38 protein-coding genes and 2 tRNA genes (1 of these 40 running past the window's edge) are annotated in these 57671 nt (G+C 43.3%); 28 read left to right on the top strand and 12 right to left on the bottom strand.

The window, feature by feature from the left end; genetic code table 11:
• The 7 genes from ACYVRA_RS01350 to ACYVRA_RS01320 all read left to right on the top strand — a co-directional run.
• Nucleotides 1-1058, top strand: the 3' portion of a protein-coding gene (locus ACYVRA_RS01350) for a response regulator (RefSeq protein ID WP_461250951.1). The gene continues 2830 nt to the left of window position 1, outside the view; the window shows 1058 of its 3888 coding nt (coding positions 2831-3888); its start codon lies beyond the left edge, outside the window; its stop codon occupies nucleotides 1056-1058.
• A gap of 111 nt (nucleotides 1059-1169) precedes the next feature.
• The gene (locus ACYVRA_RS01345) at nucleotides 1170-3413 is read left to right on the top strand and encodes a methyl-accepting chemotaxis protein (protein WP_461250950.1); all 2244 of its coding nucleotides are present in this window, start codon (nucleotides 1170-1172) and stop codon (nucleotides 3411-3413) included.
• Nucleotides 3413-4432: an HD-GYP domain-containing protein gene (locus tag ACYVRA_RS01340; protein ID WP_461250955.1), complete on the top strand. Its 1020-nt coding sequence runs from the start codon at nucleotides 3413-3415 to the stop codon at nucleotides 4430-4432. Before ACYVRA_RS01345 ends, ACYVRA_RS01340 begins: the two co-directional genes overlap by 1 nt.
• Entirely contained in the window at nucleotides 4432-8916 is a 4485-nt protein-coding gene (locus tag ACYVRA_RS01335; protein WP_461250949.1) for an ATP-binding protein, read from the top strand. The genes ACYVRA_RS01340 and ACYVRA_RS01335 overlap by 1 nt, the downstream gene beginning before the upstream one ends.
• Before the next feature lie 4 nt (nucleotides 8917-8920).
• Nucleotides 8921-12658, top strand: a complete 3738-nt coding sequence (locus tag ACYVRA_RS01330; RefSeq protein WP_461250948.1) for a response regulator — start codon at nucleotides 8921-8923, stop codon at nucleotides 12656-12658.
• A 10-nt stretch (nucleotides 12659-12668) separates the two neighbouring features.
• Entirely contained in the window at nucleotides 12669-16013 is a 3345-nt protein-coding gene (locus ACYVRA_RS01325; protein ID WP_461250947.1) for an ATP-binding protein, read from the top strand.
• Nucleotides 16010-19501, top strand: a complete 3492-nt coding sequence (locus ACYVRA_RS01320) for an ATP-binding protein (protein ID WP_461250946.1) — start codon at nucleotides 16010-16012, stop codon at nucleotides 19499-19501. The genes ACYVRA_RS01325 and ACYVRA_RS01320 overlap by 4 nt, the downstream gene beginning before the upstream one ends.
• 186 nt (nucleotides 19502-19687) lie before the next feature.
• Here ACYVRA_RS01320 and ACYVRA_RS01315 read toward each other — a convergent pair whose 3' ends face one another.
• A complete protein-coding gene (locus ACYVRA_RS01315) occupies nucleotides 19688-20884 on the bottom strand; it encodes an NADP-dependent isocitrate dehydrogenase (RefSeq protein WP_461250945.1) in 1197 nt (398 codons plus the stop codon).
• Nucleotides 20885-21152: 268 nt separating this feature from the next.
• Between ACYVRA_RS01315 and ACYVRA_RS01310 the strand changes: the two genes are divergently transcribed.
• Nucleotides 21153-22304, top strand: coding sequence for a hypothetical protein (locus ACYVRA_RS01310; protein ID WP_461250944.1), 1152 nt, complete (start codon nucleotides 21153-21155; stop codon nucleotides 22302-22304).
• A gap of 237 nt (nucleotides 22305-22541) precedes the next feature.
• Here the strand turns inward: ACYVRA_RS01310 and ACYVRA_RS01305 are convergent, their stop codons facing one another.
• Together ACYVRA_RS01305 and ACYVRA_RS01300 are read right to left on the bottom strand one after the other, a co-directional pair.
• A complete protein-coding gene (locus ACYVRA_RS01305) occupies nucleotides 22542-23450 on the bottom strand; it encodes a hypothetical protein (protein WP_461250943.1) in 909 nt (302 codons plus the stop codon).
• Nucleotides 23451-23738: 288 nt separating this feature from the next.
• Nucleotides 23739-24671 (bottom strand): Rpn family recombination-promoting nuclease/putative transposase, encoded by a 933-nt coding sequence (locus ACYVRA_RS01300; RefSeq protein WP_461250942.1) that lies wholly within the window; start codon nucleotides 24669-24671, stop codon nucleotides 23739-23741.
• 178 nt (nucleotides 24672-24849) lie between these two features.
• Here ACYVRA_RS01300 and ACYVRA_RS01295 point away from each other — a divergent pair, with 178 nt between their 5' ends.
• Nucleotides 24850-25722, top strand: a complete 873-nt coding sequence (locus tag ACYVRA_RS01295; RefSeq protein ID WP_461250941.1) for a hypothetical protein — start codon at nucleotides 24850-24852, stop codon at nucleotides 25720-25722.
• A gap of 237 nt (nucleotides 25723-25959) precedes the next feature.
• Here the strand turns inward: ACYVRA_RS01295 and ACYVRA_RS01290 are convergent, their stop codons facing one another.
• Both ACYVRA_RS01290 and ACYVRA_RS01285 read right to left on the bottom strand, forming a co-directional pair.
• Nucleotides 25960-26784 (bottom strand): hypothetical protein, encoded by an 825-nt coding sequence (locus tag ACYVRA_RS01290; protein WP_461250940.1) that lies wholly within the window; start codon nucleotides 26782-26784, stop codon nucleotides 25960-25962.
• A 165-nt stretch (nucleotides 26785-26949) separates the two neighbouring features.
• Entirely contained in the window at nucleotides 26950-27090 is a 141-nt protein-coding gene (locus ACYVRA_RS01285) for a hypothetical protein (RefSeq protein WP_461250939.1), read from the bottom strand.
• 929 nt (nucleotides 27091-28019) lie between these two features.
• Between ACYVRA_RS01285 and ACYVRA_RS01280 the strand changes: the two genes are divergently transcribed.
• Nucleotides 28020-29093 carry a hypothetical protein gene (locus ACYVRA_RS01280; protein ID WP_461250938.1) on the top strand — a complete coding sequence of 358 codons (1074 nt, stop codon included), beginning with the start codon at nucleotides 28020-28022 and terminating at the stop codon, nucleotides 29091-29093.
• A 285-nt stretch (nucleotides 29094-29378) separates the two neighbouring features.
• Here ACYVRA_RS01280 and ACYVRA_RS01275 read toward each other — a convergent pair whose 3' ends face one another.
• Together ACYVRA_RS01275 and hisS are read right to left on the bottom strand one after the other, a co-directional pair.
• On the bottom strand, nucleotides 29379-29780 hold the full coding sequence (locus ACYVRA_RS01275) for a DUF1016 N-terminal domain-containing protein (RefSeq protein WP_461250937.1): 402 nt from the start codon (nucleotides 29778-29780) through the stop codon (nucleotides 29379-29381).
• A 53-nt stretch (nucleotides 29781-29833) separates the two neighbouring features.
• Nucleotides 29834-31144 (bottom strand): histidine--tRNA ligase, encoded by a 1311-nt coding sequence (hisS, locus tag ACYVRA_RS01270; RefSeq protein WP_461250936.1) that lies wholly within the window; start codon nucleotides 31142-31144, stop codon nucleotides 29834-29836.
• 237 nt (nucleotides 31145-31381) lie between these two features.
• Here hisS and ACYVRA_RS01265 point away from each other — a divergent pair, with 237 nt between their 5' ends.
• Complete coding sequence (locus ACYVRA_RS01265) at nucleotides 31382-32737, top strand: MATE family efflux transporter (protein ID WP_461250935.1); 1356 nt, start codon at nucleotides 31382-31384, stop codon at nucleotides 32735-32737.
• 129 nt (nucleotides 32738-32866) lie between these two features.
• On the opposite strand, the gene ACYVRA_RS01260 is transcribed toward ACYVRA_RS01265, so the two are convergent.
• The 3 genes from ACYVRA_RS01260 to ACYVRA_RS01250 form a co-directional block, all read right to left on the bottom strand.
• Entirely contained in the window at nucleotides 32867-33406 is a 540-nt protein-coding gene (locus ACYVRA_RS01260) for an NADH peroxidase (RefSeq protein WP_461250934.1), read from the bottom strand.
• Between the two features lie 64 nt (nucleotides 33407-33470).
• Complete coding sequence (locus ACYVRA_RS01255) at nucleotides 33471-34523, bottom strand: WD40 repeat domain-containing protein (protein ID WP_461250933.1); 1053 nt, start codon at nucleotides 34521-34523, stop codon at nucleotides 33471-33473.
• Between the two features lie 158 nt (nucleotides 34524-34681).
• On the bottom strand, nucleotides 34682-35383 hold the full coding sequence (locus ACYVRA_RS01250) for a hypothetical protein (RefSeq protein ID WP_461250932.1): 702 nt from the start codon (nucleotides 35381-35383) through the stop codon (nucleotides 34682-34684).
• Between the two features lie 208 nt (nucleotides 35384-35591).
• Here ACYVRA_RS01250 and ACYVRA_RS01245 point away from each other — a divergent pair, with 208 nt between their 5' ends.
• Nucleotides 35592-39923, top strand: a complete 4332-nt coding sequence (locus ACYVRA_RS01245) for an acyl-CoA dehydratase activase-related protein (protein WP_461250931.1) — start codon at nucleotides 35592-35594, stop codon at nucleotides 39921-39923.
• Nucleotides 39920-40774 carry a serine O-acetyltransferase EpsC gene (epsC, locus tag ACYVRA_RS01240; RefSeq protein WP_461250930.1) on the top strand — a complete coding sequence of 285 codons (855 nt, stop codon included), beginning with the start codon at nucleotides 39920-39922 and terminating at the stop codon, nucleotides 40772-40774. Before ACYVRA_RS01245 ends, epsC begins: the two co-directional genes overlap by 4 nt.
• Nucleotides 40775-40781: 7 nt before the next feature.
• Here epsC and ACYVRA_RS01235 read toward each other — a convergent pair whose 3' ends face one another.
• Complete coding sequence (locus ACYVRA_RS01235) at nucleotides 40782-41999, bottom strand: tetratricopeptide repeat protein (protein ID WP_461250929.1); 1218 nt, start codon at nucleotides 41997-41999, stop codon at nucleotides 40782-40784.
• 310 nt (nucleotides 42000-42309) lie between these two features.
• Here ACYVRA_RS01235 and secG point away from each other — a divergent pair, with 310 nt between their 5' ends.
• Entirely contained in the window at nucleotides 42310-42687 is a 378-nt protein-coding gene (gene secG, locus ACYVRA_RS01230; protein ID WP_461250928.1) for a preprotein translocase subunit SecG, read from the top strand.
• A gap of 31 nt (nucleotides 42688-42718) precedes the next feature.
• A complete protein-coding gene (locus ACYVRA_RS01225; RefSeq protein ID WP_461250927.1) occupies nucleotides 42719-43189 on the top strand; it encodes a PTS sugar transporter subunit IIA in 471 nt (156 codons plus the stop codon).
• Here the strand turns inward: ACYVRA_RS01225 and ACYVRA_RS01220 are convergent.
• Nucleotides 43123-44031, bottom strand: coding sequence for a pseudouridine synthase (locus ACYVRA_RS01220; protein WP_461250926.1), 909 nt, complete (start codon nucleotides 44029-44031; stop codon nucleotides 43123-43125). The two genes, ACYVRA_RS01225 and ACYVRA_RS01220, sit on opposite strands and share 67 nt — an antisense overlap.
• A 79-nt stretch (nucleotides 44032-44110) precedes the next feature.
• Between ACYVRA_RS01220 and ACYVRA_RS01215 the strand changes: the two genes are divergently transcribed.
• The 13 genes from ACYVRA_RS01215 to ACYVRA_RS01155 all read left to right on the top strand — a co-directional run bounded on the left by ACYVRA_RS01215 (nucleotide 44111) and on the right by ACYVRA_RS01155 (nucleotide 57448).
• Entirely contained in the window at nucleotides 44111-44599 is a 489-nt protein-coding gene (locus tag ACYVRA_RS01215) for a divergent PAP2 family protein (protein ID WP_461250925.1), read from the top strand.
• Nucleotides 44600-44606: 7 nt separating this feature from the next.
• The gene (locus ACYVRA_RS01210) at nucleotides 44607-46130 is read left to right on the top strand and encodes a hypothetical protein (protein WP_461250924.1); all 1524 of its coding nucleotides are present in this window, start codon (nucleotides 44607-44609) and stop codon (nucleotides 46128-46130) included.
• Between the two features lie 3 nt (nucleotides 46131-46133).
• Nucleotides 46134-47432: an SLBB domain-containing protein gene (locus ACYVRA_RS01205; RefSeq protein ID WP_461250923.1), complete on the top strand. Its 1299-nt coding sequence runs from the start codon at nucleotides 46134-46136 to the stop codon at nucleotides 47430-47432.
• The gene (locus ACYVRA_RS01200; protein WP_461250922.1) at nucleotides 47425-48453 is read left to right on the top strand and encodes an RnfABCDGE type electron transport complex subunit D; all 1029 of its coding nucleotides are present in this window, start codon (nucleotides 47425-47427) and stop codon (nucleotides 48451-48453) included. The genes ACYVRA_RS01205 and ACYVRA_RS01200 overlap by 8 nt, the downstream gene beginning before the upstream one ends.
• A complete protein-coding gene (locus ACYVRA_RS01195) occupies nucleotides 48450-48887 on the top strand; it encodes a hypothetical protein (protein ID WP_461250921.1) in 438 nt (145 codons plus the stop codon). Before ACYVRA_RS01200 ends, ACYVRA_RS01195 begins: the two co-directional genes overlap by 4 nt.
• The gene (locus ACYVRA_RS01190) at nucleotides 48884-49537 is read left to right on the top strand and encodes a hypothetical protein (protein ID WP_461250920.1); all 654 of its coding nucleotides are present in this window, start codon (nucleotides 48884-48886) and stop codon (nucleotides 49535-49537) included. Before ACYVRA_RS01195 ends, ACYVRA_RS01190 begins: the two co-directional genes overlap by 4 nt.
• On the top strand, nucleotides 49530-50117 hold the full coding sequence (locus tag ACYVRA_RS01185) for a hypothetical protein (RefSeq protein ID WP_461250919.1): 588 nt from the start codon (nucleotides 49530-49532) through the stop codon (nucleotides 50115-50117). The genes ACYVRA_RS01190 and ACYVRA_RS01185 overlap by 8 nt, the downstream gene beginning before the upstream one ends.
• The gene (locus ACYVRA_RS01180) at nucleotides 50114-51958 is read left to right on the top strand and encodes an alpha-amylase/4-alpha-glucanotransferase domain-containing protein (RefSeq protein WP_461250918.1); all 1845 of its coding nucleotides are present in this window, start codon (nucleotides 50114-50116) and stop codon (nucleotides 51956-51958) included. Before ACYVRA_RS01185 ends, ACYVRA_RS01180 begins: the two co-directional genes overlap by 4 nt.
• Before the next feature lie 336 nt (nucleotides 51959-52294).
• Nucleotides 52295-54532, top strand: coding sequence for a methionine--tRNA ligase (metG, locus tag ACYVRA_RS01175; protein WP_461250917.1), 2238 nt, complete (start codon nucleotides 52295-52297; stop codon nucleotides 54530-54532).
• A gap of 8 nt (nucleotides 54533-54540) precedes the next feature.
• The gene (locus ACYVRA_RS01170; RefSeq protein WP_461250916.1) at nucleotides 54541-55833 is read left to right on the top strand and encodes a lipid II:glycine glycyltransferase FemX; all 1293 of its coding nucleotides are present in this window, start codon (nucleotides 54541-54543) and stop codon (nucleotides 55831-55833) included.
• Between the two features lie 51 nt (nucleotides 55834-55884).
• On the top strand, nucleotides 55885-56970 hold the full coding sequence (ilvE, locus tag ACYVRA_RS01165) for a branched-chain-amino-acid transaminase (protein WP_461250915.1): 1086 nt from the start codon (nucleotides 55885-55887) through the stop codon (nucleotides 56968-56970).
• Nucleotides 56971-57229: 259 nt separating this feature from the next.
• Nucleotides 57230-57302: transfer RNA gene (locus ACYVRA_RS01160), tRNA-Ala, on the top strand.
• A gap of 73 nt (nucleotides 57303-57375) precedes the next feature.
• Nucleotides 57376-57448 (top strand) — tRNA-Phe (locus ACYVRA_RS01155).
• Nucleotides 57449-57671: the final 223 nt, after the last annotated feature.

Below are 57671 nucleotides of genomic sequence, written 5' to 3'. Positions count from 1 at the left end.
TTATTGCCCTGACAGCTAACGCCATTGTCGGAAACGCGGAAATGTTCGCGGAAAACGGTTTTGACGGGTTTATTTCCAAACCGATTGACATACGTCAGCTTAATGAAATATTAAACAAACTGATACGCGACAATTTTCCTACCGAAACAGTTGAAGCCGCCAGGCGTCTAAAAGACAGCCTGATAAAAAAAACAGACGCTGTTAATCTGGATTTAAGCCATATAAAAGCGCTGGTGGTAGACGATTTCCTTCCTAATTTGAATGTGGCGGCCGGAATGTTACGCAAGTATAAAATGCAGGTAGATTGCGTGTTAGACGGGTATGAAGCCATAAAACGGGTAGAAAGAGGGGAACCGGTGTATGACATTATTTTTATGGATCATCAGATGCCGGATATCGACGGTATAGAAACGGCGCTCCAGATACGTTCTCTTGATACTGAGTACGCGAAAAATGTGCCGATTATCGCCTTGACTGCCGATGAGGCCGCTTTAGGCGGAGCCGTGGGCAAAGCCGTAGGCGGAGCCGCGGATAACGCTAAACCCGGACAAATATTTCTTGATAATGGTTTTCAGGATGTTTTATACAAGCCGCTTAGTTTTTCAAAAATAGACGCGTTTATTAAAAATTGGATTCGTGAGAAAATTACTAAAAGTATGGATATTTCTGAAAAGATGGAGAAGAAAATGGATATAGAAATACCGGGAATTGATAAAAATAAAATCATGGAACTGTATGACGGCGACATGGAGATTTTCCTTTCTGTTCTGCGTTCTTATCTTTCTGTCATACCGGCGGCATTGGTTAAAATGCGCTCCGTGTCCGAGCAAACATTGCCAGAGTACATAATAAGCGTACATGGCGTAAAAAGCACCAGCGAAAGCATTGGCGTAGAAACCGCGCGAAAAATGTCCGCGGAACTGGAAGCGTTGGCAAAAGCAGGCGACTTATCGGGAGTTTTAGCAAAGAATCAGGCTTGTATAAATTATATTGAGAAACTCTTGTCTGATATAGAGGCTTGGTTGAATCGTAATAAAAGTTTAAATTTTGATATTTAGCTTGAAAAACGGTAAATTTATACAAATTTCATGCAATTAATGGCTAAATATATTGATAAATACGCTAAATAGCCATTATACTATTAAAAACAATACATTAAGGGGCAGTTTATGAACAACAGTAAAAAATCCGGACGGTTAGGCCTGCAACTAAAATTATCAAGCATATCAATTACATTTATGCTTTTGGCGATTATCATTTTTTCGATCATTAGCATACGCGCGATACAGGAATCAAGCCTTGAAACCGCCGTTATCATGGGGAAAAACAAACTTACAAGCGATATGATTCACTTCGCGTATAGAGTGAATCTTGAATTTGGGCAATTAAGCCTTAAAGACGGCGATCTTACGGGAGAAAACGGCGTTTCTTTAAAGTATAATTATAATTTGATAGACGAATTAAGTACGGACCTTAACATAGCGGCGACTGTTTTTATCCGCGAAGGCGATGATTACCGCAGGATAACCACCAGTATTAAAGACAACGCCGGAAAACGGGCGGTGGATACAATGCTTGGAACAGGCAGCGCCGCGTATCCGTCCATACAATCCGGTAAAATGTATTCAGGGGAAGCGGTTATTCTTGGCAAAAAATATCTTACTGAGTATCAGCCGGTTTTAGCGCAGGGAAGCAAGGATGTTATAGGCATTTTGTTTATCGGCAACGAGATGACGGCTATAAACAAAGTTATCAGTAACAATGTGGTTAGCCAGGTAAAAATAATCGCGCTTATCGCGGTAGCGATTCTATTGGTTTCCGTACTGGTCAACACTATGAGTTACAAGTTTATTTTATTAAAGCCCATTAATACCGCGACCGGCATGCTCATGGAAATAGCCGAAGGCGAAGGGGATCTGACCAAACGGCTAAATGTGAAAAGCAAAGATGAAATCGGCGATATGGCCACGTATTTTAACAAAACATTCGAAAATATCAAGAATCTTATATCCATTATAAAACAAAAGGTAAACGCGCTTACTAATACCGGTTTGGAACTTTCCACAAATATGGAAAAAACAGGAACTGCCGTCTCGCAGATTTCAACGCAGTTTGAAAGCATGAAAGGCCTTGTAGCACAGCAGGAAAATGAAGCGAAAGAAGCGGACAAAGCGGGCGACAATATCAAGATTAATATCGCGAACCTTAACAAGCTTATAGAAGAACAAGCTGAAAGCGTTAATACCTCGTCTTCAGCCATTGAAGAAATGACAGCTAACATTAATTCAGTAACCAAAACATTGGTGGAGAACGGCAAAAATGTCAGCGCTTTGGCGGAAGCGTCCGAAATCGGCAAGACCGGGCTTCAGGCGGTGGCGCAGGAAATACAGGAAATCGCGCAGGAGTCCGAAGGGCTTTTGGAAATTAACGCGTTAATGAACAGCATCGCCGCCCAGACGAACTTGCTTTCCATGAACGCCGCTATTGAGGCGGCCCACGCCGGAGAAGCGGGGAGGGGCTTTGCCGTAGTCGCCGACGAGATCCGTAAACTTGCCGAATCATCAAGCGGGCAGTCGAAAACCACAACCTCTATGCTGAAAAAGATAAAGGCTTCCATAGACAACATTACCAAATCCTCCAACGACGTGCTTGCCCGTTTTGGCGCCATAGACTCAGGCGTAAAAACGGTATCGGAACATGAGCAAAATATCCGTAATTCAATGCAAGAGCAGGAAGAAGGCGGAAAGCAATTGCTGGAATCCGTTGACCGCCTGAAAGACATTACCGTATCGGTTAGAAAAGGCGCGGAAAATATGGCGCAGTCGGGCGGGGACCTTGTAAATAAAACCGATGAATTTATAAAGATAAGCAATCAGGTTGTAGGCGGCATGAACCAAATTGTAAGCGGCGCCATGTCTCAAATAAAGATCGCGGTTGACAATGTAAATGAAATGAACGCGGAAAACAACCGTAACTTTGAAAATCTAAAAACAGAAACTGAAAAGTTTAAGGTTCAAACCGGCAATGAAAAGAAAATAGTTCTGGCGGTGGATGATGAACAGCCTCATCTTGTCGCGGTCAAAGGAATGTTGGAAAAAGACTATGAAGTTATTACCGCCGCTTCGGGTCATGAAGCCTTAAAATTATTCTATCAAGGCCTTGTTCCCCATGTAATTTTGCTGGATTTAATTATGCCGGGTATGGACGGATGGGATATTTATCAAAGGATAAAGCAAATCAGCAACTTGCATTCTGTCCCAATAGCCATTTATTCTTCATCGGATGATCCGTCTGACAAAGCCAAAGCTAAGGAAGTTGGAGCGGTTGATTTTATCAAAAAACCATGCAATAAAGATGAACTTTTGTCCAAGATAAAATTAATTATTGAAAAATACGCTGATTCGGTTAAGTGATGAAAACTATCTTTGCCGTAGACGACAGTGATACTAATTTATCATTAGTAAAAAAAACGCTGGAAAACCATTATCGTATATTTACGATGCCGTCGGCGGTAAAGATGTTCTCGCTTTTAGAAAAAATTACGCCGGATTTGATCCTGCTTGATATAGAAATGCCCGATACGGACGGCTCTGAAGCTTTACAAGTATTAAAGTCCAATCCTTTATACGCGGATATTCCCGTTATATTTCTTACAAGTTATTCAGACGATGAAATTGAAGCCAGCGGCTTTGAATTGGGCGTGGTGGATTTTGTCACAAAACCGTTTTCTTCGCACGTATTGCTGAACCGCATAAAAACGCATTTGGATATTGACGAGCTTATACGCGAGCGCACGGCCCGAATTGAGCGGATGCAAAACGGCATTGTAACCGTTTTAGCGGATGTGGTTGAAGAACGCGACGAAGAGACAGGCGGGCATAATGACAGAACGGCGGCGTATGTTAAAATACTGATAGAAGGGATGCTAAAATACGGCGTGTATGCCGATGAAATGCGCGAATGGAATATGGAAAAAGTAGTTTCAGCCGCCAGATTGCATGATTTGGGAAAGATACATGTAAAAGACGCTATTTTAAATAAGCCCGGCAAATTGACCGTTGAGGAATATGAACAAATAAAACTCCACCCCATGGAAGGAGCGCGGATAATCGACAGAATGATTAGTCAGATTGGCGAAGATGAATATTTGTCTAACGCTAAGTTATTTGCGGAATACCACCATGAACGATGGGACGGCAAAGGTTATCCGCATGGGCTTAAAGAAATGGAGATTCCGTTGCAGGGGCGCATATTGGCGATTGTTGACGTATATGACGCGGTTGTTTCCAAACGGGCGTATAAAGAACCGGCTACTGACGAAGAAGCGGCCAAAATTATCGAGGAGGGATACGGCAAATCTTTTGACCCGAAAATTGTAGAAGTATTTCTTAAGGTAAAAGATCAAATTAAAGCTGTCAGAGGAGCTTTGTAATGGGTTCTTTTTTTAAGAAATTGCGGAAACTGCGTTTTCAAGCGCAGGTAGCGGCAATTTTCTTAGCCTTTGCGCTGATGGTGGTTACGACTTATTTTTTTGTAAGCAGAATTGAAGACGAAAATTTGCGGAAAATGGTAAAAGAATCTATTTCCTATACTGAAGCCAACATTAAAGCCGCCATGCTGGAACCGGAAACGATATTAGCGGGTATAGCTCAGACAATACGCGGCATGATTATGTGGGGAAATGGCGCGGAAGCGATACAGGAATATATACTGTATATCAACAGTTATGTGCAAAGTAATGTAGAAAACCGCCTATCAGGCGTAATTGGTTTTTATGGAATTTTTGACGCTAACGGCAAAAAATTCACCGCCGGAAACGCGGGGTATTTTCAAACTGAAAACGGCGAGTTGGAGAACCGTTTATGGTATAAGGCGGCCGTCGAGGCAAACGGCGAGATAGGAATTACCCAGCCGTATTTTGACGGCGCTTCCCCAAGAGGCCGCATTACATTTTCCCGCCGTATTTTTAACGGAAACGGCGCGGCGTTGGGCATCGTTTGCCTGGAAATGAATTTCGATAAGATTGGAGAACTTGCCGTTAATACGCCTTTTTCCAAAGAAAGCCTTGGATTTATGTTAAGCGAAAACCTGATGATAATAGCCCATCATGAATCTTCAATGCTTGGCAAGGCTTTACATGACGTTAATATCGGTATTGCCTCCTCAATCGTTGAATTGGAACATCAGGGTTTTGTTTCTGAATTTAAAACAACTAATTACAGGGGCGTTAAAAGCGTTCTCTTTATTGAAAAACTTTTTAACGGCTGGTACATCGGAGTTATAACGCCCGAAGACATGTATTACCGCAGCACAAGAAACCTTGCCTTGATTCTTATCACTCTGGGTACGGTACTGTCGGTTTTGCTGTCTATTATATTGCTGCGTATTTCCGCGGAGAGAAACAATGTCGAGGAACGTTTAAGAGTTCTGTTTAACGCCACGCCTTTAAGCGCAAATATTCTAAAAAGTAATTATAAGTTTATTGACTGTAATGAGAGCGCGCTTAATCTGTTTGAATTGTCAAACAAACAGGAATATTTTGAAAAATTTTATCTGCTTTCCCCTGAATATCAGCCGGACGGGAGTCCGTCAGCCAAGAAAATGATAGAGAATATTGAAAGAACGCTTTCTGAAGGTTACTACTGTTTTACGTGGATGCACCAAAAGCTTAATGGGGAGCAGATACCCTGTGATATTACGGGAGTGCGCGTTAATTTTAATAACGAATATGCTTTAGCCTTTTATCTGCGCGACTTGCGCGAATTAAAACAAATGATGGACAAAATTGACAGCCGGGAACATTTATTAAATACGGTAAACGCCGCGGCTAATATCCTTTTGTCCATCAAAGATGAAAAATCTTTTAGCTCATCGCTGATAAAGAGTTTTGAACTTTTAGGATACTGTCTGGACGTGGACCGCGTTCATATTTGGAGTTATGAGCTTATTGACGACGAATGGTGTTTTGCCGTCAAATACGAATGGCTTAGCGATTATGGCAGGGTATGCAAACAAATCCCTGAAGGTTTTCATGTTTCTGAAAAGGAAAAACCGGGATGGAAAAAATTATTTTTACGCGGCGACCATATAAACTCGCCTCTGTCGGCGCTGCCGGAAAGCGAGAGGGACTTCTTTAGTACTTATAGAATACAGGCCATCGTCGCTATCCCGATGTTTATGGAAAATAATTTTTGGGGTTTCTTCAGCATAGACGACTGCCGGCGGGAACGGCTATTTTCAAATGATGAAATACGCATATTAACATCCGTAGCTTTGATGATGAGTAACGCAATTAACCGCAACCTGCAAACCAACAAACTGCGCGAAGCGGATAAACGGATGCACGCCATGTTTGATTCCGCCCCTATTGGAACAAATTTTTGGGACAATAATTGTTATCTTATCGACTGCAACATGGAATTGGTAAAAATGTTTGAACTGACAAGTAAAGATGAATATTGCGAAAGGTTTTATGAGTTTTCTCCTGAATATCAGCCGGATGGCAGCCTGTCAAGAAAGAAGGCGTATGAATATGTAAAAAAAGCTTTTGACGAAGGTTACTGCCGTTTTGAATGGATGCACCAAAAATTAAATGGAGAAATTATACCCTGCGATATTACCCTTGTACGCAATGAGTATGACGATAAATTTATTGTTACGGGATATACATACGATTTACGCGAGTTAAGAAAGATAGTCACGCAAATGAACGCGTCCAAGAAGTCGCTCAACATTATGGAAAATATTTTGAATGGCATTGACGCGGTAGTCTATGTTACCGTTCCCGATACGGGAGAAATTCTTTTTGTAAATGATTACATGAAAAAGGAATTAAATCTGGGATCGGATTGTATTGGGCAAATGTGTTATAAAGTTATTCAGAATACCGATAAAAAATGCGAATTTTGCCCCTGTTACAAACTTGACAAAGAGCCGGAAAGTACAATCGTATGGGAAGCGCACTACACCGGAACAAAACGCATTTACCGCTGTATGGACAGGTACATAGAATGGTATGACGACAGAACCGTCCATATTCAACATGCTATTGATATGACTGAAATGATTGCCGCAAAAGAATCCGCCGAACAGAGCAACCGTTACAAAAGCCAATTTTTATCCCGTATGAGCCACGAAGTACGCACGCCTATGAACGCGATTCTTGGCATTACGGAAATACAAATGCAAAACGGAAAGCTTCACGCCGATACTAAGGAAGCTCTTAGTAAAATCAGCGCTTCAGGTTATTTGCTGCTTGGCATTATCAATGACATATTGGACATGTCTAAAATAGAAGCCGGCAAGTTGGAACTTGCTCATCTTCCCTACGATGTCGCGAGCCTTATCGGCGATTCAATGAATATGAATATTTACAAGTACGATTATAAGCCGATTGAATTTAGCCTTGTTGTGGATGAAAATATTCCCATACAATTGATAGGCGACGAACTAAGAATAAAGCAAATTTTAAATAACCTGCTTTCCAACGCTTATAAATACACTGATAAAGGCAGTATTGCCATGTCGGTCGCCGCCGAATACCCTCAGCAGAAAGGCTCTGACCAAATAACGCTTGTGTTCCGCATAGCTGACACGGGACAGGGCATGACCCGCGAACAGATGGACAAGCTGTTTGACGAATATACCCGCTTTAATATGGAAACTAACCGCGCCGTAGAGGGTACGGGGTTGGGCATGAACATTACAAATAATCTTGTCAAATTGATGAACGGCGCGATTTCCGTAGAAAGCGAAGTTGATAAAGGTTCCGTATTTACCGTGCGCCTGCCTCAGGATATCGCGGACTCAAGCTTGTTAGGCAAAGAAACGGCTGAAAACCTTATGCAGTTTCATCATTTACAAACGCGGCAGTCGAATAAAACGTCGCAATTGGTTCGCGAGTATATGCCCTACGGCAGGGTTCTGATTGTAGACGATATGGAAACAAACCTGTATGTCGCACGCGGGCTTATGGCGCCATACTGCCTGTCGCTTGAAACCGCCACAAGCGGGTTTATAGCGATAGATAAAATAAAAGCAGGCTCTTCTTTTGATATAATATTTATGGACCATTTCATGCCTAAAATGGACGGCATTGAAACAGTAAAAATTATACGTGAATTGGGGTATACTAAACCCATAATCGCTTTAACGGCGAATGCCTTGGCTGGAATGGAGGAGATGTTCAAGGCTAACGGGTTTGACGGCTTTATTTCCAAACCGATAGATATACGCCAGCTGAACTTTTATTTAAATAAATTTATACGCGATAAGTATCCGCCTGAAGTGGTTAAAGCGGCTCAGAAACAGGCGGCTTTTATCAAAACATCCTCAGATACGAAAGAAAAACAGTCGTCCGACGAAGGGTTAAAGACAGTTTTCTTGCGCGACGCTAAGAAAGCGCTTGAAAGATTGACTATGATGCGTGATAACGCGTATCGCAGAGAGGATGATATTAAGCAGTTTATTGTTAATACCCACGCGATGAAAAGCACGCTCGCGAATATTGGCGAAACCGCTCTTTCCGCCGACGCTTTTGAATTGGAAAAGGCGGGAAGAGAGGAAAATATGCCTGTAATATTGGAAAAAACCCCGCTATTTTTGGAGGAATTAAAGAAAGTAATAGAAAAATTAGAGCCAAATGAGAATGATATAGATGAAGAGCGGGAGGATTCAGAATATGACATGGAGTTTTTAGGTGAAAAACTGCTTGTTGTTCAAAAAGCATTCGGGGAGTATGATGAACAAAGCGCCAATATCGCGCTGAAGGAATTGTTACAGAGAAAATGGCCGCGTTCAGTTAATGAATTTCTGACCGCCATTTCTGAGTATTTGCTGCATAGTGATTTTGACGAAGCTGTAAACATTATTGGGAGTTATATAGAAAATAATATCCCACAATCTGTTAAAGGATAAATATATGTCAATATTTAACGAGTTGATTAAAAAAATTAATTCAAAAAAAGAAGCGGCGGGAAAAAAGGGCAAGAGCGTCATAATTGGAAAGAAGGCTTTATCCGACCGCCGCGCCGCAATTGTTGAAGCTTTGACCAAATCAATTGAGATATTTTCAGCCAATCAGGAAAAAACATTTGAAGAAGTAATGACCGTCGGCATACGGCCTTTTGCGGACGCTGTCGGGCTTGATCGCGTAGTCTTTTATATGATGGTTGACGTTGAAGGCGGTAAACGTCTTGGGCAGGTTTACCGCTGGGACAAGTCGAAAGGCGGTTTGATGTCTCTCGCCGATGAACTGCGGATTTTACCCAATATCCCGGTTCTGGAACAATGGATAACGGTCGCGCAGAAAGGCGAACATGTAAGAATGCGGAAAAGAGATTATAACGAAGACCAGGCGGCTTTTTTGGACGTGTATGGCATTAAATCAATACTGATGATGCCCGTTTTTACGCATGGTGATTTATGGGGAATTGTAACCTTTCAGGATCATAACAATGACCGTTATTTTGACGATGGCTGCGTTGATTTATTCCGCGCTGCGGCGCGAATATTCTCCAACGCGGTTATCAGGGCGGATACGGAACACGCCGCCAAAAGAGCCATTGAAACGCTTAAGCGCCGCGAAAAAATGGCTGATACGCTGAACAGAGCGGCGGTAATATTTCTCTCGAACAGTAAAGAAAAATTTGAGGAAACCATGACGGCTGGCGTGAAAGAAATCGCCGACGTGTTTGATTTGGACAGATTTTCAATTTGGCGTAACTTTGTCATGCCTGACAGATTACACGTATCGCAGATATACCGCTGGGACAGGGAATCAGGCGGCACTACAATACCGACTAAAGGGCTAGAGAATGTCACTTATGAGCAGTTAGCTCCGCGTTGGGAGAAACTTTTATCTTCAGGCGAGACGATTAACAGCCCTGTCAGCCTTCTGCCAGAAGCGGATATGTTGCGGTCATTCGGCTCAGTAACCGTGTTTGTAACGCCGTTATTTTTTAATAAATCTTTTTGGGGTTTTGCCCTTCTTGAAGACCGCCACAGTGAGCGCTCTTTTGAAGAAGACAGCGTTGATATGATGCGCTCGGCGGCGTTCCTGTGCGCGAATACCGTCATACGTTCTGAAATGGAGCGCACTATAGTCGATGTAAACGAATTTAACCGCGCAGTGCTTGACGCTTCGCCGCTTGGCTTTACAGTTTTTGACGAGAACGCCCGCGTTATTGACTGCAACGACATTACTTTAAAAGCATTGGGGACGACAAAGGAATACTATCTTGATCACTTTTACGAATTCTCGCCCGAATATCAGGATGATGGTAAGAAATCCACAGATAAGGTGGCGGATGTAATTAGCAGGGCGCTGAACGGTGAAAAGTTGGTTCTGGAATGGATAAATATTACCACAGAGAAAAGGCCTGTTCCTTACGAAGTTACGCTGACGCGCACAAAGTATAACGGAAAGTATGTGGTGATGGGGTATCAATACGATCTGCGTAATTTTAAAAGTTTGGAAAAAAACATACAAGTACAAAGCGAATTGCTTAAAATCAGGCTTGAACAGCAGGAATTGATATCTGAAATATCAAGAGGCTTTATTTCATCCGGCGATTCGGAAAACTATGTAAGGGAAGCCATTTCAAAATTAGGGCGTTACCACAAAGTTTCGCTGGTGTATATTTACGGAATTGATTACAACCGTAAAAACACCTATCTGGCGTATCATTGGGTTGCGGATAACACCCCTCCGCAGCCGGCGCAATTTGATCTGTTGTCCGTAATCAGGTCGTATTTTCCCGAACGGCTGCCCGACTACACTACAACGGCGGTGGTTTTCAGCGATGATATCGCGAACAGTTCAAACGAATCTTTCCGCCCTATGCTGTCTGTTGACGTGCAGGCTTTTATCGCAGCCCCTCTTTACGTCGAAGGCCGTTTGTGGGGGATTTTAAGCGTCGAACAAAAGTCCGTACCGCGCCAGTGGACGAGCGTGGAGAAAAATTTCGTCGGCATGATAGCAAGCACCATCGCGGGCGTAATCATGCGCGACATTTATAACACAAAACTCAGGGACGCGCTTCACAAGGCGACGCAGGCAAGCAAGGCGAAAGGGGAGTTCCTTTCAAACATGAGCCACGAGATGCGTACTCCTATGAACGCTATTATCGGCATGACGACAATCGGAAAAAACGCGAAGGACATAGAACACAAAGATTACGCCTTAGGCAAAATAGAAGACGCGTCAACTCACCTGCTTGGCGTTATTAACGACGTGCTTGACATGTCAAAAATTGAAGCGAACAAGATGGAATTATCTCCCGCTGAGTTTGTTTTTGATAAAATGCTTCAAAAAGTTTCTACTGTAATAAATTTCCGCATGGACGAAAAAAAGCAGAAGTACTACGTGCATGTCGATAAAGACATTCCCAAATCAATGATTGCCGACGACCAGCGGCTGGCGCAAGTCATTACAAACCTTTTGAGTAACGCGGTAAAGTTCACGCCGGAAGAAGGCTCCATCACTCTTGACGCTAAATTTTTAGGTGAAGAGAACGGGCTTTGCACTATTCAAGTCTCCGTAAAAGACTCAGGGATAGGCATAAGCCGCGAACAGCAAAAACGCCTGTTCAGTTCTTTTCAACAGGCGGAAAGCAGCACTACGCGCAAGTTCGGAGGCACCGGGCTGGGTCTTGCCATTTCAAAAAGCATTGTGGAAATGATGGGCGGCAAGATTTGGATTGAATCCGAAGTCGGAAAAGGAGCCGCTTTTATTTTTACCGTTCAAGTTAAGCGCGGCACGACAAATGAAAAGCAAAGTCTTTTGCCCGCTGAAATTAATTGGGACAATATCCGTATCATCGCGGTAGACGACGACCCGGAAATATTATCGTATTTCAAGGAAATAGCGCAGGGTTTCAACATATCGTGTGACACCGCTAAAGATGGCAATGAAGCTCTTTCTTTAATGGAACAGCAAGGCGGTTTTGATATTTATTTTATTGATTGGAAAATGCCAGATATGGACGGCATACAGCTGGCGCGTGAAATAAAGGCGAGAAAGGCGGAAAATTCCGTAATTGTTATAATTTCTTCCGACGATTGGAGTTCCATTGAAGCAGAGGCGAAAAAGGCCGGCGTTGACAAATTCATGTCCAAGCCGTTGTTTGCCTCTACGCTTGCGGAAATTATTAATGAATGTCTTGGCATAGACGAAGATCAGTCTAAGGAAAGACAAATTGATATCAATGGCATTTTTGCCGGACACCGCGTTTTACTTGTTGAAGATATGGAAATTAACCGCGAAGTCGTAATGGCGCTGCTTGAACCGACTCAGTTAGATATAGATTGCGCTGAAAACGGAATGGAAGCGGTGCGGATGTTCAAAGAAAATCCGGACAGATACGCGTTAATTTTCATGGATATACAAATGCCCGAAATGGACGGCTATGAAGCGACAAGGCGCATCAGGGTTATAGAATCAGACCTGGATATTAACGATTCCATCAAAGGGAAACTTGACAACAACGGAAGCGATAATCAAAATTTCCGTAAGCAAATTCCGATTATCGCCATGACAGCTAACGTCTTCCGCGAGGACATTGAAAAATGCCTTGACGCGGGAATGGACGACCATGTTGGCAAACCGATTGATTTTGAAGAAGTCATGGAAAAATTAAGAAAATATTTGCTGGAATAAGGAATACTGGATGCCAACAATTAAAAAAATAAAAAAAAGGAAAAGACAAAACATCCTTCTTCATATGCAAATTTTATTTACAGTCATTGCTTTTTTATTGATTTTTTCCGGATGCGAAAAACCGCCTAAAAAGACTGGCGGTGAAAACTTCGCGTTAGCTACGTACCGTGACATTCCCGGCGTAACAGGCGATGAAATAGCCGCTATAGAGGCATTTAAAGAAAAACATTCTTCTTTTGTTTACGGGATGGGTTATTCCACTGAGACATTCATCTCGGAAAAAGGCGAAATTGACGGATTTACCGCCCTGTTCTGCGAATGGCTTTCGCGTTTTTTTGGAATTCCATTTAAGCCCGCCATTTTTGAATGGGACGATTTGATTAATGGAATCAATAATAAAAAAATTGATTTTACCGGAGATATGACTCCAACTGATGAAAGACGAAAAGTCTATTTTATGACCGACCCTATTGCCGAACGGGCGATAAAAACATTCAGGCTTGCGGACTCTATGCCCATTTTGGAAATAATTAATTCTCGCCCGTTGCGCTGTTGTTTTATGGAAGGCACTACTACAATAAGCGAAGTTACTTCGCGCTTGCATGGCGAGTATGAAATTGTCCTTGTAAAAAATGACAAAATCGCCTACCAGACGCTTAAAAACGGTGAGGCCGACGCTTTTTTTAACGAAGGTCCCGCAGAAACCGCCTTTGATAAGTATGATGACGTAAAAAGCGAAAGTTTTTTCCCGCTAATTTTCAGTTCGGTCTCCTTGACGACCATGAATCCCGAGCTTGCCCCTATTATCTTGATAATTCAAAAAGCGCTGCAAAACGGATGCCGTGAATATTTATCAAGTCTTTATGTAAAGGGGTATAATAATTACCGAAGGCATAAACTGTTTTTACGCCTTACTAATGTAGAAAGAGCGCATATACGAGCGCATCCCTTCGTATCGTTTGCCGCTGAACACGATAATTACCCAACCAGCTTTTATAATTACTATGAAAATGAATGGCAGGGAATTGATTATGACGTATTAAAAGAAGTGGAAATGCTTACAGGCTTAATTTTTAACATTACCAATGATAAAAATACGGAATGGCCGGATTTGCTCAACTCGCTTGAAAATGGAAAAGCGTCCATGATAAGCGAACTGCTGGAGACGGAAGACCGCGTCGGATCTTTCCTGTGGCCGAATACCAAGTTAAAAACCGATAATTTCATGTTAATTTCAAAATCAAACTTCCCTGACATTAATTTTAATGAAATTAAGACTTTCAAGGTAGGTTTAATTAAAGATACCGGATTTGCTTCAGCCTTCAAATCATGGTTTCCAGACCATAAAAAAACTATAGAATACGGAACCGCCGATTTGGCTTTTAAAGCTTTGAAACGCGGGGAAATTGATTTGCTTATGGGTAATTTTAGCCAACTCCTCATGTTTACCAATTTTTATGAACAGACAGGCTACAAGGCAAATTTAATTTTCGATTATACTTCCAAAGCCACATTTGGGTTTAACAAAAACGAAAAGGTCCTCTGTTCAATTGTAGACAAGGCCCTCTATATGATAGATATAAACAAAATTTCCCAGCAGTGGATGCACAAGACCTTTGATTACAGCGCTAAAATAGCGCGCTCTCAGCGTCCGTGGCTGATCAGCGCGGTGGTTTTGTTTTTTTGGGTAATTGTTCTTTTATTTATTTTATTTCAAAAAACGCGCCGTGAAGGAAAACAGCTTGAAGTACTGGTTAGGAAACGGACAAACGAACTTGTGATTCAAAGCGCGACTGTCGCTGCCGCATTTGACGCGACACCCGATCTTTTGTTTTGCAAAGATTTGAATTCGAATTTTATGCGCTGTAATAAATCATTTGAAAAATATTTTAATATCAAAGAAGCTGACATTGTAGGTAAAGGGGACGTTGACGGCCTGGGAATACCGCCCGAAATAGCGGCGCAATACATAGATAAGGATCTCAAGGTTATTAAAGAAGGCAAGATGTTGGTGCTTGAAGAACCAATACCCTCCGCCGACGGAACCGTTCAGTTATTTGAAACGTCCAAAGTTCCGCTGGTGCAAGACGGTCAGACAATCGGAATGCTTGCCGTATCGCATAACATAACGGAGCATAAAGAAATGGAAGAACAGGCGCTCAGCGCAAGCCGCGCCAAATCGACGTTTCTTGCCAATATGAGCCATGAAATACGCACGCCCATGAACGCCATTACAGGGATGATAGCGATAGGAAAATCCGCTTCTGATATTGAACGCAAGGACTACTGTTTTACAAAAATTGAGGCAGCGTCGCGGCACCTTTTGGGAATAATTAACGACGTTCTTGACATGTCCAAAATTGAAGCCAACAAGTTTGAGCTTTCGCCTGTTGAATTTAATTTTGAAAAAATGGCGCGTCAGGTTATAGACGTTATCAATTTTCGCGTGGACGAAAAAAAACAAAAACTTACCGTGCATATTGACAACGCCATTCCCCGAACCGTCATCGCCGACGACCAGCGGCTTGCCCAGGTTCTTACCAACCTTCTTGGAAACGCGGTTAAATTCACGCCGGAAGAAGGCTCTGTCGGCCTAAATGCGAAATTTCTTGGAGAGGAAAACGGACTGTGTACAATAGAGATTAGCGTAAGCGATACCGGTATCGGCATCAGCGCCGAACAGCAGAAAAACCTGTTTAAATCATTTCAACAGGCGGAAGCCGATACGACGCGCCGTTTTGGAGGATCCGGGCTTGGCCTTGTAATTTCACGCAGCATTATCGAAATGATGGGGGGAAAAATTTGGGTTAATTCCGAACAGGGAAAAGGTTCCGTTTTTACATTTACGGTACAAGTGAAGAAAGGCGTTCACGCTAACGATGATCTTCCAAGTGAGAATGTTAAAGATGTTGAGAAGCCGGACATTGCCGGTATTTTTGCCGGACATCGCATATTGATGGCTGAAGACGTTGAGATTAACCGCGAAATTGTAATGACCTTGCTTGAACCGACCCAGTTGGAAATAGACTGCGCTGAAAACGGCGTAGAAGCCGTCCGCAAATTCAGCGAAGATCCCGATAAGTACGATTTAATACTAATGGACGTGCAGATGCCAGAAATGGACGGCTATGAGGCGACTAGGCGCATAAGGGCCGTCGAAGCCATACTGCATACCGCTTCCAAAGAAAAGGGAATTCCGATAATTGCCATGACTGCTAACGTATTTCGTGAAGACGTTGAAAAGTGTCTTGAAGCGGGAATGGATAGCCATTTAGGCAAGCCGCTTGATTTTGATGAAGTTTTAATAAAATTGAAAAATTATTTACCGCCTTCAGGAGGGGATAAAAGCAAATGATGCGGACATCAAATGTAATATATAAAATTTTTACTTTTATTTCTTTATTGTTTTTATTTTCAGCATGCGGAAAAACATTTAAAAACACTGACAGTGAACATTTAGCGTTTGCTTCGTACCTCGACATTCCCGGCGTAACCAATGAAGAAATTACCGCTATTGAGGCGCTAAAGGAGAAAACCCCTTCCTTTGTTTACGGAATGCTTTCAACCACTGAAACTTTTGAAATCGGGAACGGCGAAATCGGGGGATTTACCGCTTTGTTATGCGAATGGCTTTCACGGCTTTTTGGAATTCCGTTTAAGCCCGCTATTTATGAATGGGGCGATTTAATCGCCGGGATAAACTCAAACAAAATTGATTTTACCGGAGAAATGACCGTTACCGATGAACGGAAAAAAACATGGTTAATGACTGACGCTATCGTAGGACGCACCGTAAAAATAATAAGGCTTTCGAGCAGCAAACCCATTTTAGAAATCATCAATTCGCGCCCGTTGCGTTGCTGTTTTTTTGAAGGCACTATCACAATAAGAGACATTACTTCGCGCTTGCAGGGCGAGTATGAAATTATACTGGTGAACGATTATTATTCCGCCTATCAGAAACTTAAAGACCGCGAAGCCGACGCTTTTTTCTTAGAGAGTTCTATGGAAAGCTCCTTTAGCGTTTTTAAAGACATAATATCAGAAGATTTTTTGCCAATAATTTACAGTCCGGTTTCCTTGACGACCGGTAACAATGACCTTTGGCCTATTATCTCAGTCGCGCAAAAAGCGCTGCAAAACGGTTCTTTAAATTATATAAACAGCCTGTATAAAAAAGGAGAAAACGAGTATAAGCGGCATACTCTGTTAACGCGCCTATCCGAAGAGGAAAGGGAGTATATTCAAAAACATCAAGTAGTGTCATTTGCCGCCGAGTATGATAATTACCCGATCAGTTTTTACAATAAACATGAAAAAGAATTTCAAGGGATTGCCTATGACGTGTTAAAAGAAGTGGAAGCGCTTACAGGTTTAACTTTTAAAATTGCAAACGGCAAAAACGCCGAATGGCCTGAATTACTGCATTCGCTTGAAACGGGAAAAGTATCCATGATAAGCGATCTTTTACAGACAAAAGACCGCGCCGAATTATTCATTTGGCCAAAGACCGCGGTTATGACGGATAATTACGCACTCGTATCCAAATCGGATTACCCCAGTATTAGGATAAACGATATAATGAGCGTAAGGGTCGGCTTAATGAAGGACAGCGCCTACGCCTCATTGTTCCGAAGCTGGTTTCCGGATCATAAAAACACGGTTGAGTACGAAAGCTCAAAAGACGCCTTTAACGCTTTAGATCGCGGCAAAGTTGATTTGGTGATGGCGAATTTAATTCAACTTCTTATGCTGACCAATTATTATGAACGTTCAGGCTACAAGGCGAATATCGTGTTTGATTATTCATCTGAATGTACCTTTGGATTTAATAAAAACGAAACTGTTCTTTGCTCTATTGTTGACAATGCGCTGCGCCTTATTGATACAAAGGGAATCTCGGGACAATGGATGCGTAAGACTTTTGATTATAGTATAAAATTGGGGCGTTTGCAGCGCCTGTTGTTAATTACCGTGGCTGTCTTGCTTTTAATTGTGCTGGCGCTTTTAATTTTCTTCTTTAAAAGAAAGCACTTTACGGAAATATGGCTTGAAGACATCGTGTACAAACGCACCACTGAAATTCAAAAACAGCATAAACTTGTAAGTCTGGTAAATAATGCCGCGGTCTTTCTGCTGGAATCGGACGCATGGGAATACAAAGCAACGATAAGCAAGGGCATGGAGATAATCGCCCGGCATGTTAGTGTTGACCGTATTAGCATCTGGCAAAATAGCCGCAAGGAAGATGGAATACTTTACTACAGGCTTGTGTGCAGTTGGGCGAATAAGGGGTTGCCCGATTTGGACTCGAATACCGATTTCGCGTATAAGGACATTATGCCAAACTGGGAAGTTCTCTTTAATAATGGAGGGTATGTAAACGAGATTATTGACAACCTTACCGAACCGGAGAGAACAAATTTGGCTGTTTTTAAAATTCAATCAATCCTTGTGTTTCCGATTTTTTTAAAGGAACAATTCTGGGGATATATCAGTTTTGACGATTATAAAGATAAACGCGTATTCCCTGAAACGGAATTATTTATTCTTCGCTCCTGGGGTTTGCTTGCCGTAGGATCCATTCAGCGCGGCGAAATCGCCCTCGATATGCGGCGTACCCTCACCGAGCTTGTTAAACTTCAGGTGGAACTGGAAACCGCGCTGGAAGCCGCGGAGGCGGCAAACCGCGCCAAATCAACATTCCTTGCCAATATGAGCCATGAAATGCGCACGCCGATGAACGCCATTATCGGCATGGTCGCGATAGGGAAACCCTCTGCCGATATAGGGCGCAAGGATTACTGCCTTACAAAAATTGAAGACGCGTCGCGGCATCTGTTAGGTGTAATCAACGACGTTCTGGATATGTCAAAAATAGAAGCGGGAAAATTTGATCTGTCGCCTGAAGAGTTCGATTTTGAGAAGATGATTAGGCGGGTTATGGACGTTGTCAACTTCCGCGTGAATGAAAAAAAGCAAACGCTTAATGTGCATATAGACGATACTATTCCGCGAATCCTTATCGCCGATGACCAGCGGCTTGCCCAGGTTATTACCAACTTGCTTGGAAACGCGGTAAAATTTACGCAGGAAAAAGGCATTATTCAACTTGACGCGCGGTTTTTGGGTGAAGAAAACGATCTTTGCGCCATAGAAATTTCAGTAAGCGACAACGGAATCGGCATTGACGCCAAGCAGCAGGAACGCCTTTTCACTTCATTTCAGCAAGCGGAGGCGTCTACAACGCGCCGATTCGGAGGTTCCGGACTTGGACTTGCCATTTGTAAAAGCATTGTCGAAATGATGAGCGGAAAAATCTGGATAAAATCCGAACTGGGAAAAGGTTCTGTTTTTACATTTACGATAAAGGCAAAGAAAGGCGAAAGTAATAAAGCAATTGACCGCGCCCTTACGGAGAATGGGAAGGAAGAGAAAAAGGTTAATATTGACGGAATTTTCGCGGGACGGCGCGTGCTTTTAGCCGAAGATGTGGAAATAAACCGCGAGATAGTGGTGGCGCTGTTAGAGCCTACAAAACTTGAAATAGACTGCGCCATAAATGGGAAAGACGCGGTAAAAAAATTCAGTGAAAATCCGGATAGTTATGAATTAATTTTTATGGACATACAGATGCCAGAAATGGACGGTTATGAGGCGACGCGGCGCATTCGGGCGATGAACTCGCCAAAAGCTAAAAATATCCCGATAATTGCAATGTCAGCTAACGTTTTTCGCGAGGATATTGAAAAATGTCTTCAGGTAGGCATGAACGGCCATTTGGGAAAACCGTTGAATTTTGATGAAGTACTGGAAAAACTAAAAACCTTTTTGTTAGTTTAAAATTATACGAAAGATTTCACACAAAGAACACAAAGGAAGAGAAGATCACAAAGAAGAGTCAGGGGTTTTTGTCCGTTATCTTATCGTGAGGCTCACATGTAGCTTTCGGACAGAAACCCCTGATCCCCTCTTTGTGTTCTTTGTCTCTTTGTGATCTTTGTGAGAAATTTATGGAATAAATTTTAATTAAAGAGATTTAGCCGCAAGATCAATAAAGTCCCATGAATTTAAGATTTTATCGGGCGGCGGGTCGGAAAGTTTCGCTAAGTCTCCGGTCATATTTCCTGATTCAATTATTGTAAGCAGAGTCTTTTCAAGTTTTTTTGCGAATGACGCAAGTTCAGGCAGATTGTCAAGTTCCGCGCGTTTTGACAGGGCGCCGCTCCACGCGAAAATAAGCGCGGCGGGGTTAGTGCTGGTTTTTTCTCCTTTTTGCCAGCGGTAGTAGTGCTGCTGTACCGTCCCATGAGCCGCCTCATATTCAAAAACTCCGCTTGGGGAGACAAGAACGCTTGTCATCATCGCAAGGCTTCCCGCCGCGCTAGCGATCATGTCGCTTTGAACGTCGCCGTCGTAATTTTTGCACGCCCACAAAAAGCCCCCTTCGCTTTTTACAGAACGCGCCACCGCGTCGTCTATCAACGTGTAGTAATATTCAATTCCGGCGGCGGCGCATTTCTCTTTAAACTCGGTCTCGTACACTTCATTAAAAATTGTTTTAAAACGGCCGTCGTATATTTTAGAAATCGTGTCTTTCGTCGCGAACCAGATTGGCAGTTTCTCCGCGACAGCGTACAAAAAACAGGCGCGCGCGAAACTTCTGATTGAATCGTCAAGGTTATGCATTCCCTGAACGACGCCTCTCCCCTTAAAATCCGCTACTTTTACGCGGCGTTCGGTTCCGTCGGCCATTGTGTAAACCAGTTCCACCTTGCCCGGCCCATCAATTTCCATTTCCGCGGCCTTGTAAACGTCGCCGTAAGCGTGGCGGCCGATAACAATCGGCTTTTTCCAAGTGTTCACGGACGGCTTCACGCGGCTTACGGTTATTGGCTTACGGAACACTGTTCCGTCAAGAATCGCCCTGATTGTCGCATTTGGGCTTGGATGCAAATATTTTAAATTATACTCTTTCTGCCGCGCCGCGTTAGCTGTAATGGTAGCGCATTTTACCCCCACGCCAAATTTTTTAATAGCCTCGGCTGACTGTACCGTTATTTCATCATTGGTGTTATCCCGATTTGTAAGGCAAAGATCATAATATTCTGTTTTAAGATCAATAAAAGGAAGAAGCAATTTTTCTTTTATAACTCCCCATAGAACGCGCGTCATCTCGTCCCCGTCAATCTCGACAATGGGCGTCTTCATGCTTATTTTTGCCATGAGTACATTATACCGGCGTTTTCGCGGAGTGTAAACGCCCGCATTTTAAATAAACTCTCCAGGAAAAATCAAATATTTTGACTTATTTCGTATCCATTATAACTGCTAATCCACTGCACAAAAAAAAGGTTCGTTTATTTTTAGCACTCCAAGCGGAAAAATAACCGAGCCAAAAAACCTCCCTTAAAGGGAGGGGAGTGGGAGATAAAGAGGCACAGGACGCTCGTGCGGCGTTCTCTCTTATCTAAATAGTAGGAGGAATTTTAGTATGAAAAAACTGATTGTTCTATCAGTAGTTTTCGCGTTGGTGGCTACTGCCGCTTTCGCTGTGGATTTGGGAGGCACTGTAATCGGGAATGTAACACTGGTACAGAGCGACACCAGTGATGATGCCGAAATTATCGGGTACGGCTCATTTAAGAGGCTTCGTTTTGAAGGTTATGGTGAAGCGGCTGAAGGTAAATTCGGTGGCTGGCTCCGCTTAGGCGATGGCCAATCTCCTGGTTTTAGCGGTTACGCGTTCTGGAAGCCCATTGACCAGTTTAAACTGCTCATCGGTGGAAATCCTGATGGTATGTACGGAAAAGAAGGAACAGCCGGCTGGATGTTCTATCAGACTCCTTATGATACCGGCGTTACAATGCCCGGCGATAACACATGGGGCGGAGCAAATATTTACGGTCAGGGACTCAAATTTAGAAATGCGTTCTTTAGGGGTTTTGGTGATAATGGTCTGCACTTGAACATTAAACCCATAGACATGATTGGCATTAACATTGCTCTTCCGTTTATTTCCAAGCTCGAAACTGATAGTGATGGTAATCCCATAGGTGCGAAAGCAGAGGACGTTTTCAAAGCCGTGGTTGCTCAGCTTGACTTAAATTTTGATTTTGGAAACATCGCCATAACCTATGAAGGAGAAGGCTCATACATAGCGAATGGAAATAACAATTGGGCAGGCGCTGGCGGCACAATATTCGCCTATTTCGGCGGCAATTTTGGCAGCTTGGGTTTGGATTTCGGATTGGGCTACAATTTGCCTGATGACAATGACCAGTCAGCTCCCTTGGCAGTCGGCTTGGCTTTAAAGGTTGGCTTTACAGATACTGTTGGACTTAAGGTCAGATTAGCGGGAAGCTTTGCCGGACAGGGCGACAATAAAGACACGAATATTCTTGCCGACATACTCCCCTACTTCAACCTTGGCGACAACCTTGCGGTCTTTGTAAGCGTCGGTCTTGGCTTAAAGTTGCCTGATGGCGGCGGTGACGCGGTAATAGGCTGGCACTTTAACCCATACATCCAAATTGGCGAAGAATGGGGCGCGAAATTCGTAGCCGGCGTTCAAGTTTCATCTAATGGTGGTGAAGATGCCATTATTAAATGGGCAGTTCCCATCGCGATTAGCATTGGCTTCTAAGAAATTGAGCGCGTAGGGAATAAATCCTTATAACGCGAAAAAGGCTCTCCGAGAGGGGAGCCTTTTTTTTGCGCGGAGACTCACACAAAGAACACTAAGGAAGAGAAGATCACGAAGGGGGGATTTTTGTCCGAGGGCTTATGCGCGGGATTCACGATAAGATGAGGGACACTCCCTCTTTTTTCCCTCTTTGTGATCTTTGTACCTTTGTGATCTTTGTGTGAGGCTTTTGGGGAATTACTGCTGATACAACGGTTTTACTTTTTCAGGATCAAGCTGGGTAGCGGATATAACTGTCTCAATAGGAAGCCCTAGCTTGACCATGTTTTGCGCGATACTGAACGATTTTCGCTCTTCACCCTTGGCTATACCTTTAGCTTCACCCCTGGCCTCACCTCTGGCCTCACCTCTGGCCTCCCATTTGGCAGCCAAACCTGTTTCTTCAATCACTTGATCAAACCTATTTTCCATTTTTATTTTCTCCTTCATGGCCTTATCATTTGCTCCGGCTATTACATAAAAATACGCGCCTAACCGCGCCGCCTTTCCTTGCCGCCTTATCTCATCACTTACCCGCGAAAACTCCGCATACCCCAGTTCGTTGCTCAGGCTTTTTAACCACAGGTTTTCTTCCACTGGTAGTTTCCTGCTTTCAATTACCTGTATGGGCAAAATGTCCCCCCTTACAGTATATATCCCTAAGCCGGTTTCCGCAACATCGTAGCCCCGCTCGTTCTTTAAGTGATCCAGCAGTTTTTTGGGATAACCGGTTTCCACAAAAGAGACTGTCAAATCAGTTATAGGTACCTTATTAAAAGAAGCGTAAAGGCAGGCGTAGCCGTAGACTTTGTAGAAATCGGCTACCGACACATAATCCCCCGGGCTTTTATATTCCAGTAGGTTCCACTCCCTGAACATGGCGGCGATGTTCTTTTTAATAACGACATCTTTCGCTTTTTTTATAACTACGCAGTCTATCCGCAAGGGCTCAGAAGTGAGCTGGTATTCGGGATGGAACTCCAGAACGTCCTGATACTCCTGAAGCTCCATTTGCAACGCTTCCACAAAAGCTGGGTGCCACGAAATACGCGCTGAGTCTGAATCAATGTTTTCTTCCGTGTTCGTTTTTCTTTTTTCTGTCGGCATAGTTCACTCCCGGAAACAAGGTTTTATATCAAAAATTGACATACCCTATATGGGTGCGAGGTAGCGGTTTTGCTTGACCGAAAATTTAAAAATTTTGAGAAAATTTCTCACGAAGGGGGAATAGGGAAGAGATTCTCACAAAGAACACTAAGGAGGAGAAGAACACGAAGAAGAAGAGGGGGGTGTACGAAAGCTATGCGCGGGTTTTACGATAAGATGAGGAACAAAAATCTTTTTACCTCTTTGTGATCTTGGTGTGAGACTTTTGGGGAAAAAAATAGTTTTATGTCATAACCTGGTAATTGTCTTTGTTGATAGCCCGGTAACAGATTGTATCTGTTCCTCCGAAAAACCCATTGTTTTCATTTTTCGGGCATTTTTAAGGTTGGCCTCATTACGGCCTCTTCTACGGCCATCTTTAAGGGCTTTTCTTTGCGCGGTTACCACTTCGTCTTGATAATCCATATCGCATTTTATCCGATATGACTCGCGTATGTAATCCAATTCTTTCTGCGTGAAACCTTTCATCGTTTTTACCGCCATCGCTATGCCCTCCTCCCGATTGATTATATCAACAATTTTACCCCTTTTTTCGGGATCTGTCAAATATTCTATAAATACCGCCCACAGTTCCGCGTTTGTCATCTTTTCTATCGGTTTTTCGGCTATGGGTTTTGTCTTTTCAAGTTCAACGGTTATTATTCTGGTCTTTCCTCCCAAAGAAACCAGGGTCTTGGGATCATAATAAATAAAATCATGAATTAGGTCTTTGTCAGGAAAAAAATTTTTCTTCGCTAAAATGGCTATTTGATATGTCTTTTTCAAATCGATATAATTTTTGCCTTTTCCATGAAGCTCCTGCCCCGCGAACAGCCTTGCGGCGTGGTACTCAAGACGCACATGCTCGTTTGCCTTTGGGTTGAAGGACATTTCAACGTTTATCGGCTCGCCTTTTTTTGTTTTGCAGGCGATGTCGAAACGCAGATACCGCTGCCTAAAATCGCTCACCGGCGGTTCGTTGGCTGTGATTGTCCCCACCGTGATGACGCTGCCTATAAGCGCGAAAATCAGGTCGGACAGCGCGGCTCTTGAATTAGCGGTGTCCCTTGTGAATACGGCTTTGAACACCGGGTCGTGGCGGATGTCATAGACTTGCGTCCCGCCCTCGAAAGGGAATGGCCCCCACTCGTACTGGGTGGGATTTTGATTTTTAGATTTCATTAGGTCTCCTTAACAACAAAATTGTTGTCGCCTATATATGGCGTGCAGATGCGTGGCGCTTGACCGAAAATGAAAATTTATTTGAAAATTTTTAAAAACAGTCAAGCAAAACCGCTACCTCGCACCCATATAGGGTATGTCAATTTTTGATATAAAACCTTGTTTCCGGGAGTGAACTATGCCGACAGAAAGTAGAAAAACGAGTACGGAAGAAAACATTGATTCAGACTCAGCGCGTATTTCGTGGCACCCAGCTTTTGTGGAAGCGTTGCAAATGGAGCTTCAGGAGTATCAAGACGTTCTGGAGTTCCATCCCGAATACCAGCTCACTTCTGAGCCTTTGCGGATAGACTGCGTAGTTATAAAGAAGGCGAAAGATGTCGTTATTAAAAAAAACATCGCCGCCATATTCAGGGAGTGGAATCTTCTGGAATACAAAAGCCCCGAAGATTATGTATCGGTAGCCGATTTCTATAAGGTCTACGGTTATGCCTGCCTTTACGCTTCTTTTAATAAAGTGCCAATAACTGATTTGACGATTTCTTTTGTAGAAAGCCGTTACCCTAAAAAATTGCTTGCTCATTTAAAAAATGAGCGTGGTTACGATGTTGCAGAAACCGGTTTAGGGATATATACTGTAAGCGGAGATATATTGCCTATACAGGTAATTGACAGCAGGAAACTTTCTGCCGAAGAAAACCTGTGGTTAAAAAGCCTGAGTAACAGACTGAAGCACGCAGAATTTTCGCGGGTAAACGCTGAGATAAAACGGCAAGGAAAGGCGGCGCGGTTAAGCGCGTATTTATATGTAATAGCTGGAGAGAATGATAAGGCTATGAAGGAGGAAATAAAAATGAAAAATAGGTTTGATCAGGTGATTGAAGAAACGGGCTTGGCTGCAAAATGGGAGGCCAGAGGTGAAGCCAGAGGCGAAGAGCGAAAATCGTTCAGTATCGCGCAAAACATGGTCAAGCTAGGGCTTCCTATTGAGACAGTTATATCCGCTACCCAGCTTGATCCTGAAAAAGTAAAACCGTTGTATCAGCAGTAATTCCCCAAAAGCCTCACACAAAGATCACAAAGGTACAAAGATCACAAAGAGGGAAAAAAGAGGGAGTGTCCCTCATCTTATCGTGAATCCCGCGCATAAGCCCTCGGACAAAAATCCCCCCTTCGTGATCTTCTCTTCCTTAGTGTTCTTTGTGTGAGTCTCCGCGCAAAAAAAAGGCTCCCCTCTCGGAGAGCCTTTTTCGCGTTATAGGGATTTATTCCCTACGCGCTCAATTTCTTAGAAGCCAATGCTAATTGCAATGGGAACTGCCCAGTTGATAATGGCATCTTCACCACCGGCTGACCAAACTTTGACGCCTGCTAAGAATTTCGCACCCCATTCTTCGCCAATCTGGACGTATGGGTTAAAGTGCCAGCCTATTACCGCGTCACCGCCGTCATCAGGCAACTTTAAGCCAAGACCGATGCTTACAAAGACCGCAAGGTTGTCGCCAAGGTTGAAGTAGGGGAGTATGTCGGCAAGAATATTCGTGTCTTTATTGTTGCCCTGTCCGGCAAAGCTTCCCGCTAATCTGACCTTAAGTCCAACAGTATCTGTAAAGCCAACTTTTAAAGCCAAGCCGACTGCCAAGGGAGCTGACTCGTCATTGTCATCAGGCAAATTGTAGGCCAATCCGAAATCCAAGCCCAAACTGCCAAAATTACCGCCGAAATAGGCGAATATTGTGCCGCCGCCGCCTGACCAATTATTATTGCCGTTCTGTATGTATGAGTTATCTCCTTCATAGGTTATGGCGATGTTTCCAAAATCAAAATTTAAATCCACCTGAGCTACTATGCCTTTAAATACGTCCGCTACTTCTTTGTCGCCGTCATCGGTTGGCCAATACGGAAGAACAAGGTTAATGCCAATCATGTCTATGGGTTTAATGTTCAGGTGCAAACCATTATCGCCAAAGCCCCTGTAGAATGCGTTCCTGAATTTAAGGCCTTGACCGTAAATATTTGATCCGCCCCATGTGTTATCGCCGGGCATCGTAACGCCGGTATCATAAGGAGTCTGATAGAACATCCAGCCGGCTGTTCCTTCTTTTCCGTACATACCATCAGGATTTCCGCCGATGAGCAGTTTAAACTGGTCAATGGGCTTCCAGAACGCGTAACCGCTAAAACCAGGATTCTGACCATCGCCTAAGCGGAGCCAGCCGCCGAATTTGCCCTCGGCCGCTTCACCGTAACCTTCAAAACGAAGCCTATCAAATCCGGATTATCCGGTAATTGGAGCATCCTCGCCAGTGTCGCCAGCTACCAGTGTTGTAGTCGCGATTACAGTGCCTCCCAAATCCACAGCGAAAGCGGCAGTAGCCACCAACGCGAAAACTACTGATAGAACAATCAGTTTTTTCATACTAAAATTCCTCCTACTATTTAGATAAGAGAGAACGCCGCACGAGCGTCCTGTGCCTCTTTATCTCCCACTCCCCTCCCTTTAAGGGAGGTTTTTTGGCTCGGTTATTTTTCCGCTTGGAGTGCTAAAAATAAACGAACCTTTTTTTTGAGCAGTTAAGCTCATTCAACACAGGCGACAATCAACGATTGCCTTTTTGCCTATGTATAATACTAATATACAATCTATCATACTTTTGTCAAGTAATCAACTAATTTTTTTAAATAATCATTCATTTTTTGACAAAATTTTTAATTAAGATTGACAAAAATTCGCGCGGAAATAATACCAAAATATTAATAAATTATATTAATATAATACATATTTTCCGAATATAATAGTAATATACCACAAAATATTAAAAATTACCACACATATTTCAGATATTCATATTGATATTTTTTTTCTCCTCAATTTTTTCTGAAAATAAATGTTGAAATTGACGTAAATTTTTATGTCAAACGCCTAATTACTATAAAAATATTCCATATAAAGGAGGTTACAGGCCGCGAAAAAATATTTATTGACAAATTATTTCGATATTCACCGCCCGCTTCAATAATATTTTTTCTTATTTAAATAATAAATTTATTTTTATCAATTTTTTTTATCAATATTTTTCTTTTAATTATCGCATAACAGGCGATAAATATTTTTCATTTAATCCTTAAAACAGCCTCATATTATACGCATTTAACTGCACAAAATAAAGGTTCGTTTATTTTTTACGTTTCACGTTGAAAAATAATTGAACAAAAAAACCTCCCATACGGGAGGGGAGTGGGAGATAAAGAGGCACAGGGCGCTCGTGCGGCGCTCTCTCTTATCTAAATAGTAGGAGGAATTTTAGTATGAAAAAACTGATTGTTCTATCAGTAGTTTTCGCGTTGGTGGCTACTGCCGCCTTTGCTGTGGATTTAGGCGGTACCGTAATCGCGAATACAACGCTGGTAAGTGGCGAAGCGGGCGATAATGCCAGTGATGATATTACAGCAAGCGCCAACTTTAAACGGCTTCGCTTTGAGGGTTATGGTGAAGCGGCTGAAGGCAAATTCGGCGGTTGGCTTAGGTTAGGTGACGGTGGTAGTCCTGGTTTTAATGGTTACGCGTTTTGGAAACCCATTGATCAGGTTAAAGTACTCATCGGCGGAAATCCTGACGGCATGTACGGAAAAGAAGGAGTAACAGGCTGGATGTTCTATCAAACGCCTTATGATACCGATGTATTAGTACAAGGTAACGTATGGGGCTGGGGACCTAACCCGGCTAACGGTGATTGGGATAATGGAGGAAATTATAACATCTATGGTCAAGCAATTAAAACCAGAGACGCGTTCTACGGCGGCTTTGGCGGCGATGCTCTGCACCTGAATATTAAACCCATTGACATGATTGGCATTAACCTTGTTCTTCCATACTTTGACAACGAAAAAGTAGCAGACGTATTTGGAAACATCACAGCGCAAGTGGATTTAAATTTTAATTTTGGAAACATCGCGTTTACATTTGCGGGTGATTCTGCAAACTCAGGCGGAAAAATCTTTGCTTATTACGGCGGAAATTTTGACGCTTTGGGCTTGGATTTCGGTGTTAGTTACGGATTTGGCGATGGCGATGCTCAACCCATCGGCATTGGGTTAGGCGTGAAGTTTGCCACAGATGCGTTCGGCATTAAATTCCGCACCGCTGCAACTTTAGCGGGCGAAGATAAGGCTACCAGAGTACTGGTCGATTTACTCCCTTACTTCCCCCTTGGTGACAACCTTGCAGCCTTTGTAAGCGTTGGTATTGGTTTGACGCTGCTTGATGGAGGTGACACTATGTTTGACTGGCATTTTAATCCATATCTCCAGATTGGAGAAGAATGGGGCGCGAAATTCGTCGTTGGCGTAAAAGCTTGGTCTAATAACAATGGCGAAAAAATCAATTGGGCAGTTCCCATTGCAATTATCGTAGGCTTCTAAGAAGTTGAGCGCATAAGGAATAAATCCTTATAACGCGAAAAAGGCTCTCCGAGAGGGGAGCCTTTTTTTTTGCAAGAGACTCACACAAAGAACACAAAGAAAGAGAAGATCACGAAGAAGGGAATTGTTGTCCGAAAGCTATGCGTGGGCTTCAATATAAGATGAGGGACAAAACCCCTTTATTCTTCTTCTTTGTGATCTTTGTACCTTTGCGCTCTTTGTGAGAGGCTTTTGGGAAATTATTTTGGGAATTATTCCTGATACAATGGTTTTAACTTTTCAGGATCAAACTGGGTAGCCGGTATCTTCGTCTTCCTCTTCGGATTTAGCCGCCATCATAATAATGATATTGTTCGTCCAGCTAATTTCTCTCACCAGTGGTGAGAGTTTTTCGTTTCCGGCATAGGTTTCATAGAATTGCTTCATTCGCCAGATATTTTGAGGCGAAAAACCTTTTATGCCCTTAAAATGAGATTGGATAAACCTGGAAAACTCCTGAACGACTGATTTTCCCCAGTTGGCAGCGGTAACTTTTTCATTAATGAAACGCCCGATTTCCCAATACATAGAAATTAGTTCATGGTTTACCGCGCGAAAGGCGTTTTCACGGGCATGCTCTATGATAGAAATAACTTCTTCAAATGTGGCTTTATTGTTCTGCATTAAATTTTTATTATCAGATTTCATACCAATTACCCCCTTCTTCCTCTTTGCGTTCTTTGTACCTTTGCGTGAGTCTTTTACGATAAAATCTTTAAAACAGCCTCTTCAACCGAGACTTCAAAATTATGCCGACCGGCAAGGTCGCGCAGGGTAAGAGTATCGTCAAGCGGGTTTTCTCCCGGTATTATCACATAATGCAAGCCCTTTTTTTCGGCGAATATGTATTGTTTGACAAGGTCAATCTGCTCCGTAAAAACTTCACAGGGCAGGCCCTTCCGCCGCAGTTTCTCCGCGAGCGCCTGATACTGTCCGGATTTTTCAACGTCCGCGCAAACTATGGCGGCGCGGCAGTTGTTCGCGTTGGGCAGTTTGTTTAGGCTTTCAAGCGCGGAAAGAAGGCGGTCAAGACCGATGGAAGAGCCGACCCCGCTGATTGAGTCCTTGTCTTTGGAGTACAATCCGGCGAGGTTGTCGTAACGGCCGCCCGAGCAAATCGACCCTATGTCGGGAAGCTCGTTTAAAAATGTTTCAAACACTACGCCGGTGTAATAATCAAGCCCGCGCGTTATCGAAGGGTCAAGAACGAAGGGGTCGGCATTTTCGGCTTTATCACAGACGCAAGCATCGCGCATAAATTGATGGAGAGCCATAAGCCGCTTCGATTCCTCGCAAGCGCCGCCTGACAGTTCCGTTATGCGATCAAGAGTTTCAGCAAAGCCGCCCTTTGCCCCTATAAACTCAAGTATTTTTTCAGCGTTTTTTTCACCGGCAAGTTCAGTTAAAGTTTTTCGGGTCTCGTTCTCGCCCACTTTTGAAAGTTTGTCAACTGCGCGAAGAACGTCGGCGGATTTATCGCTTTGCCCGATGTGTGAAAGAAAACGGTTAAAAAGCCCTCTGTGGTTTACGTGAATGGTAACGTCCAGCCCCAAGTTTTGCATCGCGCGGCGGATTAAAAAAATAATCTCAAAATCAGCCGCCGCGCCGTCGCTTCCGATGATGTCAAAATCGCACTGGGTAAATTCGCGGTAGCGCCCTCTTTGGGTATTTTCGCCGCGCCACACCTTGCCTATGTGGTAGCGTTTAAAAGGGAATGAAAGCTCGGCGCGGTGAAGCGCGACAAAACGGGCAAAGGGGACGGTTAAATCGAAACGCAGGGCGACATCGCGCTCCCCGTTGTCCTTGAAGCGGTAAATTTGTTTCTCTGTTTCTCCGCCGCCCTTGCCAAGCAGGATTTCCGCGTATTCAAGAGCGGGAGTGTCAATGGGAACAAATCCAAAAGAGCGAAACGTATTTTCAATATTTTCGATCAATCCCCGCCGCGCGATTTCCGCGGAAGGGAGAAAATCTCTAAACCCTTTTAGAATTTTAGGTTCAATATAAGTTGCCATATTGATACTATATTTTAAAATTTTAAAACGGACAAGGGATTCGGGAAGAACTCACACAAAGAACACGGAGGAAGAGAAGATCACGAAGAAGAGAAGAGGGGGGTCTGAAAGCTATGCGCGGGTTTTACGATAAGATAACGGACATAAACCTCTGATTTCCCTTTGTGTTCTTTGTTCCTTTGTGATCTTTGTGAGAAGTCCTTGGAAAAAAATTTAAAATAATGTTATACTGAAACCATGCCACCAGATACTCCATCAGCCAATAATGAAAAGTTTATCAAAATGACCACTTATCCTGTAGAGAAAAATATCCTCGCTCTTGCGGGGCCAAGCATTTTAATCATGTTGATTTCAGCTATCTACAATATAACCGACACGTTTTTTGTCAGTTCTTTGGGGACAAGCCATGTGGCGGCTGTCGGTATAGCGTTTCCGCTCATGGCGATTATTCAGGCTATGGGCTTTTTCTTTGGGCAGGGGTCGGGAAATTATATATCGCGGGCTTTAGGGGCGCAAAATACAGACGGCGCTTCACGCATGGCGGTAACGGGGCTTGTCAGCGGTTTTATCGGGATGGCGATGGTAGCCGCCGCGGGACTCGCGGTCCTTGGGCATTTGGCGGAATGGCTTGGCGCTACGCCTACGATAAAACCGCACGCTAAGGAATATATTTTCTTTATTTTGCTGGCCTCCCCCTGGATAGTGTCAGCTAATGTTTTAAACCAGCAGCTTAGGTTTCAGGGAAGCGCCGCGATAGCGATGTTCGGGATGTTGTCGGGGGCGATTTTAAATATTTTTCTTGATCCGCTTTTTATTTTTGTTTTTGGAATGGGGGTAAAAGGAGCGGCGGCCGCCACGTTGATCAGCCAGATAACAAGTTTTTGCATACTCTTTTTTTATTGTACGACGCGCAAGGGAAATATTACGATTAACTTTAAACTATTTTCCCCTTCATTAAAGCGTTACTCTGAAATGTTTAAAGGCGGGGTTCCGGCGCTTATCAGGCAGAGCCTGATGAGTATCGCTTCTATTATTATCAATCATTTCGCGAGACCCTACGGAGACGCGGCGATTGCGGCGATTTCAATTTCCAACAGGATTGCCATGTTCGCCACTTCGGTTGTTCTGGGTTTTGGACAGGGGTTTCAGCCGGTGTGCGGATTTAATTACGGCGCGAAATTGTACGGCAGGGTAAAAAGAGCTTTCTGGTTCTGCGTAAAAATTTCCTGCACAGGCTTGTTTGTCATTTCAATAATAATGGCGATATTCGCTCCCCAAATCATAATGCTATTCAGAAAAGACGATTTGGACGTAATAGCGATAGGCGCGTTAGGACTGCGGCTTCAATGTATAAGCCTTCCCTTCACGGCGGGCATAATAATGGTGAACATGATGACCCAAACAATGGGAAAAGCCCTAGAAGCAAGCATAGTCGCCTTCTCCCGCCAAGGAATATTCCTAATCCCAAGCCTTTTCATTTTAGCGCCCCTCCTCGGCCTTAACGGCATTCAGTTAGCAAGACCGGTATCTGAGCTTGCTAGTCTTTTAGTAGTAATCCCTGTATTGATTAAAACTCTTAAATCATTGGAATAGTGAGCAATGAGCAGTGAGCAATTAGCAGTGAGCAGTGAGGTTGTTGTTAGCAAGCGCAACGTGTTATTTCACGAGCGTATAACGAACAACATCCTTACTGCTCACTACTCACTATTCACTTCTAACTTTTTAGAAGTATCTCTTTAAAAGCCCTTTAAATCCAGCGCAATGTCTGGCTTCGTCGCGGGCCATTTCGTGTACTGTGTCGTGAATCGCGTCTAGACCTTTTTCTTTTGCTCTCTTGGCGATGTCTGTTTTTCCCGCGCAGGCGCCAAATTCGGCTTCTATGCGTAATTCAAGATTTTTCTTTGTGCTGTCGGTTATGACTTCGCCTAAAAGCTCGGCGAACTTCGCGGCGTGTTCCGCTTCTTCATAAGCGTAGCGCTGATACGCGTCGGCGATTTCAGGATAGCCTTCGCGCTCCGCCACGCGGCTCATAGCCAAATACATTCCAACTTCGCAACATTCGCCGTTAAAGTGCGCTTGCAGATCTTTTACAATGTCCGCGTCAACGCCCTTCGCGATCCCGACTACATGCTCAGAGGCATAACTGCCGCCCGCAACCTGTTCTTTAAATTTTTCAGCCGGAGCCTTGCAGGTAGGACACTGTGCAGGCGGCTGATCGCCAGTATGCACATAACCGCAAACCGAACAAACCCATTTTTTCATATTTCTCTCCTTATAAATAAATTATGTTAATTATATTACTTTTACAAAAAAAGACAAGAGTTTATTATGACTTTTGAATGCCGATTGTTCTGATTAATTTGCCTGTTTTAGCGTCCCATAGTTTGATGCTTGTATCGCGGGAGCCTGAAAGAATCTGTTTGCCGTCAGGACTGAATGTTACTGAAAAAACCCATGAAGTATGTCCGGAAAATGTTCTGATTTCCCTGCCTGTCGCGGTATCCCAGAGTTTAATCGTGTTATCGCTGGAACCTGAGCCGGAAACTATTTGAGCGCCGTCGGGACTAAAACAAACGGAATTAATCCAGCCTGTATGGCCGGATAATGTTTTAATTTCCTTGCCTGTAGCCGCGTCGCATATTTTTATATTGCCGTCGCCCGAACCAAAAAGAATTAAATTGCCGTCGGGGCTGAAACTGATTGAATAGAGGCTTTCCCTGTATCTTGGAAACGTTCTAACTTCTCTGCTTGTAACCACGTCTAAATTTTTTATAGTTGCCAAAAAATTTCCGGTATTATCGGTTTGATCCAAAAAGACGATCTGTTTGCCGTTAGGATTGAAAGCCACGGATGTAATCATCCCTAACTGACCCCAGAAAGTTTTTATTTCTCTTCCTGACGATATGTCCCAAAGTTTAACCATGCTGTCCGAGAAACTGGAAAGAATTTGTTTGCCGTCGGGACTGAACGCCGCGGATGTAGTCATGCCCATAAACCCTGAAAAGGTTCTTATCAGCGTCCCTGACTCCACGTCCCAAAGTTTAACGGTATTGTCATAAGAACCGGCTGAAACTATCCGCGCTCCATCAGGGCTGAATGCTACCGAATTAACCCATGAAGTGTGGCCGGTGAAAGTTTTTATTTCCATGCCCGTCGCCGCGTCCCAAAGCTTAATGCTGTTATCGCCTGATCCTGAAACAAACCGGCTGCCGTCAGGGCTGAACGCTACCGATAAAACAGGCCCTTTATGCCCCTGTTGAGGAACAATTTCAGGCTTGGGTTCAGGTTCCTTAAAAATTTCTTTTATTGTTTCGGTTGATTTACATGTGTTTAGAAGAATGGCTATTAATAGGAAGAAAATAAATTTTTGAAGCTTCATATCTGATTTTCGGAAAAAAAATGGAGTTTTATTACCGCGAAACAACGCGAAATAATGAATTGAGCCGCATTAACGGCAAAAAAACTTGACAATTCCCCTCTCCAATGCGATATTATATATAGTGCCACTTACCGAGGCGGCCTTGTAGCATCGGTAACTTACGGAGATGTCGCAAGGCATTTTCGGATTTGTTCGGGAACCAACTGGGTTCCCGAACAAATGTATTTCTTCAAATCACTGATTTTAAAGAAATATGTTTTCTGTTCATTATCGGTTCCAAAAGTAAGAATTAGGTTTCCCTTATAACCACCTTTGTATTTTGGGTTATTTATTAATCTTGCCATATAACTCATAACATGTGATTTCGTTAATCGTAGATTAGCAACACGAATATAGACATTATTTCCTTGCTTCCTTGAGTAATTAAATCTTGCTCCAATTTTGTCCATTCTGCCGGTTACTTCTTTAAATTCAAAGAGCGAACCATTGACTATCGCGTCTGGTCCGGGAAGAAATCCGTTACCATCAGGTCTTTTAAGTCTGGGAATCAGGGTAACACTAGCCCCTAAATCTTTTAATATAATTGCTGATTTTATTTCCTTGAGAAAATCCAATTCCTCTTGTTTGTTTATTGGTAACCTTGACTCTGCCACAAGAATTTCGGTCGCATTTTTTGGCATGGTTACGTGTTTAAGTTTTAAATTATCAATTTTAACCCATGTTTCATTGGGAAATTCTTTTTTCGCTAATTCTTCATTGGCGGCCGTGTTTTTTGCCAGCCTCTCCGCTGCGGTTGTTTGCCGCCTTTCCTGAATGTACGCATTATTTGCTCCTTCCGTCGGCTGTTTCAATATTTGCAATCCTTCTCTTTTTCTCTGCGTAATTTGTCTGTTAATTTCCCGATCTGGTTTTGCTTATTAAAAATATACCAACAAAAAGAATTATTTTTTCTATAAATAAATTATATTCAATTTACATAAAAATCAAGAGATTTTTCTCTTTTACCAATGCTCAATAAAGCCATTTCACCTTGTTGAATCAATATTACAACTCTGTTAAAATAACAAAATGAAATCGCTTGGTATAAATATTGGCTCTACCAGCTTGAAAATGGCTTTATTGGAAGACAATAAACCCGTATGGACGGCTTTTACGCCTCATGAAGGGGATTTTAGCGCTGCGGTGCATAAGCTTTTGGCTGAAGGAAAAGTCCCCGAAGGCATTCCGGCTCTTGTAACGGGCAATGAAGGTCGTTTTATGTTCGATGTCAGCGGCACTTTGGAACCGCTCTGCGTTGAAGCCGCTCTGAAAAACCTCGGGATTAAAGCCGACGCGGTGGTCAGCATGGGCGGGGAAGACCTTATCGTCTATTCTTTGGACGCCGACGGCAAAATAATAAACAGTTTTTCAGGCAATAAATGCGCGAGCGGGACGGGCGAGTTTTTGAAACAGCAGCTTGCCCGCATGGACATGACTTTGGACGATATCGACAGGGTGCCTGACACCGCGAAGGTGTACGCCCTTTCCACGCGCTGTTCCGTGTTTATGAAAAGCGATTGCACGCACAGGCTTAACAAGCGCGAAGCGACAAAGGACGATATTGTGCTGTCGCTATCCGACGTAATGGCGGTTAAAGTTATAGACTTTTTAAAACGCGCGAAGGTTACGTCGGGCAGGGTAGCGCTCACCGGCGGCATCACCCTTAACCGCCATATTATCCGCTTTATCCGCGAAAAAGCTCCAAATATTGAATTTATCATTCCCGACACAGCCCCCGTCTTCGAGGCGTTTGGCGCGGCGGTTATGGCGCTGCAATCTGGCAGTAAGCTGCCTTCCGCCGACAATTTGCTTAGGGCAAACGATGTCCGCTTCGGCTCATTGGAAGCGTTACGTGATTGGAAGGACAAAGTAAAAGTTTTTGAAAAACCTGACGGCAAAGTGAAAGCCGGTCGCAGATACATTCTGGGCGTTGACGGCGGTTCCACCACTACCAAAGCGTGCCTTGTTGACATAGAGACTGATGAGATTACAGCGAGCCACTACGGGCGCACACACGGCGACCCGGTGAAGGCGCTCAAGGAGTGCCTTGCGATTATTCAGGAAAAAATAATCGCTGATACGGGAGATAAAAAAATTGACATTTGCCTTGTAGCCACAACGGGATCAAGCAGAGAAATACTGGGCGTGTTTTTGGAAACTCCGGGAGTGTACAACGAGATTATCGCGCACTCCGTCGGGACTACTTATTTTGACAAAGAAGTGGAAACAATTTTTGAGATTGGCGGACAGGACGCGAAATATGTTCTTCTTAAAAACGGCGTGCCTATCGACTACGCGATGAATGAGGCCTGCTCTGCGGGAACAGGCTCATTTTTGGAAGAATCCGCCGCGGGAGACTTGTCAATTCACAACGCGAAAGATATTGGCCCGATAGCGTTAGGCGCTCCGTCGCCGTGTAAATTCGGCGAACACTGTTCGGCGTTTATTAACAGCGATATTCGCAAGGCGGTTCAGCAGGGCGCGGGCAGGGAAAATATTACGGCGGGGATTGTATGTTCCATAGGGTCGAATTATCTTAACCGCGTCGTGGGAAATCGCACCATAGGCGGCAAGATTTTTCTTCAAGGCGGAGTCGCTAAAAACCCGGCGGTTCCCCTCGCGTTTGCCATGCTGCTGAATAAGGAAATCCTTGTTCCGCCGTCACCAGAACTTATGGGCTGTTTCGGCGTAGCGTTACTAGCAAAGCGAAAAAGGGACGACGGGCTTCTCGCCGAGCAGGCCGTTGTGTTAGATGACATTATTAACCGCGAGATTGGCTATGAGCGCGTCTTTAAATGCCAATCCTGCGAAAATCTCTGCCCGATTCAAGTGTTAAATGTCAACAATCACAAATACATGTTTGGCGGGCGTTGTAACAAATACACGAATATGCGTAAGCAGGTAAAAGACGTGCCTGTGTTTGATTATGTCGAGAAGCGGCAGAAGATGCTCTTTGAAGAATTTGCCGCGCCGGCATTATTAGAGAATAACTCTCGCGAAGGCGTCGAACCTTCGGTTCGTAGGGCGCAAAGGAATTTTATAGTCGGTATTCCTAGAGCTTTTTCCGTGCATACCCTCTATCCGCTTTACAGTTGGTTCTTCCATGAGTTGGGGATTAAAACGTTTCTTTCTACGGAAGTGGCCCACGCTGGAGTTGCTCGCGCTGAATCGACTTACTGTTTCCCCGCTGAAATCGCCCACGGCGCTATTCAGGACTGTCTTGATAAGGGCGCGGATTATGTGCTTCTGCCGCATTTCCGCGATATGCCGAGTTATGAAGAAAAAGTACACGCTAACTTTTGCCCTATTACTCAGGCTCTTCCTTATTATATGGAAAAGGCTTTCCCTGACATTGATAAAAAGAAATGGTTGCCGCTTGTCGTGAGTTTTAAATTTGGCGAAGGAAAAGCGCTTGAATTGTTTTGCGAGATGACAAGGCTTTTGGGTATCGGCGAGGCGGAAACTAAAACGGCGTTTGACGCGGCATGGGCAAAACAGAAAAGCTATTTTGAAGCGGTGGAAAAAATGGGTCATCAAGCGCTTGAAGACGCGCGGAAATCAAATCGGCCTGTTATCGCCGTTTTGGGCAGGCCGTATAACGCCTTCACGCCGGAAGCGAACATGGGTATTCCGCGCAAGTTTACAACGCGCGGCTATTCAATCATCCCGTTTGACATCTTGCCGTTCCGCGACGAGGTTATTTTCCCGAATATGTACTGGTTCTACGGCCAGCAGGATTTAAAAGCGTCAAAACTCCTTAAAAAAGAAGATAACATTTATCTTACATTCGTTTCCAACTTTTCGTGCGCCCCCGATTCGTTCATTCTCCATTACGTGAAATGGATGATGGGGCAAAAACCCTTCCTTGTGCTTGAGTTGGATTCCCATTCCGCGGACGCCGGAATTGATACCCGCGTCGAGGCGTTTCTCGACATAATTGACGGTTACCGCGCAAAGAGAAATCAGTTTGAAGAAGAACGCTATGACAACGGAATGAGGTTTGTCTGCGAAAAAATGTATTCAGGCGAGTACGATTTACGCATAGACAATATAAAAACAGGTGAGAGAATTCCCGTAATAGACAACAAGAGGGTAAAAGTGCTCCTGTCCAACATGGGAAATATCTCCACCGAGTACATGGGCGCCGCCATTCGCAGTTTAGGCATTAACGCCGAGGCAATGCCCGTGGCGACAGCTAAGACGATTCAGGCGGCTCGCGCCCATGCGTCAGGTAAGGAATGCGTCCCTAGCCATTTGGTTTTAGGCAGCGCGTTGGAATTTTTCTTCAGTGACAGATACCGCAAAGACGAACTTTATCTTCTCTTTGTGCCTATAACGACCGGCCCTTGCAGGACAGGCCAGTATTATATCTTCTACGAAAACCTATTCCGCGATTTGCGCCTTGAAAACGTAGTGGTCTTTATCCTCTCCGCGGATAATTCATACACCGAGCTTGGCCCAAGTTTCGCGAAAGAGATGTGGAAAGGTTTGGTGTTATCTGACTATTTAAAAGACATTCAATGCTCCCTATTGGCGGCTGCCGTTGATCCCGTAAAAGCGGAAAAAGATTATGAACATTCATGGCGCAAGGTTATGCACGCTGTAGAACACAACCCTAAAGCGTTGTGGAAAGAGCTTAAACATGTCGCGGCGGATGTAAAAAAAATACCGTTAAAAAGAAAAGTCGCGGATTGCCCGCGCGTTCTGATTGTAGGAGAGATTTATGTGCGCCGCGATGATTTTGCAGTGGGCGAATTAATCGAACTTATGAGCGAGCGGGGTATCGTCGTAAAAGTCGCCGGAGTCAGCGAATGGATTCATTATCTGGACTTTGTGCGCGAATACGCGCTTAAAAAACTTATTAGGCTGCGAAAACCAGGCACAAGGCTTTTTTCCAAACCGTCAAGAGACCTTAAAAAACTTCAAATTGAAGAATGGTGGAAACATCATATCGAAAAGAAAGTTCTTGCCATTTTGGAGCCGACCGGCCTCATCCCCAAAACGCCCCACGATATGCGCCATATCATGAAATACACGGTGAAGCATTTTGTTAATTTGGAACTTAATTCGGAGATAGCCGTTTCTTCCGGCTCGGCGGCGGCGGCAATGGACGAAGGTTATTCAGGTATCGTGAATATAAGCCCGTTTGCCTGCCTTATCGGGCGCGTAATCGAGGGGCTTTTCACTCCGTGGGCGCGCGAGCGGAACTACCCGACACTGTCGGTGGAAGTTGACGGCAACCTCTTGCCGCCGAATATTGTCAACAAGTTAAATATTTTTATGGTGAACGTATTGCGTTTCAAAGGCGGCGGCGATCTTTCAACGTTAGTTGACAAAGCCGGCGAAGGAGAGTCAGCGTGAAAAGACTTGAAAAAAGCATAGAATCGCTTCTTGAAAATTACGACGCTTACGGCATGGTTAATCATTCGGGAGCGATTAATCTTCCGGGAAGGGAAAGCATCGACAATATTTTATTGGACTTTGAAAAACTGCTTTTTCCGGGCTTTCTGGAAAATGTATGCACGGACAGTGAAGCTCTGCGGAAGCTTACTGTGGGAAAAGTAAAAAAATTATCTCTGGCGTTAAAACGCGAAGTGGAGAAGAGTATTGCTTTTTCAGTGCGGCATGGAGAGTTAAATTGCAAACATGAAGGCTGCGGGGCCGTAGCCGCCCTTGTCGTTGAAGAATTTTTTGAAGAACTGCCTAAAATCAGGGTCATTTTAGAAAAAGATTTAGAAGCCGCCGTGCGCGGGGATCCGGCGGCGAAGAGCGACAATGAAGTGATTCTTTCCTATCCCGGCTTTCAGGCGATTTCCGTTCACAGAATAGCGCATTTTTTCTGGACGCGGCAGGTTCCCCTTATCCCGCGTATGATGAGCGAGATTGTTCATGGGCGTACAGGCATTGACATTCACCCTGGCGCGGACATAGGCGAGTCATTTTTTATTGATCACGGAACGGGCGTTGTAATAGGGGAAACTACGGTTATAGGGAAAAATGTTAAACTTTACCAGGGCGTTACTCTTGGCGCGCTTTCCGTAAAAAAAGAGGAAAGCAATTGTAAACGCCACCCGACTATCGAAGACGATGTTACAATTTACGCTAACGCGACAATTCTCGGCGGAGAGACTATTATTGGCCGCGGCAGCGTTATCGGAGGCAGCGTGTGGATAACGCAATCCGTGCCGCCGGGCAGCAGGGTAAGCCAATAGCGCGCCGTTAAATAAGCGCATAACTGCTGTTGTTCTGGATGATAGTCGCCGCGTAATTTCTAGCGTATGGTTTTCTCCTCCAAAAGACGTTATATTGGGCTTTAACTCCGTCTCTCATGCTGTGATACAATTGTCCAAGTTTGTTTAACTGCATGAGATAATTTGAATGTTCTTTGCCAAATACCTTTTCCCTGATGGCTTTTGCCTCAAAATAACAGTTTTCAGTCTTTAAATATTTTCCCATGCTGTAATACACCGCTCCTAAATTAATTAACGCGGCGGCATAATTCGGATGATTCTTGCCATACGTCTTTTCAACAATGGATTTTACTTCAAGATAACAGGCAAGCGATTTTTTATAATTGCCCATTTTATGATATAACAATCCCAGATTATTTAACAGGTTAGAGTATTCATAATGTTTTTTTCCATGATTTTTTCTATTGATTGTTTTTACTTCCAATAAACAGCGTTCGGCTTTTTCATAATTGCCCGTTTTAATATATAACAGTCCCAAGTTGCTTAATGAGACGGCATAACCGGGATGGTTTTTATTCTGATTATTTTCATAAATGGTTTTTAACGCCAATAAATAGTGTTCGGCGTTTTCATAATCATATAAAGAAAAATATAACCCGCCAAGGATGTTTAAAGAAACCGCGTAGTCAGGATGGTCTTTTCCCAAAATCTTTTCTCTGATAAACAGCGCGTTCAGATAACATCTTTTGGATTTTTCATGTTCGTTAATTTTACCGTATAATATTCCTAAATTATGTAATGTTTGGGCGTAATCAGGATGGTTTTTTCCTAATATCTTTTCCTGAATAAATTTTATCTCTATTAAACATTTAATCGCTTTTTCATAATTACCCAGGGCGTAATACGCGTTTTTTAAATTAACTAACGCTTCCATGTATGAAACATTTTCTTTACATGACATTTTTTCCAATACGGTTTTTTCTTCAAGATGATATTTTTGGGCGTTGGCGTAATCGCCGATACTGTAGTATAACACTCCCAAATTATGTAATGATTGGATATATCCGGGATGTTCCCTGCCCAAGGTATTTTTAAAGATGTTTTTCGCGTCAATAAAACATTCCGTAGCTTTAAAATAATTATTTTGGTTAGAATAGTGCATCCCTAATCTTAAGTAACAATCTCCTTTTACAGCCTGTGTAATAAAATATGACTTATTATTATTTGCCGTTGTTTCTAATCTCATTGTTTCCTCCTGTTTGTAATATGGATATAAAAGCGCTTTTTATTGTTTACCGCCTGAATACCCGCTGTTAAATTGCAGATTCGATATTTAAATTTATTTTTTAATATCCTCACACCATGAAAAGTAAGAAAAAACAGGGCTATCGGCAAGGAAAAACAGCCTTTTATCAAAAAAACAATAAAAAATCCGAATTATTGCACTTGATTACTTGCATAAAGTTTGCATTTTCAGTAGACTCATAAATATATTTATTAATTCGATTAATCAGTCTTACCGTTTATAGCGGTTAGACTTAAATTGGAGTCAACAGATGGGTGTTTTAACGGTAGTTTTATTGGTTTTTTTCGTTATTGACGCGGTTTTGCTTGTTTTATTGGTTTTGCTTCAAAATGAAGAAGGGGACAGTCTTGGCGGCATATTTGCCGGCGGTTCAAATACCGCTTTTGGTTCCCGTTCCGGCAATTTCCTTACACGCGCTACCACTGTTTTAGGGGCTTTGTTTCTCGTAATCAGCCTGGGTTTGGCTCTGCTCAGCCGCACTCCCGCGGGAACGGGCATTGAGGAAGAAGTGAAGATGCTTAGTTCTCAGGAATCGGGAACCAACTGGGTTGAAGAAGCGATAAATCCGCCACCTCCCGCGGATGACGCCTCTAACGATAATAATGAAAACGACAATATTGACAATTAGGGATGTCAGCCGAAAAAGATAGGAGGTTTAAATGAACCTTCAAGACGTATTATTGCCGGAGTTCATCAAAGTAAATTTAAAAGCGATAGATAAGAATGAAGCGTTTAAAGAGCTTGTAGCCCATTATTGTAAAACAAATAACTCGCCTTCGTTTGCTCAAATTCTGGACGCAATAGTAAAACGCGAGGCAAAAATGTCTACGGGAATTCATAAGGGCATTGCCGTTCCGCACGGCAAGACCGACGCCGTAAAGAAAATTTGCTGCGTGGTGGGCATATCTGAAAAAGGCGTACAGTACGATTCTTTGGACGGAGAACCCGTGCATCTTCTTTTTATGATAGTTTCCCCCGTTGAAGATTCGGATAATTTTCTTTGGATACTAAAGCATCTTGCCCAGCTTATAGAAAATCCTCAGTTTAAATCGGAACTGCGCTCTCAAAAAGATCCGCAAAGCGCGTTTAATGTTATTTGCAAATTTGAAGCCGCGCTTTCCGGCAATTGATTTTTGCCGTAGGGAGCAGTGATCGCGTATTCCAAGAACTCAAGTTTCCACGCGTGTAAAAAAAAGCCGCTCTTTTTGCCGAACATTTTCCCGCCATATTTTTTATCGCCCGCCAGCGGATGCCCGTGGAATGCGGCCTGAGCGCGTATTTGATGCGTCCTTCCTGTGGCAATTTGCGCTTTGATTAACGTATAATTGCCGTCAGAGGCAAGAGGCGTAACTTTTGTAACCGCGTTTTTACCGCCGCCGGAATTATCAAGCGAGACAAAAGTTTTTTTCTTTTCTTTGTCGCGGAAAAGAGAGTCCTGCCAGATTTCTTCGCTCTTTACAGTCCCCTCCACAACCGCAAGGTAAGTTTTACGCACCTTCCTTTCCCGCAGAAGAGAACTGAAAAGATGGGCGCCTTCTATGCTTGTGGAGAAAACAACAATGCCGCTTGACGGTTTGTCCAGCCTGTGCAAAGGGCCGGGTTTAAACGACAGAGACGGAGGCAATTTATCCGCGAGAAAAAACCGGACCATGTCGTCTAAACTGTTATCTCCGTGAACCGCAAGCCCCGCAGGTTTATTAACGGCTATCAGTCCCAAACCTTGCCATAGAATTTCCGGTTTTGGCAATTGGCGTATTTTAGGCGCTCGCGTTTGCGTATTTTCTAAAGAAGGTATGGAAATTTTTACGCCGCGTTCAAGGCGGTCATTCGCTTTTCCCGGCTTCCCATTTACAAGCACTTTTTTCAAGCGCAAGAGGCGGTGAATTAACGACAGCGGACAATCGGGAAGCGCCTTACGCAAAATTCTGTCCAGTCTGCGCCCATTGTCATTTTCTCCCGTAATAAGTTCCATATGTTATTTATACCGTATTTTTACCGTTATTTCACCCGCGACGAGTAAAGAAGCTCCTATTGACAAAACCCGCATATTAATGGATTATAATATAATGACAGCAGCGGCAGTTTTAAAGTCTTTATTTACGAATAAAATATTTTTATCCACTGTTTCAAGCATGTGCGCCGCGCAAATTTTAAAACTGTTTTTTTATTTACTAATGAATAAAAACAGGAAAAAGTGGGACGCGATAGAAACCGTAATCTGGCGCACGGGCGGGATGCCATCAAGCCATTCAGCCGCCGTATGCTCTCTTGCGACATCCGCCGGAATTTACGAAGGTTTTGATTCCAATTATTTTATTTTTTGCCTTGTTTTCGCCATGGTGGTTCTTCGTGATTCATTAGGGGTCAGGAGGACCGCCGGTTTGCAGGCAAAAGCGTTAAATAATCTGGGAAGGCAATCCGCTAAATTAACGGGTTTGGAATTCCGTTCCGTAAAGGAAATTCATGGGCATACTCCGCTTGAAGTGTTAGTCGGAGCCGGATTAGGCATATTAATCTCGTTTTGTTTTTATATCTTTTAGGCGTGATATGTCCTTTTTTCGTTCTGTTTTGCTTGCAAGCCTTGTTTCCCTGATGGCGGCTTTAGGTCTTCTTTATATCGGTTCCGCTATGGGGTACGAAGAATTCCGCGGCGGATACGCAGTGTTAATTACTGATGACTCAATTGAAGATGCGGCGATCCTTTCCCGTTTGGAGTCAGGGGATTTATTTTTTGGCGGAATTCCTGTCAGCGAGTCTTCACAGTGGGTTTTGCTTGATGAATTTGATTCAATAAAAAGGATACCCCTTGATCAGTTTTCATCAAGGATTTTCCCATTTGACCCGCGTAACGACGGTTATGCCGGCAAATTAAGAGACGTATTTGTAAAAGACGGCAAACGTTTTGTTTATGTGCCTCTTTTTACCGGCAATTGGAAAGCCAATTTTCTGGATAAAAAATTTAATGAATTAATGGGGGATATTCCCTATTCCGTTGAATATTACGGGATAGGCCGACCGCTCGCGCTTTTCTTTATTATTTACGCCGCGGCTTCAGTCATTCTTCTTATAATGTGTTATGCGAAAAGAAAAGTACACCGCAGTATAGTTAATATTATACCGATGATACCCGTGCTTTCTTCGCTTGGTTTTTTCGGCGCCGCCGGCATCGGAAGCGCAGCCTTGCTTTTCGCCCTTTTTATTCTGTTAAAAGAGCCGCTTAATGAACTTGTAAATCCTCCACCGTTAATAAAGAAAGAGAAAAAATTAAAAAATATTTATAAGGAGATAATCGCGCCCTATAAATTTTACTGGCTTTTCATTCCGGTATTTGCGGCGGCGTTGTCAATTCTGACCATGTTTTCCCAATTAAAAGTTTTATTCTTAGTTTTAGTTACCGCCGCTTCTTTTGCCGTTTTTTTCTTTTCGCTTAAAATAGTTTCTTTTTCGGGGGTGGAACACAAAAAATTTAATCCGCTGATGATATTAAGAAGGCGTTTTCCTGAATTTGTTTTTCCAATGTATATTTTACCATTTGTTATCGGCGCTTTTTTAGCGATGTTTTTTACGCCGTTTATGTCCGGAAGCTATGACTCTGGCAATAAATTTGACAGTATAGTAACCGAGCAGGATTATTTCGATCATCTGACGTATCAAACAACGTTTTCAACGCGCCGGTTGGACGCGTCTTCTTCGGCTTTTCCGGCTTTTTCCTATGATACGGACGGGCTTGTTTCCATGAATAAAACGGGCGCGGGCCAATCTGTAAAAATGAGTGATTTTCCGGGTTTCCCGTTAAAACACTTAATGGATTTTTTTAACAATGTAAATAACGGCGACATTGTAAATTCAGGCAAAAGTACGGGGAGAATTCAGGAGAATCTGTCATTATTGACACTGTTATTGTTTTTATTTCCGGGGTTGTTTTTCAGAGGAAAAAACGACGGTTCTAACAGCGGTGCTTTTGACGGCTTAAAAAAAAATTCAGGAAAATTACGCTCAATAGGTATTAACTGGAATAATAAACTGTTGTATAATGATGGGAGCATTTTGCGCGGCCGTAAGGACGCTTAATTTATGAAGAAATATTCTTTTCCACGGGGAGGGCTTCACTATGAAGACCCAACTTCCCCGGCAAAAACATCAACCGAAAACGCTTTCTTGCCGGCGCTTTCAGTTATTTCACTAGGAAACAAAGCAAAACCTATCTATCCTATAGTGAGTATTGGGGAATTTGTCCGAGAAGGAATGTTGATTGGCAGGGCGTCGGGCGCCGGGACGGCAAATGTGCACGCTACGATTCCCGGCAGAGTCATCAGGAAAGTCTTCTGGGAAGACAGAAATAAAATTGTTAATGACGCTTTTGTAATTAAGCTGGAAGGCGCGTTTGAAAGACTGGGCAGGAAAGAGGAAATTTTAATATGGAACGGCTTAAACGGTTATGATTTGCAGCGGATAATTTCCGATTACGGAATTGTAGAAATGTACAATGACGAAAGGCCGCTTTCCGACATTATTTCCGCCGCGAGAAAAAGAGACAAATTGACTCTTGTAATCCGCTGTGTTTTTGACGACCCTTGGCTTGCCGCCGATTATGTTCTTTGCCGCGACAGAATGAGCGCTGTTATAGAAGGCGCCGCTATCGTGGCAAAGGCGTGTTTTAAAGTAACGCAGATTATTTTTGCCGTTTCACATAATGAAAAAGAACTGGGCGAACAGCTTCTGTCATCTGCGGAGAATATTGACATTCCGTCTTCGCTTGTTTTAACGGGTTGCCGTTATCCTCAGAGAAACAGCAGGGAACTGGAGCTTGCCCTGCGAATATATGAGAAAAGAGAAAACGCAGATTTAGGTTCTCTGTTAATTTTAGGTCCCGCCGTTCTTGCCGCGGTTAATGACGCGGTAGTGCATAAAAAACCTATTCTTGACCGTTATGTCGCCGTTGGCGGTTCGGCCGTTAGAAAACCTCAGATAATGAAAATTAGAATAGGGACTAGAATTGGCGAAGTCATCGAACAGTGCGGCGGCTTTATAGAGCAGCCCGCGAAAATTTTAACGGGTTCCCCCCTTTCAGGCAGGGAAGTGAAGTACCTTGACGAGCCTGTCGGCAAATCATGTTACGCCATTGTCGCCATGGCAAAGTCTCAGGCCGCAATTCACCCCCGGCAAAATTGCATTAACTGCGGCGAGTGCAGGGCGGTTTGTCCCATAGGGCTTGATCCTCAGAATATTTACAAGCGGATTCAAGCGCAGGAAGCTGTAAACATTGAAGCGACAGGCTGCCACGGCTGCGGATGCTGTAAAATTGTCTGCCCTTCCGCCCTGCCGTTAGTTGAAACTATTTTAAATAATAATCGGGAGGGTATTAGTGCCTGAAAGCAAGGTAACTATTTTACAGAAACCTCAGATAAATATCTCCGTTCCCAGCGCGGGCAGAATGTGGCTTGTTTGCTTTTGCGCGTTTCTATGCGTCCTTCAATCGGCTTTCAGCGACGGCGGAAGGACGCTGATTATCGCTTTTACCGCGTTTTTTTCCGCGTTATTTATTGAACTCTTGCTTACATGGCGTAAATACAGGGCGGAAAAAATAAAAGACGGAAGCGCCGCCGCTACGGCGATGATTCTTTCCATACTTTTGCCGAATCAAATACACCCTGTGTTTGTTTTTTTAGGCGCCGCTTTTGCGGTTCTTGTCGTAAAGTACAGTTTTGGCGGTCTTGGAGCAAATTGGCTTAACCCCGCTCTTGGCGGCTGGTTATTCATACGGTTTTCATGGCCTTCGGCTTTTACAAATGCGTTTAACGGCTCAACTCCGTCAATTTCAGAAATGATAATCGCGCCCGACATAAGCAAACTGGACAGTTCTGTTACTGATTTTTTTAACGGTTCGATTTTTTCCATTGCCGGCGTGCAGTTGCCGTCGGGTTACATTGATCTTCTTTTTAATAACAACGCGTGCATTATTACAGACAGAGGTTTGTTTTTTCTGCTGATTGGCACTATAGTCATTACCGCCGTCGGGATTAACCGGGGCTGGGTACCGTTGGTCTTTCTTGCCATTTACGGTTTTCTTATCCGGTTTGCCGGTGATTTATCGGAAACATATTGGAACGGAGATATGTTGTACGGCATTTTTTCAGGCGGCACAATTGCGGCGGCTTTTATTCTTGCGGCGGAACCGGCAAGCGGCGCCAAATTAACACCGGGTCTTGTGTTTACAACAGTTTTAAGCGCGTTCCTTTCATGGTTATTCAGGTACAGGTGTATGGACTATACGGGCTGTTTAATAGCCATTGCTCTGACAAATTGCCTAACGCCCCTTATCAGGCTTTTTGAGGAAAAAGTTTTTCTCTCCTCCCGTAGTAATCGCGGCAAGTTCCAGGAGAACCGCCTATGAAAGACAAGGCTATTTTACTCGGATGGATTATCGGGATTTTGCTGCTTATTTCCGTTCTTTGGATTTCTATTCAATCGGTGCATGCCTTTTATATTTTACGGGCGGTAAACAGCGTATTTATGAATAATGACGATTCACGGAGGGTTTCTAAATATTTACATGCAAAAGCCGGAAAAGCGGAAACTTTAGGGTTTTGGTATTCGATGAATTCTGCGGATAAAATGTTTGTTTTTACGGTTTTTAAGGACGGCATACTTGTCCCGCTTGGAGCCATAGTTTCACCTAACGGTACTGTGAGCGAAATATTTCCTTTAAGCGCCCATGCCGTGCAAATTTTTGACGGATTGCCAAAGAGTATTTTGCAAATGTATGTTGGCAGAATAGAAGAAGCGGCGCTTGAAAATTTTTCAATACCGCAAGGAGCTGTAAGATGAGCTTAAGCCGGCAACATTCTTTTTGGGGTTCTCTTTCCCCACTTGGCGGCTTAACGGGCGCGGGGCTTTTAATTATGGCTTCGGGGCGCTTGTCATGGGCGATTACCGTCGCGGGGTGTTTGTTTTGGGTATACGGTCTTACCGCGATTACATACGCTTCTTTAGAGTTGGTAGGAAAGAAGAAATTATTGCCTGTAAAAGGAAGGGGCGTAATAATTACTTGTTTGGCGTCATTTTTCAGCAGCATATATCTGTTGTTGTTCTGGCTGCTGTGCCCGTTTGCCGTTATGGAAGTTTTTATGCTGCTGCTTCTTGTTCCGTTATTCTGCGCGAGCCCTGATTTTATTCAGCAAGTGCTGTCTATGTGTGAAGGCGCTTATATTGATATTTTTGAAAATTTGTCAGACGCGGTTTCAAAAGCCGCTTCTTTGGCAGGTTTGCTTATAGCGTTTTCTATAATAAGGGAACCTTTATCTTATTGCATGTTGTCATTTCCCGGGACTTATCAGGGGATGATTACAATTATGTATTTTAAATCAGGCGCGTTTTTTCCAATGGGCATATTTGCGGCCTCCGCAGGTTCTCTTTTGTTATTGGGATATTTCATCTGTTTATATCAGTATTGGAAAGGAAGAATAGGCAATGGCTAATACTCATCTTTTACTGTTATTTATCTACTCAGCATTTACCATTAACATTGTATTGCAATGCGGCCTTGGAATAAAAGGCGCGGTTGACTCAAAATCAAATCTTAATATAACGACATTAATAAAATTAGCTCTTATTTTTTCTTCAATAATTCTTTTATGGTTATTTTTTTCCAAAGTGCTTTTTTCATTATTTTCCGGCATTTTTGTATATGTGATTTTATTTCCTATAAGCGCCATTGTTTATGACGGCTTGGAATTCTTAATTTTCCATTATTTATATAAAAACAAGGAGAATACGGAAACTTTTATAAGTTTCCCTGATGGAATTACGGCCGCCTGCGTTTTTATTTGCATAAATATCGCGAATAACATTAAAGAAGCGTTAATGATTTCTTTTGGTTTTACGTTTGGTATTTTTCTTGTTAATTTGATAATAAGGGAAATTCGCAGAAGGGCGGAATTGGAAGCGGTTTCGGTTTTTATCAGGGGGAAACCGTTAGTTCTTATTGCAATGGGGCTGTTGTCGCTTATTTTTACCGCCGCCTCATTGTTGTTTTTCAGGATGATTAGCGCAGGGTGAAAGAAAACAATAAGATTTACCTGATTATAGGCTCTCACGCCCATGTTCCCTCCGGCTCCGCGGAAAGCGAATTTGAATATGTTTATGAAAATAAAGTACGCCCCTTTGTATCCAACCTTTACCGTTATTCCGGCATTCAGGCGGTTTTACATTACTCGGGCGTTTTATTTTATTGGATAGAACGCACCCATCCTGAGTTTCTTATGTTAATAGAAGATATGATTACAAGAAAACAGATCGAGCTTTTAGGCGGCGGATTTTTTGAGCCGAGTTTTCCGCTGATTCCGCTCCAGGACAGAATTGGACAGATTGAATTAATGACGACATATATACGCAAACATTTTGGAAAACGCCCAATTGGCTGCTGGCTTCCGCAAATGGCGTGGGAACAGCATCTTGCGGCAACGCTTTCCACAAGCGATATGAGTTATACCTTTCTTTCACAGGAACAATTTGTACAGGCGGGGATAAAAGGCTCGGGTCTTTTTTCACCTTGTATCAGTGAGGACCAGGGCAGGCTTTTAACTGTTTTTCCCGTCTCTTTATCCGTGGAAGAAGAGCTGGCGATTAAAAGTTTTTCCCAAGTTTTTGTCGATTTAAAAAATAAATTTGACGAAGTATGCGGAAAGTGCGAATCCGAAAAAATAATCAGCATATTTCCTGATAAAGTTTCATCGTCTCCTGAGGAAGCGCCCGACACGGCATGGAACCGTTTTTTTGAAGAAATATCCCTATCCGAGCAAATTGTAGAAACAACGTTGCCTTCTAAGTTATTAAGAATCCATAAAACATTTAAAAAGGGGAGTTTTCCAAACTCATCCGCCGTCCGGAATAATTATTCGCCGCGAAATTTTGTAATTGAACATGACGAATCGGGCGGCATATATTCTAAAATGATTTTTACTAATGTATTAATAAATCAGTTAAAGGGGGATAAATCCCGCAAATTAAACGCGAGGGAAGAACTTTGGCAGGCGCAGGACTCAAGCCTTTTTTCCCCCGGCGGCGGGCATATCAGGGGAGAACTTCGCAAGGCGGCGTACAGTTCGCTCTTGCGCGCGGAAATGATGTCCCGTGAAAACGGAAAATTTATTCCGTCATTAATACAGTATGATTTTGATTTTGACGGCGTAAAAGAATTTATTTTTCAGGATGCCTTAATTAACTGTTACATTCAACCCAGGGGCGCCTGCATTTTTGAGCTTGATTATCTGCCCAAAGAATGGAATTATCTTGACTGCGGTTCAAACGATTACGGCAGGCGCGCGTCTTTTGCCGACGTTCTGCTCCCGTTTGAGACAAAGACTGATAAGCCCCAAGACGTTATTACTGAAAAATCAAGGCTTTGTTTTATTGAGCAATATGAATCAATAGCGCAGGATAAAAAAGGAAAATCATGCTTTAAGCTTCCAGCCTTTGGCGGCGATATGCCGTTTGGAGACATAGAGATAAATAAATGTTATTTAATAAAAAAAGACGTTATTACGGTTTCATATAATTTAAAAAATACGGGTAAAGATACGCAAAAATTTAAATTTAGCCCCATAATTTATTTTGCTTTCGCGAATGTCACTGACGAGTATGTCCGTTTTTACGCCGTTGACAATAACGGGAAAGATATTCATTTAAGCGGTAAATTTGACGCGGGCAATTTAAAAATTCTGGACGTAAAAAACGAAGTGCAGATTTTAATCGGCTCCATAAGGCCTTTTTCAGGATTTCTTACCCCTGTTTTTAACAACGATCTTTATCAGGCGACAATAATACTGCCTGTGTTTTCAATCTCCCTTAAAAGTAACGAAGCATGGACGAATGAGTTTAGCTTAAAGTTTTCACACTAATAAAATCCGAAGATTTCACACAAAGAACACGGAGAAAGAGAAGATCACAAAGAAAAGGGATTAAAGGTTTTTGTCCGCTATCTTATCGTGAAGCTCATATATAGCCCTCGGACAAAAACCCCTTCTTCCCTCTTTGTGTTCTTCGTACCTTTGTGTTCTGTGCACTGACGGCAGCCTAAAGGCCGCCTTACATTTATTACAGACAGCGGCATTTATTGGTGCTACGCTGCGTGGCATTTTTCATCTATACGGCTACGCCGTGCGTTTCTCTAGCGTGTGTGAGGTCTTGGCGTAAAAGTATTGAATTACTTTATCTTTTTGGTTATCATAACATGTATGAAAAGAAGATTAATTACATCGGCGCTGCCTTATGTCAATAACGAGCCTCATTTAGGCAACCTTATTCAAGTGCTTTCGGCGGACGCTTTCGCGCGTTTTTGCAGGCTTCGCGGTTATGAGACGTTGTACGTCTGCGGTACGGACGAGTACGGAACCGCTACTGAAAACAAAGCGGCGGAAGAAGGCATAACTCCAAAAGAACTGTGCGACCGCTATCACGCTATTCATAGCGATATTTATAAATGGTTTAACATCGCCTTTGACAAATTTGGGCGCACTTCGACTCCCATACAAACTGAAGTAACTCAGGATATATTTTTAAAATTGGATAAAGCCGGTTTTATCTGCGAAAGAACGATAGAACAGTTTTACTGTTCTAATTGCAAAAGGTTTCTCGCCGACCGTTATATTCGCGGCGTTTGCCCCGTCTGCGGCAGTGCTGAGGCAAGAGGCGATCAATGCGAGACCTGCGGCAAATTGTTGGACCCTACCGATTTAAAAGAGCCTAAATGTTCCGCCTGCGGCGGTACTCCATCCCTGCAAAAGACAAATCACCTTTACATTGATCTTCCGGCAATTAGGGAAAAACTTGAAGAATGGATAAAAACCGCGTCCGTAAAAGGATTCTGGGCGAATAACGCCGTTCAGATGACTCAGGCTTGGATACGGGACGGCCTTAAAGAACGCGCTATTACAAGAGATTTAAAATGGGGAATCCCCGTGCCGAAATCGGGTTACGAAAACAAAGTGTTTTACGTCTGGTTTGACGCGCCAATAGGCTATATCTCAATAACCGGAACGTTAGGTGAAGAGAAGGGAAATTGGCGTGACTTTGTAAATTATTGGTGGAAAACCCCTAATGAGACTGAGTTATTTCAGTTTATAGGAAAAGACAATATCCCGTTTCATACGGTAATTTTCCCGTCCAGTCTTTTGGGAAGCGGGGAAAAATGGACAATGTTACACCACATGTCAAGCACCGAGTACTTAAATTATGAAAACGGCAAATTTTCAAAATCAAGAGGGGTTGGAGTTTTTGGCACTGACGTACAAGGGACTGGAATCCCCGCTGACGTGTGGCGTTTTTATATTTATTACAACAGGCCTGAAAAATCAGACGCTATGTTTACATGGAGTGACTTTAAAGAAAAAGTAAACGGCGAGCTTATCGGCAATTTAGGCAATTTGGTAAACCGCACGCTCTCCTTTGTTACGCGCTACTATGACGGCATAATCCCCGATGGAAAAAGCGACGGCGCTTTTTGGGCGGAAGTTGTAAGATTGGAAAATTCAATTACCGAAAAACTTGACAGAGCCGAGTTACGTGACGCTTTTAGGGAAATATTTGAACTATCCTCGTTCGCGAACAAATACTTTCAGGACAATGAGCCGTGGCGGCTGCGAAATGACGATCCCGAAAAAGCAAAAGCGGTCATACGCGACCTTACCTACATTGTCCGCGATTTGTCAGTGTTAATAGAGCCTTATATGCCACAAGCGGCGGAAAAAATCGCTTCGTTCTTCGGCCTTAAACTTAGAAGCAATCTTAACTGGAAAGACATTGGAAAAGCGGACGGCATAGGGAATATTAAAATAAAAAGCGAAATTCTTTTTAACAAACTGGAAGATGAATTAATTGAAACCTTACGCATCCGCTTTTCGGGGAGCCAGAAAGAGAGGCAGGAAAGCGATAACGCTCAAACAACGGCAAGCAAACCTTTTTCTTCAGTAGTGGATTTGCGCGTGGCAAAAATTGAAAAAATAGAGAGGCACCCAAAAGCCGATAAACTTTACATTGAACAGATTGAAGTGGGGGAGGGAGTGACGGGAGTTCGTGAAGAGCGGACAATTGTTTCAGGCCTTGTACCGTTCTACAAAGAAGAAGAATTGCTTGGAAAGAAAATTATTGTAGCGTATAACTTAAAACCCGCGAAACTGCGCGGCATTGAATCGAGGGGGATGCTCCTTGCCGCAGGCGACAAGGGCGGAGTAGGCCCCGACGGCCAGCCAGTAGAGCGCGTAGAAGTTCTTGACGCGGGAGACTGTCCCACTGGAACGCGGCTTTTACCCGAAGGAGAAGACGCTCTTCCCGCTGCGGCGGAAATAGACATCGACATGTTTTTTTCGTATCCAATCGCCGTGAAGGACAATACCGTTTTTTGCGGAGGAAAAAAATTGTGTCTTAACGGCAATCCCGTGCATACTAAAATAATTCCCGAAGGCGAAGTGCATTAATAGAATATATGGAAGAAACATCCGCTGATAAAACAAAAAAAACTAATACGGCGAGCGAGAAAAAAACATCATTTATTACTAATATAATGGAAGACATATCCGCTGATAAAACAAAAAATACTAATATGGCAAGCGAGAAAAAAACATCATTTATCACTAACAAAATGGAAGACATATCCGCCGTTAAAACTAAAAATACTAATACGGCAAGCGGCATTAAAACGCAATTTATCTCCAACATAAAAGAAGCCGATCTCTGTGTCTGTGAAAACGCCGACTCTTTTTTACAATCTTCAATGTGGGGGGAATTTAAATCCCGCTTTGACTCAACCGCGAAGGCTTTCCTGATTGATTGGCAATACGGAGAGACTTCGCAAACGCTGCCATTATTGGCCCTTTGCCGCCGCTTCGCTTTAGTTTTTGGCCTTGGCTTATCCTTCGCGTATGTCCCCTGGGGGAGTTTTCCTGATTTTTTCCCCGCCGAAGACAGGGCAAAAGCCCTTTCTGAGCTTGCTGTTAAATTAAAACCGTTTTTTTCAAAAGACACCGCCTTTATACGCTTTGAACCTCCGTGGCACTACAAAGACGGCGATGAAAATTTTAAAAATGAATCAGTCATGTTCACATCCGCTGGTTTTAAAAAAGCGGCGGCGACAGTCCAACCGCCAGATACCGTCATCGTCAATCTAAATCTTTCGCGCGAAGAAATACTCGCGTCCATGAAACCAAAATGGCGGTACAATGTTTCTTTAGCGGAAAAAAAGGGAGTAAAAGTGAACGTCTGCGGGGTTAAGGATATCGAAGTATTCTATAATCTTTTAAAAGAAACGGCTGCAAGAGACGGTATCGCCATACACGGAATTAATTATTACAGGACGCTTTTTGAAGTATGCGAGAAACAAAGTAAAAAAAATCAATTTATCCGCTTGTATACTGCTGAACATGAAAATGAAGTAATCGCGGCTATTGTCGTTCTTTTTCGCGGAAAAGACGCGACATATCTTTACGGGGCGTCTTCTAATAATAAGCGAAATTTAATGGCTCCTTACGCCCTTCAATGGAAAGCCATGCAGGATGCGAAAGAAGCCGGATGTCAAAATTACGATCTTTTCGGCATACCCCCAAATGAAGATCCCAATCACCCTATGGCCGGCCTTTACAGGTTTAAAACCGGATTTGGCGGGCAGATCATACACCGTCCTGGAAGCTGGGATTATCGGTATAAAAAGGTAATGTACAATCTTTTTAACAAGGCAGAAGCTATGCGAAAAAAATTGCGCGATTTAAAAAAGAAACGATAACCTATTGCAAGACATTAACATCAATTGTATTATTAGCATAAGGAGTAAAATATGGCCTTTGCATTAAACACTTATCCAATTACCTACCGCTCAAGATTTTCCGACGGAAAATGGAGCGAGGAATATTTGGAAAAACCGCACAAGACTCAGGAAGAGGAAGCGGCTATGAGCGACGAAGATCGCGCCAAGCTGGAAAATTCCCGTAACTGCTACGGGGATATGCCTCTTGTCAACTATACAAGCCAGTACGGATTAGCGTGTTTTGAAGGACTAAAAGCCTTCCCGCAGAAAACCGGAAAACTTGCCATCTTCAGGCCGGATCAAAACGCCCGTCGTTTTTACCGCTCGATGGAGGGGATGCGCATGCCGCCTTTCCCAGTAGAGACATTTGTCTCCGTTTGCAAAGAAACGGTCAAACGTAACGCCGCTCTTGGTTTTAAACCGTCTTATAACAGCGAATGGGAAAAAGATTCGTATATGACGGCGGACGCCGTTTATATCAGACCCTTTACTATCGCCGAAGGCGGCATTGGGGTAAACCTGTCCCACGAGCCTTATGTGCTGGTAATCAATACTCCCGTAAGCGCCTATTTCTCATCCGGCAATTCGGACGCTGTTGTTTCAGACCGTATCCGCGCGACGCCCAAAGGCACCGGCTGGATAAAAGCCTGTTCCAACTATGTTATGTCCGCCTTAGCGAAATCCGAAGCCCTGGAAGCCGGTTACATGGAATGCGTGTTTCTCGACGCGACCCACCGCAAGTATATAGAAGAAGGTTCGTCATGCAATATTTTCTTTTACTTAAAATCAGGCGAGCTTGTAACGCCCGAACTAGGCGACACAATCCTTCCCGGCATTACCCGCGCCAGCATAATAGAGCTTGCCCATGACAGGAAAGTAAAAGTGTCGGAGCGCAAAATCTCAATAGACGAAGCCCTTGAATCGACAAAGGAATGTTTTGTCAGCGGAACCGCCGCAGGAGCCACCCCCATTACCTCACTTACCTACAATGGCAAAAAAGTACTGTTCAACAACGGCAAAGACGGCGATTTTACCACAGATATTCGCGACACGCTTAAAGGCATTCAATACGGTACTCTGCCTGACACAAAGGGGTGGATGGTACAGGTTGTTTAATTTTTAACCACGAACCACACGAACAGGGAGCGAACCTAGAGAGCGGAAAGGTTTACACAAATACGCGCGTAGTAGAGATATAACAGGAGCAGGGGTTGTTGTCTGAAGGTTTGGCTTTGGACTTTACGATAAGATAACGGACAAAAACCCCTCTTTCTCCTTTGTGATCTTTATACCTTTGTGCTCTTCGTGTGAACCTCTTGCGAATCTCCAACATCTTGACTAAAACAAAAATTTTGGGCTAAATAGTAGAAGCACCGGGGATATAGCTCAGTTGGTAGAGCGATAGGTTCGCAATCTATAGGCCTGGGGTTCGAATCCCCATATCTCCAATATGTATGCCACTATTGACACTTTTTGATGATTTTGGCATACTTAAATAGGTTAAGGTTTAGAACAGTGTCAGCCACCTTAGCTCAGTTGGTAGAGCAGCAGACTGAAAATCTGCGTGTCTGGAGTTCAATTCTCCGAGGTGGCAAAAAGTTAAGTCTTTACAGGATAAGGAATTAGCTTAATTTTTTGGAATCACTTCCGCTACCTTAAAGGCGTGATTCCTCCTATAATGTGGGTTTTGCCAAAAACTTGCCAAAAAAGGAGGATGTATGCGCCAACAATATTACATACGTCAAAAAAAGGTAAATGGACTCATTTCGATCATCTTTATTGATCCGCTTACCGGGAAGCGGACTGAAAGAGCCGCG

It is taken from the genome of Treponema sp. R8-4-B8, assembly GCF_054786175.1.
The sequence above is the reverse complement of the archived record's forward strand: the minus strand, read 5'-3'. Positions and strand labels throughout refer to the sequence as shown.

Excerpts from the sequence above, each read along its gene's own strand:
- ACYVRA_RS01340 (WP_461250955.1), top strand. The coding sequence starts at position 3,413 with ATGAAAACTATCTTTGCCGTAGACGACAGTGATACTAATTTATCATTA.
- ACYVRA_RS01300 (WP_461250942.1), bottom strand. The coding sequence starts at position 24,671 with ATGAAATCTAAAAATCAAAATCCCACCCAGTACGAGTGGGGGCCATTC.
- ACYVRA_RS01225 (WP_461250927.1), top strand. The coding sequence starts at position 42,719 with ATGAACCTTCAAGACGTATTATTGCCGGAGTTCATCAAAGTAAATTTA.
- ACYVRA_RS01220 (WP_461250926.1), bottom strand. The coding sequence starts at position 44,031 with ATGGAACTTATTACGGGAGAAAATGACAATGGGCGCAGACTGGACAGA.
- secG (WP_461250928.1), top strand. The coding sequence starts at position 42,310 with ATGGGTGTTTTAACGGTAGTTTTATTGGTTTTTTTCGTTATTGACGCG.
- ACYVRA_RS01335 (WP_461250949.1), top strand. The coding sequence starts at position 4,432 with ATGGGTTCTTTTTTTAAGAAATTGCGGAAACTGCGTTTTCAAGCGCAG.
- ACYVRA_RS01195 (WP_461250921.1), top strand. The coding sequence starts at position 48,450 with ATGAAAGACAAGGCTATTTTACTCGGATGGATTATCGGGATTTTGCTG.
- hisS (WP_461250936.1), bottom strand. The coding sequence starts at position 31,144 with ATGGCAACTTATATTGAACCTAAAATTCTAAAAGGGTTTAGAGATTTT.
- metG (WP_461250917.1), top strand. The coding sequence starts at position 52,295 with ATGAAAAGAAGATTAATTACATCGGCGCTGCCTTATGTCAATAACGAG.
- ACYVRA_RS01290 (WP_461250940.1), bottom strand. The coding sequence starts at position 26,784 with ATGTACGGAAAAGAAGGAACAGCCGGCTGGATGTTCTATCAGACTCCT.
- ACYVRA_RS01325 (WP_461250947.1), top strand. The coding sequence starts at position 12,669 with ATGCCAACAATTAAAAAAATAAAAAAAAGGAAAAGACAAAACATCCTT.
- ilvE (WP_461250915.1), top strand. The coding sequence starts at position 55,885 with ATGGCCTTTGCATTAAACACTTATCCAATTACCTACCGCTCAAGATTT.
- ACYVRA_RS01215 (WP_461250925.1), top strand. The coding sequence starts at position 44,111 with ATGGATTATAATATAATGACAGCAGCGGCAGTTTTAAAGTCTTTATTT.
- ACYVRA_RS01170 (WP_461250916.1), top strand. The coding sequence starts at position 54,541 with ATGGAAGAAACATCCGCTGATAAAACAAAAAAAACTAATACGGCGAGC.
- ACYVRA_RS01315 (WP_461250945.1), bottom strand. The coding sequence starts at position 20,884 with ATGGCAAAAATAAGCATGAAGACGCCCATTGTCGAGATTGACGGGGAC.
- ACYVRA_RS01295 (WP_461250941.1), top strand. The coding sequence starts at position 24,850 with ATGCCGACAGAAAGTAGAAAAACGAGTACGGAAGAAAACATTGATTCA.
- ACYVRA_RS01345 (WP_461250950.1), top strand. The coding sequence starts at position 1,170 with ATGAACAACAGTAAAAAATCCGGACGGTTAGGCCTGCAACTAAAATTA.
- ACYVRA_RS01185 (WP_461250919.1), top strand. The coding sequence starts at position 49,530 with ATGGCTAATACTCATCTTTTACTGTTATTTATCTACTCAGCATTTACC.
- ACYVRA_RS01190 (WP_461250920.1), top strand. The coding sequence starts at position 48,884 with ATGAGCTTAAGCCGGCAACATTCTTTTTGGGGTTCTCTTTCCCCACTT.
- ACYVRA_RS01330 (WP_461250948.1), top strand. The coding sequence starts at position 8,921 with ATGTCAATATTTAACGAGTTGATTAAAAAAATTAATTCAAAAAAAGAA.
- ACYVRA_RS01235 (WP_461250929.1), bottom strand. The coding sequence starts at position 41,999 with ATGAGATTAGAAACAACGGCAAATAATAATAAGTCATATTTTATTACA.
- ACYVRA_RS01310 (WP_461250944.1), top strand. The coding sequence starts at position 21,153 with ATGAAAAAACTGATTGTTCTATCAGTAGTTTTCGCGTTGGTGGCTACT.
- ACYVRA_RS01285 (WP_461250939.1), bottom strand. The coding sequence starts at position 27,090 with ATGAAAAAACTGATTGTTCTATCAGTAGTTTTCGCGTTGGTGGCTACT.
- ACYVRA_RS01245 (WP_461250931.1), top strand. The coding sequence starts at position 35,592 with ATGAAATCGCTTGGTATAAATATTGGCTCTACCAGCTTGAAAATGGCT.
- ACYVRA_RS01320 (WP_461250946.1), top strand. The coding sequence starts at position 16,010 with ATGATGCGGACATCAAATGTAATATATAAAATTTTTACTTTTATTTCT.
- ACYVRA_RS01255 (WP_461250933.1), bottom strand. The coding sequence starts at position 34,523 with ATGAAGCTTCAAAAATTTATTTTCTTCCTATTAATAGCCATTCTTCTA.
- ACYVRA_RS01260 (WP_461250934.1), bottom strand. The coding sequence starts at position 33,406 with ATGAAAAAATGGGTTTGTTCGGTTTGCGGTTATGTGCATACTGGCGAT.
- ACYVRA_RS01265 (WP_461250935.1), top strand. The coding sequence starts at position 31,382 with ATGCCACCAGATACTCCATCAGCCAATAATGAAAAGTTTATCAAAATG.
- ACYVRA_RS01210 (WP_461250924.1), top strand. The coding sequence starts at position 44,607 with ATGTCCTTTTTTCGTTCTGTTTTGCTTGCAAGCCTTGTTTCCCTGATG.
- ACYVRA_RS01275 (WP_461250937.1), bottom strand. The coding sequence starts at position 29,780 with ATGAAATCTGATAATAAAAATTTAATGCAGAACAATAAAGCCACATTT.
- ACYVRA_RS01305 (WP_461250943.1), bottom strand. The coding sequence starts at position 23,450 with ATGCCGACAGAAAAAAGAAAAACGAACACGGAAGAAAACATTGATTCA.
- ACYVRA_RS01205 (WP_461250923.1), top strand. The coding sequence starts at position 46,134 with ATGAAGAAATATTCTTTTCCACGGGGAGGGCTTCACTATGAAGACCCA.